The following is a 55,774-nucleotide window of genomic DNA, read 5'->3' as shown; positions in this document are numbered from 1 at the left end:
TCGGTGCGCTGATCGCCCTGAGCCTTGTAGTGATGGGCGCCATGCTCTGGCCCACCACGCCGCAGAACCTGGGCGTCGACAATCGTCTGGTCACTTCAGGGGCCCTGGCAGCCTGGCGCAGTGGCAACCTGATCGTGCTGGTGCGCCATGAAGAACGCTGCGACCGCTCCAGCAATCCGTGCCTGGGCCCTGTCGATGGCTTGACCCGCCCCGGCAGTGTCTCGGCAGTGGCGGTGGGTAGCGCATTCCATACCCTGGGCATGTCCCACAGCGATGTGTTGAGCAGCCCCACCACGCGTACCTTGCAAACTTCGCAGTTCATGTTCGGCGACGTCCACGTGTTACCCGACCGCTTGACCTTGTGTGGCACCGCCCTCGCGCATGACCTGCCGGTACGCAAGATTGCCGGGCGCAACCTGTTGCTGGTCACCCATAGCGAATGCATCGGCGACCTGGAGCGGGTGCTGGGCTACCCCCACGCCGACGGTGCCGAATACGGCAGCTCGCTGTTTGTCCGGGTCGGCACCAACGGCAAGCTCAAGGTACTGGGCGTCTTGAACAGCCAGGACTGGGCCGCCGCCCTTGGCCACCTCTAGCAGTCAGCTCACAATATCGCTGCGCCGCAACTCTCCCTGCACCTGCAGCAGGAAGGGCGCCTCGGTAGGCTTTCCAGCAATCTGCAACGTGCTCATGTTCGACTGGCGGTCATAACTGACGATGGCTTCGCCGCTCGCCCCAGAAAACCTGCTGACAAACTGCAACGGTCTGCCGCCCAACTGCGCGGTGATCCCTGACACATCGACTTTGTCCTGGCCACTGACAAAGTCCTGGACCCGGTCCGGTGCCGCAGCATTGGACTCGTTGATTTTTCCATAGACGAAGGTGTCGTTGCCCTTGCCGCCCCACAGCGTGTCGGCACCTTCAGCGCCGTAGAGCACATCGTTCCCGTCACCACCGCGCAACTGGTTATTCGCTGCGTTGCCCACCAGCCAATCGTTGCCTTTGCCACCCGTGGCATGCTCGATCGTGACGCCATAAGCAATGCAAACGTTGCCTTTAAGGCCACCCACATCGGAAAACGTCCCCGCCTTGAGGCTGATTTTCTGATCCTGCTCATAACCCGAAAAGTCCAGCGTGTCGGTCCCGCCGCCATCCCAAATAGCAGCGACCATCTTGTCGTTCTTGCTGTGGATACTCAGGAAGTCACGATGGGTATTGGAGTTGAAACCGTAGGTGGTGTCGTCATTGCGCGTCTTGAGATTGGCGCCATATCGGGACTGGTAAGCCGTTATATCGTCCAATTGTGGCGCCGATGAACGAAAGCCGTCATGCCGCATGTAGGCGGTGCGCTCGCCCCTGTAGCTCATGCCGGTGTGGCTTTGCGAATCTTCGTGGGAGTCGAGTTGGTTGCGCGTGAAGCTGCCGTCATAGCGCCCAGGATGCTGTAACCCCATCGCATGCCCCAGTTCATGGACAATCGTGTGCCGGCCGGCATCGCCAAGGGCTGCGTTGGCAACGCTGTGCTCCTCTGGCGTGTTTACAAACCACACCTCCCCCCCACGGCCACTGCCCGGCAGCACCGCATGGGGGTTGCCGCTCAGGGAACGGCCGTTGCGGTCGACCTTTTGCCCATAGTTGCCAATGCTGATATGCCCTTCGCTTTTTGCCGTCCTGGGCCCTTCGCTGAACTCCACGTTCGCCACATCTGCAATCGACTCAAGGCTGCGCCGGGTCTGCTGCCTCTGGTTCTCGAGGATATGGCTGAACCCGGTCTTGTTCTGCCAAACCTGCTTGGGGTCGGCGGGCGGGGCGCGGAACTCGTAGGAAACCAAGCGCGTGCCATCAGCGTTCGTGTCCGGCCAGCCCGAACTGGAACGCCACAGCGACTTGGCCGCATCCCCCGTGGTCTTGGACGCCAGCCCATTGTGCTGGATGCCATTGCCACGATCATCGCGATGGCGAAACTGATCAATCGTCTGGAACAGTGGACTTCCTTGCATTGCGGGGGTCAACATGGCTCTGGCTCCTGGGTCGTTTCAGATCCGAGAGGCACCGTTGCGTGCGCTCTACCGGCCGAACCTTGAAGGAGCCTGGCTGGCTGCGGTATCACGAAAAGTCTGCATTTGTTATGGGAAACAGCGACGCGCAGGCTGGTTGTTTCAAACAAAGACCGTCGTCACCCCGGCAACGGAATCACCCGCAACGGCCTGACCGACTTGTAGGAAAAGCTCGAATAGATTTCCTTCACACACGGCAATGTCTGCAACACCTCCCGGGCAAATTCGCCGAAGGACTCCAGGTCCTTGGCCACCACTTCCAGCAAAAAATCATAGCGCCCGGACACGTTATGGCAGGCGACGATTTCCGGGATGTCCAGCAACCGCTGTTCAAACGCCCGGGCGATTTCCTTGGAGTGGGTGTCCATCATGATGCTGACAAACGCCGTGACCCCATAGCCCAGGGCCTTGGGCGAGAGAATCGCCTGGTAGCCGCCGATCACGCCGCTGTCTTCCAGGTTCTTGATCCGGCGCCAGCACGGCGAGGTGGTCAGGGAAACGCGCTCGGCCAGTTCGGCAACGGTCAGGCGCGCGTTGCCTTGCAGGGCGTTTAACAGGGCTTTGTCGGTACGGTCCAGGCTGCTGGGCATGTCTTGCCTCAAATTGTTATTTTTATGGGACTTCATCCTTCGCCAGCGGTTTTTCTCGGCAAAGTAGGCAACGTTCGGCCTCGGTTATGAGCATAACATTGTAGGAAATAAGGAGCGTCCGACATGCACAATAAACACAATACATTCGGCTTTTCTACCCGCGCCATTCACTACGGCTACGATGCGCAAGACCATCACGGGGCCCTGGTGCCGCCGATCTACCTGTCGGCGACCTTTGCCTTCCCGACCGCCGAATACGGCGCGGGGTGTTTTGCCGGTGAAGAAAGCGGGCACTTCTACACGCGCATTTCCAACCCGACCCTGGCGCTGCTGGAGTCACGCATGGCCACCCTGGAGGGCGGCGAGGCAGCAGTGGCATTCAGTTCCGGCATGGGCGCGATTGCCGCGACCTTCTGGACCCTGCTGCGCCCCGGCGATGAGGTGATCGTCAGCCAGACCTTGTACGGCTGCACCTTCTCCCTGCTGCACCATGGCATCGGCCAGTTCGGCGTCAAGGTGCGCCATGTCGACCTGTCGGACCTCGACGCCCTGCGCGCCGCACTCTCCCCCGCGACCCGCATGATCTACTGCGAAACCCCGGCCAACCCCAACCTGCAATTGATCGACATTGCCGCCGTGGCCAAGATCGCTCACCAGCAACCCAACATTACTGTGGTCATCGATAACACCTACTGCACCCCGTACCTGCAACGCCCGCTGGAAATGGGCGCCGATGTGGTGGTGCATTCGGCCACCAAGTACCTCAGCGGGCATGGCGATATCACCGCCGGGATCGCCGTCAGCCGCCATGACCTGGCACAACGCATCCGCCTGCAAGGCTTGAAGGACCTGACCGGTGCCGTCCTGTCGCCCCAGGACGCCTTTTTATTGATGCGCGGCCTCAAGACCCTGGCCCTGCGCATGGATCGCCATTGCAGCAATGCCCAGGCCGTGGCCGAAGCCTTGCAGGCGCACCCGGCGGTCGCGTCGGTAACCTACCCCGGCCTGCGCTCCTTCCCACAATACGAGTTGGCGGCGCGGCAGATGAAACTCTCGGGTGGCATGATTGCCTTTGAACTCAAGGGCGGCATCGCCACCGGCAAGCGCTTCATGAACGCGCTCAAGCTGTTCAGCCGCGCGGTCAGCCTGGGCGACGCCGAATCCCTGGCCCAGCACCCGGCGAGCATGACCCATTCCACCTACACCCCAGAGGAACGTGCCCAACACGGAATTGCCGAAGGGCTGGTGCGTTTGTCGGTAGGGCTGGAGGATATTGCAGACCTGCTGGCCGATATCCAGCAGGCGCTGGCGCATTGCGTCAAGCGTGCGCCGGCGAGCAAACCGGCGACCCATTCTGTGTAGGAATGGGGGTCACTTCACCAGCCGGGTTTCCTTCGAAGGCCGGTAGCCGAAGTAGGCGCTGTAGCATTTGCTGAAGTGGCTGGGCGACACGAACCCGCAGGCCACCAGCACATCGACCTGGGACAGTTCGGTGTGCTGCAGCAGGCGCCGGGCCTCGGTGATGCGCAACTCCATGTAATAGCGCTGCGGTGTGGTGCCCAACTGCTCGCGAAACAGGCGCTCCAGCTGGCGCCGCGAACGCCCGGCATACACCGCCAGTTGCTCCAGGGCCAGGGGTTCTTCGAGGTTGGCATCCATCAGGCGCACCACCTCGCGCAGCGGCGCACTGACGCAGATATTTTCAGCGGGCTTGATCCGCCGGTAACGCGACTCCTCGAACGCCAGGATATCTTCGATACCTTCCACCAGCGCCTTGTCGTGCAGGCTCTTGATCCAGTCCAGGGCCATATGGAACGCACCGGATGGGCTGGATGCGCTGAGACGGTCACGATCGATCACATAGGGCTCGCTGCTGACTTCGGTGGCCTTGGCGATTTCCGTCAGGGCCGGGCGATGCTCCGGATGAATGGCACAGCGATAGCCATCCAGCACCCCGGCCTTGCCCAGGAACCACGCCCCGTTCCATAGCCCGGCGAGGATCACGCCCTGCTGCGCGGCGGCTTTGAGCAGTTCGATAAAGCTTTCACCAGCCTTGAGCTGGGTGCGATAGCCGCCGCAGATCACCAGCAGGTCGAGATCGGCCAGCGCGCTGTGCTCAAGGCGCGCGTCCGGGCGAATCACCAGGCCCAGGTCGCTGATCACCTCCTGCTCGTCCAGGCCGAAGGTGCGCGAGGTGAACAGCCCAGGACGCAGCAGGTTGGCGGTGATCAGAGTGTCCAGCGCCTGGGTGAAGGCCGGCAGGGAAAAATGTTCCAACAGCACAAACCCCGCGCGAACCAGGCGTGGGGCCTGGCCCGGGGCTTCGTTCAGGTAGCGCAGGTTCTTGCCTTTCATCCCGCCGCTAAATTGCCGTCTTTCCATGAGTGTTCAACCTGTCTGCGGCGCTGTATGAGGCGCCATCGCCGGCAACAGCTTAGGGCTTGATGTTTTTCAACTGGTTGAGCAATTCGAGCAGTTGCTGCAATTGCTCTTCGCCGAACTGTTCCTGGATCTTCTGGTAGTTGCTTTCCATCCCCGCGCTCATCTCGACGAAGCACTGTTGCCCCTGCTCGGTGAGGTTCACGAACACGCGGCGCTGGTCTTCGCTGGACTTGCGCCGGCGCACGATGCCGTCGCGTTCCAGGCGCGTCAGCACGCCCGTCATGCTCGGCTTGAGGATGCAGGCCAGGTGCGCCAGTTGATGGCTCTCCAGTTCGCCTTGCTGGCGCAGGATCCGAATCACCCGCCACTGCTGTTCGGTCAATTGATGTTCATTGAGCAACGGGCGGAAAAACGCCATGGCGGCTTCACGGGCCTGCAGCAGGGTCAGCGTCAGGGAAGGTCTGGGAGTGGACATGGCTCACGCGCATAAGAGATCGAAGCGTCGAAGCTTAGGGTCGGCTCCACGGGCATGCAAGCCGGCCGCCGCACAAACTCGTTAATCTCGACACGAATTATTTTATGACGATGCAAATTGTCTACCCAGAATAAATATAACATGTTAACAATATGCCACCCCCTTCAGTGATCCGAAGGGCGATACCTACAAAAACAACAAAAGGAATCTGTCATGCATTTGCGCCTCCTTCCCCTGGCGGCCAGCGCGGGCCTGTGCGCTACGTTCAGCCCCCTGAGCGCCTACGCCGAGTTTATCCAGGACAGCAAGGCCAGCCTCGACCTGCGCAACTTCTATATGAACCGTGACTTTCGCCAGACAAACGCGCCGCAGAACAAGGCCGATGAGTGGGCCCAGGGCTTTGTGCTGCGCCTGGAGTCGGGCTACACCGAAGGCCGGGTGGGCTTTGGCGTGGATGCCCTGGGTGAACTGGGGGTCAAGCTCGATTCCAGCCGTGACCGTCGTGGTACCGGCCTGCTGCCGTATGGCGCCAGCCAGCAGCCCGTAGACAACTACAGTGAAGTGGGCCTGACGGCCAAGGTGCGAGTGTCGAAAACCGTGCTCAAGGCCGGCACCCTGCAGCCGCAGCTGCCGGTGGCCGCCTACAACGACACCCGGCTCCTGCCCTCGACCTATACCGGCGAGCTGCTCACCTCCCAGGACATCGCCGGCCTGACCCTGAACCTGGGCCGCCTGGAAAAACAAAACCTGCGCGATTCTTCCAGCAACGACCAGATGAGCTACGCCGGCGTCGACAGCAGCCACCTGGACCTGGCCGGCGGCACCTATGCAATCACCCCGCAGTTGGCGACGACTTACTACTACGCACAGATGCAGGACATCTACCGCCAGCACTTCATCGGCCTGGTGCACGACCTGCCGCTGAGCAACGGCATGAGCCTGCGCAGCGACCTGCGTTACTTCGATACCCGCGAGCAAGGCAGCCATGATTTGCGTGGCGCATCGCGAGTGGACGGCGGGCGCATCGACAACCGGTTCTTCAACGGCATGCTGAGCCTGTCGACGGGGGCCCACAAGTTTGGCCTGGGCTATCAGAACCTCTCGGGCGACGGCGATTTCGCCTACCCCGGCATGGACCCCTATTCGGTCAACCTGGTAACCATCAACGTCTTCACCAAGGCCCAGACCGATGCCTGGCAGGCGCGTTACGACTACAACTTCGCCGCCCTCGGCCTGCCGGGGCTGACCTTCATGACCCGCTATGTGGATGGCAGCCACGTGCAGACCGCCAGCGTGCGTAATGGCCGCGAATGGGAGCGCGATACCGACCTGACCTACACCGTGCAGAGCGGGCCACTGAAAAACGTCAACGTCAGGCTGCGTAACGCGACCCTGCGTTCGAGCAACGGCCTGACCAGCGATATCGACGAAAGCCGCATCATCGTCGGCTACAGCCTGGCGCTGTGGTGATCAACGCAGGCCTGCCTGGCGCAGGCGGTACTCCCCCGGTGTCATGTGCGCATAGCGCTGGAAGAACCGGCTGAAATAAGCCGGGTCCTTGAACCCCAGCTGATAGCAGATTTCATTGGCTGAACCACCGGTAAACAGCAGCAGGCGCTTGGCTTCCTGCATCAGCCGTTCAAGCACCAGGCGCTTGGACGGCAGGTCGGCAATGCGCCGGCATACGTCGTTGAGCCGCGCCTCGGTCACGCCGATTTGTTCGGCGTACGCCGACAGCGGCCAATGCCGCAAATAGTGGTCTTCGATCAGCTCATTGAAGCGGTGGAAGATGCGCAGGTCTTCATGGCGCGCCGGGCGTGCTTGCAGGGAGTTGGCGCACAGGCGCAGCAGGCTGATCATGATCAACCGCGTCAGGCTTTCCAGGGCCGCCGCCCGCCCCGCGCCGGTGCTGTTGATCTCGCCGCTCAACTCGTCGAACAGCCAGTCCAGCCGCTTGATCTCGGGCTCGAACTCAGGTGCCAGGCGGGCCAACGCCACGCAGGCGGGTGGGATCTGTGGGCCTGGCGCCAGGCTCGGGTCGGCATCGACCAGCGCCCGCACCCACTGCTGGCGCACGGTCAGTACGTGGCCATCGGCGTCGGCTTCAGTGACAAAGGCATGGGCCACCGTGGGCGGCGTGAGGAAAAACATCGGCCCCGATTCCAGGTACTGCTGATCGTCGAGGTAGACCCGCACGGCGCCGCTCTTGACGTAATGCACCTGGAAGAACCGGTCATGCCGATGCACGGGCATGTTGCGCCCGAAAAAACCCGCCAGGTTGCCGAGCCGATCGTAATGCACGTCGGCATCGCTGTAGCGCTGGTCGTAGACCTGGCCGATGTTGATGTTGGGGATCGGTTTCACAGGCTTCTCTTTATTGTTTTTTGCACCCGATGATTTTGCCACGCTTGACGGTAGTTAACATATTAATTATAACGTTAATACATTAACGAACTGCCTTTAAAGCAGTCGCCATCGCCAGGAGAAATCCATGAGCCGTACCCTGCATGATGTTGCCAGCGGCACCCTGTTCGGCGTCGCGCTGAACTACCAGGGCTTGCTGAACCAGCGTCTCGCCGAATTCGAGCAGCCGCCGTACCAGAAGCCCCCGGTCAAGCCGGTGCTGTTTATCAAGACCCCCAACACCCGCAACAGCCATGACGGCATCGTGCACCAGCCCCACGGCGAGCGCCTGCAACCGGGCCCGGCCCTGGGCGTGGTGATCGGCAAAAGCGCCAGCCGCGTCAGCGTGGAAAATGCCCTGGAGCATGTGGCGGGCTATGTCATCGTCAATGAGTTCAGCCTGCCGGAAGACAGCTACTACCGCCCCGCCGTCAAAGCAAAGTGCCGCGACGGGTTCTGCGCCCTGGGCCCTGAACTGGTGGCCCGCGAACAGATCGCCAACCCCCATCAGTTGAGCCTCAAGCTGTTGGTCAACGGCGAGTTGCGCCAGCAGAACACCACGGCCAATTTTGTCCGCGACATTCCCCGGCTGATCGCCGAGATCAGCGAATTCATGACCCTGCATGCAGGCGATGTGCTGATCACCGGCACGCCCGAAGGCCGGGTGGATGTGCAGCCCGGCGACACCGTCGAAGTCCAGATCAGCGGCCTGGGCCGCCTGGTCAACCACATCCAGGCCGAGGAACAGCCATGAAGCACGCGCGTATCCGTTTTGAAGGCCAGGTCCATCAGGTCCACGTCGAAGATTTCAATGCTGTGCGCCTGGCCGATGGTCGGTTGCTGGCCGAAGACCAGGTGCAGTGGCTGCCACCGGCCACCGGCAATATGTTCGCCCTGGGCCTGAACTACGCCGACCATGCCGCCGAACTTGCCTTCGCCCCGCCGACCGAGCCGCTGGCATTCATCAAGTCGCCGGGCACCTACACCGGACACAACCAGATCACCTGGCGCCCGGACAACATCGCCTACATGCACTACGAGTGCGAGTTGGTGGCGGTGATCGGCAAGCCGGCGCGCAACGTCAAGCGCGAGGACGCCCTGGAGTACCTGGCCGGCTACACCGTGTGCAACGACTACGCGATCCGCGACTACCTGGAAAACTACTACCGCCCCAACCTGCGGGTGAAAAACCGCGACGCCACGACCCCGGTCGGCCCGTGGATGGTCGACGTGGCCGATGTGCCGGACCCAGGCAACCTGACCCTGCGCACCTGGATCAACGGTGAGTTGCGCCAGGAAGGCAGCACCCGCGACATGATTTTCGATATCCCCTACCTGATCGAATACCTGTCCAGCTTCATGACCCTGCAACCCGGCGACATGATCGCCACCGGCACCCCCGAAGGCCTGGCCGACGTGGTGCCAGGGGATGAAGTGGTGGTGGAAGTGCAAGGCGTCGGCCGCCTGGTCAACCGAATTGTCAGCGAGGCGGACTTTTTCGCCGCCCGGAAAGAGGCTTGAACCCCATGATCAAACACTGGATCAACGGCCGTGAGGTCGAAAGCAAAGACACCTTCATCAACTACAACCCCGCCACCGGCGAGGCGATTGGCGAAGTGGCCAGCGGTGGCGCCGAAGAAGTCGCCCAGGCCGTGGCTGCGGCCAAGGAAGCCTTCCCCAAGTGGGCCAACACCCCGGCCAAGGAGCGCGCGCGCCTGATGCGCAAGCTCGGTGAGCTGATCGAGCAGAACGTGCCGCACCTGGCCGAACTGGAAACCCTGGACACCGGCCTGCCGATCCACCAGACCAAGAACGTGCTGATCCCACGGGCTTCGCACAACTTCGATTTCTTCGCTGAAGTCTGCACGCGCATGGACGGCCACAGCTACCCGGTGGACGACCAGATGCTCAACTACACCCTGTACCAACCGGTAGGTGTGTGTGCGTTGGTATCGCCGTGGAACGTGCCGTTCATGACCGCCACCTGGAAGACCGCACCGTGCCTGGCCCTGGGCAACACGGCGGTACTGAAGATGTCCGAGCTGTCGCCTTTGACTGCCAACGAACTGGGGCGCCTGGCCCTGGAAGCGGGGATTCCCAAGGGCGTGCTCAACGTGATCCAGGGCTACGGCGCCACCGCCGGCGATGCCCTGGTGCGTCACCCGGATGTGCGGGCGATTTCCTTTACCGGCGGCACCGCCACCGGCAAGAAAATCATGCAGACCGCCGGCCTGAAAAAGTACTCCATGGAGCTGGGCGGCAAGTCACCGGTGCTGATTTTTGAAGACGCCGACCTCGAACGGGCCCTGGATGCCGCGCTGTTCACCATCTTCTCGCTGAACGGCGAGCGCTGCACCGCCGGCAGCCGGGTGTTCATCCAGCAGAGCGTGTACCCGCAGTTCGTCGCCGAGTTCGCCGCCCGCGCCAAACGCCTGATTGTCGGTGACCCGCAAGACCCGAACACCCAGGTGGGCTCGATGATCACACAAGCCCACTATGACAAAGTCACCGGTTACATCAAGATTGGCCTCGAAGAAGGCGCCAACCTGGTGGCAGGCGGCCTGGAGCGGCCGGCGAACCTGCCGGCGCACCTGGCACGCGGGCAGTTTATCCAGCCGACCGTGTTCGCCGACGTCAACAACAACATGCGCATCGCCCAGGAAGAAATTTTCGGCCCGGTGGTGTGCCTGATTCCCTTCAAGGACGAAGCCGAGGCCCTGCAACTGGCCAACGATACCGAATATGGCCTGGCGTCCTACATCTGGACCCAGGACATCGGCAAGGCTCATCGCCTAGCCCGTGGCATCGAGGCCGGCATGGTGTTTATCAACAGCCAGAACGTGCGCGACCTGCGTCAGCCGTTCGGCGGGGTAAAGGGCTCGGGGACCGGTCGCGAAGGCGGCCAGTACAGCTTCGAAGTGTTCGCAGAAATCAAGAACGTGTGCATCTCCATGGGCAGCCATCACATCCCGCGCTGGGGCGTGTAACTGTGGGAGCGGGCTTGCCCGCGATGCTCGTCAACGATAACGCTGACTTTCAGGGTTAACGCGCTGACCTTGGGTTTTTCGCGAGCAAGCTCGCTCCTACACGGTCCGTAGCGCACCAACAAGAATAATGAAATCAGGAGAATGATCATGGGTGAAGTAGTCCTGGCGGCGAAAATCTGCCACGTGCCTTCCATGTACCTGTCGGAACTGCCGGGCAAGCACCACGGTTGCCGCGCAGCAGCGATTGCCGGGCACAAGGAAATCGGGCGCCGCGCCCGTGAACTGGGGGCCGACACCGCCGTGGTATTCGACGTGCACTGGCTGGTCAACAGCGGTTACCACGTCAACAGTGGCGAGCGATTCCAGGGCACCTACACCAGTAACGAACTGCCGCACTTCATCAAGAACATGGAGTACGCCTACCCCGGCTGCCCGCAGCTGGGCGAGCTGATTGCCGCCGAAGCCAACCTGGCCGGGGTGCGCACCATGGCCCACAACATCCCGAGCCTGGAGCTGGAATACGGCACCCTGGTGCCCATGCGCTATATGCACATGGACGTGCCCCAGGAGCAGAAATTCAAGGTGATCTCCATCGCCGCCTGGTGCGCCTGGCATCGCCTGGAAGACAGCTTCGCCTTCGGTGCCGCCGTGCGCCGGGCCATCGAGAAGAGTGATCGCAAGGTGCTGGTGCTGGCCTCCGGCTCCCTGTCGCACCGCTTCTCCGACGACCGCGAAGCCGAAGCCAACATCCACAACTGGACCCGCGAGTTCGACAAGCAAGTGGACATGCACGTGGTGCAGATGTGGCGCGAAGGCCGCTTCAAGGAGTTCTGCGCGATGCTCCCGGACTACGCCGAACACTGCTTTGGCGAGGGCAAGATGCACGACACCGCGATGCTCCTGGGTTTGCTCGGCGGGCCTGAGTACAACCGCCCGGCAGAGATCATCACCGAGCCGTTCGGCAGCTCCGGCACTGGCCAGATCAACGCCATTTTCCCGATTTAACACGGTAGGAGCCGGCTTGCCGGCGATCGCGGTGTGCCTGGCACCCACGCGCCTGCAGTCCGGCCGCCATCGCCGGCAAGCCGGCTCCTACAAGGAGAGCAAAATGCCGCATTTCATCGCCGAATACACCGACAACCTCGAACACCAGGCCGACCTGCCGGGGCTGTTTGCAAAGGTCCACCAGGTGCTGGGAGACAGCGGCGTGTTCCCTCTCGGCGGCATCCGCAGCCGCGCGGTGCGCCTGGACACCTGGCGCATGGCCGATGGCAAGCACGACTACGCCTTCGTCCACATGACCCTCAAGGTCGGCCACGGTCGCGATCTGCCTACCCGTCAGGCGGTGGCTGAAGCCCTGTTCAGGGTGATCACCGAGCACTTCGCCGCCCTGCAGGCACAACGGCTGCTGGCCCTGTCCTTCGAGATGGTCGAGCTGCACCCGCAGTTGAATTTCAAACAGAACAACGTCCACGCGTTTTTAAGCAACCAGGCGGGTTGACCCCGCCTCCCCAACGGCCTCTCAGACAAAAAGTACAACATCATGAGCACAGCCAATACCGCCCACAGCGTCACCCTTGCCGAGCATGATCGCACCCACAGCACCGTCACCTGGCGCCTGATGCCGTTGCTGCTGATCTGTTACCTGTTTGCCCACCTGGACCGGATCAACATCGGGTTCGCCAAGATGCAGATGAGCAGCGACCTGCACTTCAGCGACACGGTGTATGGCTTCGGTGCCGGCCTGTTCTTTATCGCCTACGCGCTGTTCGGCGTGCCCAGCAATATCGCCCTGGACCGCGTCGGGCCACGGCGCTGGATCGCCTGCCTGATGGTGGTGTGGGGCATCCTGTCCACCAGCATGCTGTGGATCGAAAGTTCCACCGGCTTCTATGTCCTGCGTTTTTTGCTGGGCGTGGCCGAGGCGGGTTTCTTCCCGGGGATCCTGGTGTTTCTCAACCGCTGGTACCCGGCGCGCCGACGCGCGCAGATCACCGCCCTGTTCGCCATCGCCGTGCCCATGGCCGGGGTGATTGGCGGGCCGCTCTCGGGGGCGATCCTGGAAAACTTCCACGACTTTGGCGGCATGCGCGGCTGGCAGTGGATGTTCCTCATCGAAGGCGCCCCCGTGGTGCTGCTGGGCCTGGTGGTGCTCAAGTACCTGCCGGACAGTTTTGAAACGGTGAAGTGGCTGGAGCCTGCGCAAAAGCAACAATTGCGCGAGCAACTGAGCACCGAAGAAAAGCGCAAGTCCATCACCTCCTTCGGCGGCATCCTGCGCGACCCGCAAGTGTGGCTGCTGGTGGCGATTTACTTTGCGGTGATGCTGGCGGTCAACACCCTGGCGTTCTGGATGCCCACCCTGATCCATGGCGCCGGCATCGGCCGCGACAGCCAGGTCGGCCTGCTGAGCGCCGTGCCGTATCTGGCCGGCTGCTTCTTCATGATCGGCTGCGGGCGCTCTTCGGACCGCAACCGCGAACGCCGCTGGCACTTGTGCGTGCCGCTGCTGATGGCCGCCGCCGGGATTGCCGTGGCCGGCCTGGCACCGGGCAACTCGCTGGTGGTGATGGGCGGCCTGATCGTCGCCGGCATGGGCGCCAGCGCCGCGCTGCCGATGTTCTGGCAACTGCCGCCGGCCTTCCTGTCCAACTGCACCCAGGCGGCCGGGATCGCCATGATCAGCTCGTTTGGCAGCATCGCCTCGTTCCTTGCGCCCTACCTGATCGGCTGGATGCGCGACACCACCCAAAGCGCCAGCCTCGCCCTGTACGTGCTGGCGCTGTTTATCGCCCTTGGCGGCCTGCTGGTGTTGCGCACCAACGCCGCCATCGTCAACCCTCAGTAAGAGACCCTTGTCATGCTCGATCCACAACTCATCCTGCAAGCCGCTGCCCAACTGGACCATGCCGAACGCAGCCGCGAACAGGTACGCCAGTTTTCCCTCGATCATCCGGCGATCACGATCGAGGACGCCTACGCCATCCAGCGCGCCTGGGTCGCCCAGAAGATCAAGGGCGGGCGCAAGCTGGTCGGGCACAAGATCGGCCTGACCTCGCGGGCGATGCAGGTGTCGTCGAACATCACCGAACCGGACTACGGTGCGCTGCTCGATGACATGCTGTTTGAGGAAGGCACCGACATTCCATTCGAGCGCTTTATCGTGCCGCGGGTCGAGGTCGAACTGGCCTTCATCCTCGGCAAGCCGCTCAAGGGCCCCAACTGCACGATTTTCGATGTGCTCGACGCCACCGAGTGGGTGATCCCGGCCCTGGAGATCATCGACGCGCGCATCCAGCAGGTCGACCCGCACACCAAGGCCACGCGCAAGGTGTTCGACACCATCTCCGACAACGCCGCGAATGCCGGCGTGGTCATGGGCGGCCGCGCGGTGCGGCCAACCGAGATCGACCTGCGCAAAGTGCCGGCGGTGCTGTATCGCAACGGCGTGATCGAAGAGTCCGGGGTCTCGGCCGCCGTGCTCAACCACCCGGCCAAGGGCGTGGCGTGGCTGGCGAACAAGCTGGCGCCCTACGACGTCACCTTGCTGCCAGGGCAGATCATCCTCGGCGGCTCGTTTACCCGGCCGGTGGCCGCCAGCCCGGGCGATACCTTCCATGTCGACTACGACATGCTCGGCTCGATTTCCTGCCGCTTCGTCTGACACCTGGAGAACTGATTCATGGACATGCCTGTCAACCGCTTCAAACAGCGGCTCACCTGCGGGGAGCCGCAGATCGGCCTGTGGCTGGGCCTGGCGCACGCGTACTGCGCGGAACTGGCGGCCAATGCCGGTTTCGATTGGCTGCTGATCGACGGCGAACACGCCCCCAACGACTTGCGCGGCATGCTCGGCCAATTGCAGGCCGTGGCGCCCTACGCCAGCGAGGCGGTGATTCGTCCGGTCATTGGCGACACCGCATTGATCAAGCAGGTGCTGGATATCGGCGCGCAAACCTTGTTGGTGCCGATGGTCGAAAGCGCCGCCCAGGCCCGGGAACTGGTGCGCGCCATGCGCTATCCACCCCAGGGCATCCGCGGCGTGGGCAGCGCCCTGGCGCGGGCTTCACGCTGGAACAGCATCGACGGCTACCTGGACCAGGCCGACGCACAGATGTGCCTGCTGGTGCAGATCGAAAGCTTGCAAGGGCTGGCCAACCTCGACGCGATAGCGGCTGTCGAAGGCGTGGATGGCGTGTTTATCGGCCCGGCGGACTTGAGTGCATCCATGGGCCACCGGGGCAATCCGGGGCACCCTGACGTGCAAGCGGCAATCGAAGATGCCATTGCGCGGATCCGCCAGGCGGGCAAGGCGGCGGGGATTCTCAGTGCCGATGAGAAACTCGCCCGGCGGTACATCGAGCTGGGCGCGGGGTTTGTCGCAGTGGGGGTGGATACCACGGTGCTGATGCGTGGGTTGCAGGGATTGGTGGGCAAGTTCAAAGACAAACCCGCGCCAGCGAGCACTGGCGGCGTGTACTAATCACCTTCAAACGCCGCAGGACCCGATGTGGGAGCGGGCTTGCTCGCGAAAGCGGTGTGTCAGTCAATATATTCGGTGACTGAACCACTGCTTTCGCGAGCAAGCCCGCTCCCACATTTTGGATGTGTGGTGTTTGACAGATCGTGTTTCAGCGCCTGATGTTTTTCAGCTCATCCAACAACCCCAGCAAGGTCTGCAACTTTTCCTCCCCAAACTGCTCCTGCAAACGCTGGTAGTTGGCCTCCATGCACTGGCTCATGGACGCAAAACTCGCCCGGCCCTTGTCCGCCAGGGTCACCAGTACCCGTCGCTGATCCTGCTCGGCCTTGCGCCGATGGATCATCCCCGCCGCTTCCATGCGTACCAGCACGCCAGTCATGCTCGGCTTGAGGATGCAGGCCAGTTCCGCCAGTTGGTAAATCTCCAGTTCGTCGTGTTGATTGAGGATGCGGATCACCCGCCATTGCTGCTCGGTCAGGCCGTGTTCGTTCAGCGAGGGGCGGAAAAAACTCATGGCCGCTTCGCGGGCCTGTAACAGGGTGAGGGTCAGGGACTGCCGGGGTTTGAGCATAGAGTCAGGGTCACGTGATATTTAGTTAATGTTTTAACGAAACTCTAACATCCCCGCTCCACGCTCGCGCTATAACTTAAGGGTCGCGCACGTCCATGGCGCGCTGAATCAAAAGCCCCGGCAGGCAGGATCAAGACATTGATCGCGCCAAGGCCCCTAATGAAGACATCTGCTTTAGAGCCTTCCTTCACTTTTCAGGCTGCGCCATGATCACTATTGAAACCCCCACGTATTACACCGCTACCAAGAAGTACAACCTGAGCTTTCCCACCCTGGAACAGGACATCGAGGCCGACGTCGTGGTAATTGGCGGCGGCTTTTCCGGAATCAATACCGCCCTGGAACTGGCAGAAAAGGGCATCACCAATATCGTCGTACTGGAGGCGCGCTACCTGGGTTTTGGCGGCACCGGGCGCAATGGCGGGCAGATCATGGCCGGCATTGGCCACGACCTCGAGAAGATCAAGCAAGACGTCGGCGAGGACGGCCTGCGCCAGGTGTTCGAGATCAGCGACCTGGGCGCCGACATCATCAAAGACCGGATCGCCAAGTACAACATCGATGCCGACTTTTGCCACGGCTACGGCTATATGGGCTTCAACGCCCGCCAGGAAAAAACCCTGCGGGCCTGGGAAAAAGACTTCAAGTCGATCAACAGCAAGCACGAAATCCGCTTCCTCGGCGGCTCCGACGTGAAGCAGATCATCGGCTCCGACGCCTACGGCAGCGCCCTGCTGCATATGGGCGGCGGGCATGTGCATTCGCTGAACCTGCTGCTGGGCGAAGCCACCGCCCTGGCTGGCCATGGCGTGCGGATCTTCGAGAACAGCCCGGCGCTGGAAGTCCGCTATGGCGAGCGCATCACCGTGCGCACCGGGCGCGGCTCGGTCAGGGCCAGCAAGCTGTTGTGGGCGTGTGACAGTTTTCTCAACAAGCTGGAGCCGGAGCTGCATCGCTCGACCATCAACACCTACGCGTTCCAGATGATGACCGAGCCGTTGAGCGAAGAGTTGATCCAGCGGATAAGCCCGATTCGCGGGGCCTACAGCGATATCCGCCCGGTGATCGACTACTACCGCGTGACCAATGAAAACCGCCTGCTGTTCGGCGCCGCCACGCCATTGGTCGAGCACATTCCCGGCGATTTGAAAGCCTGGAACCGCAAGCTGATGCTGAAGATTTTCCCCTACCTCAAGGACGTGAAGATCGACCTCGCCTGGGGCGGCCCGATGGCCTGCAGCCCCAACCTGTTCCCACAGATCGGCACCTTGCCGGGGCGCAGCAATGCGTTCTTTGTCCAGGGTTACTCGGGCTTTGGCGTCACCCCCAGCCACATCATCTGCAAGGTCCTGGCCGAAGGCATGAGCGAAGGCTCGGCGCGCTATGACCTGGTCAGTTCGATCCACCGCCCGACGATCATCGGCAAGGACGCGATCCGCCCCTTGCTGCTGACCGCCGGCAAATCCTGGCACCAACTGTCCGGTTACTGGAATGGTCGCCGCTAACCCCGTTTTTATCCCTATGGAGCAACTGCCATGACCCTCGTCACCCTCAAGAAAGATATCCAACTGTCTGAACTCGACGCCTGGGGCACCGTTGCCGATCTCGGCAGCGAAATCCTCGCCGGCGAACTCAAGGCCTTCGGCAAAATGACCTTCGGCGCGCCGACCGACCCGGTCAGCAGTGCCTACTTCGGCACCACCCAGGGCACGTTCCGCATGGTCTACCCCTTTAACGAACAGGCCACCGTGGTCACCGGCGAGGTGCGCCTGACCGACGAGTCCAGCGGCCAAACCACCACCTACAAGGCGGGCGACAGCTGGTTCGTGACCAAGGGCACGCCAGTGCTGTGGGAAGTACTCAGCGCAAGTTTCGTCAAACACTACTTCGCGGTCGTATGAACGGAGGCCGGTGATGACTCACCCATCTGACTGGATCACCGTCGGCACCCTCGCCGACGGCTTTGCCCCCCAGGCCTTTATCCTGCCCAACCTGGCAGACCTGGACGGCAAGACGTTCACCCTGCACTTCGCCAATGGCTGGCAGATAGCGCATCGTTTCGCTCAGCAGAGCCTGTCCTGGAGCGCCCTGGACGGGCACTCCAGCGGCACGGCGCCCTACCGTGCCACGTCGATCCGCCCCGGCCTGTACCTGGTGGACTTCATCAAGCATGAAGGCGGGCAGGACTGGTCCATCAGCCTGGTGCTCGACACCCACAGTGCCTCGTTCACCGCCGTCATCGGCCGCCTGCCCTCCCCGGCAGACACCGCCGAGGGCCTGTACAGCCGCGCCCTGGCGGGCAAGCCGTTAACCGCGGTGGCCGTGGACTTCCTGCATGGCAGCCTCGACCGCCCGTGGCAGGAAGGCTTGTGCCCCCACACGCCGACACGCGAGTTGGTGGGCCTGCGCAACCAATACCGCTACAGCCCGAGCGAGGTCTACGAGCACCTCTACCTCAACGACCAGTTCTATGCCTGGCAGTGCCTCAAGGGTGTCGAGCAAGGCCTGTGCGACACCGATCGCTGCCATTACTACAAGATTGCCGATGAGCTGTACCTATTTGTCTGGCGCGAAAAAATCATCCCCACCCTGGGCCTGGTGCTGATTGACCTGCAACAGCACCGCAGCGACGGCAAGATCTTCGGCTATGCAGGTTCCTCGTTCGATGCGCTGTCGAACTTCCCCATCAGTTCCTATTGCCAGGTGCTCAACCGCACGGAGTATGCCGATGACTGAGCCACGCACGGTGCTGATCACCGGGGCCGGCACCGGTATCGGCGCCGCGTGTGCCCGGCTGTATGCGGGCGAAGAGACACAACTGGTACTGATCGGCCGGCGTCGCGAACCGCTGGAGCAGGTGGCCGCAGACACCGGCGGGCTGATCCTGGTGGGCGACGCGGCCTGCCCCGTGACCTGGGAAGGGTTCATCACGCAGATCCGCCAGCGCTATGGGCGTCTCGATGTGCTGCTGGCCTGCGCCGGCGGCCATGGCGTGGGCAGTGCCACGCAAACCCCACCGGCCACCTGGGAAGCAGCGTTGCGCAGCAATCTCGACAGCGCCTTCTACAGCGCTCGTGCCTGCCTGCCGCTGTTGCTGGAAAGCGCCGGCAATATTGTGCTGATCGGCTCCATCGCCTCACTAGCGGCAGGCCCCGAGGTGTGCGGCTACACCACCGCCAAACATGCGCTGCTGGGGCTCAACCGCTCGTTGGCACGGGATTACGGGCCGCGCGGGGTGCGGGTCAATGCGGTGTGTCCGGGCTGGGTGCGCACGCCCATGGCGGATCAGGAAATGCAGCCGTTGATGCAGGCCTATGACGAGAGCCTGCAGCAAGCCTATGCCCGCGTGTGCGCCGATGTACCGCTGCGCCGCCCGGCCAGTGCCGACGAGATCGCCAAGGTCTGTCGCTTCCTGGCATCGGCTGACGCGTCAATCATCACCGGCGCAGCCCTGGTGGCCGACGGCGGTTCAAGCATTGTCGATGTGCCGACACTGGCCTTCGCCCATCTGGAGCCCACTCATGCCCCATGACCTGGACTTCAGCGGCCAAGTGGTTCTGGTCACTGGCGGCGCCCAGGGCATCGGTCGTGGGATTGTCGAAGGGTTTGCCAGGCGCGGCGCCCAGGTGCTGATTGCCGACCGTCAAGTCGCCACTGCCCAGGCCCTGGCTGACGAACTTATAGCCCATGGTTGCCAAGTCGCGGCCGTTGGTATCGACCTGGCGGATGCCAGCGCGGTGTTCGCGCTGATGCAACGCCAGGAACGACTCGACGTACTGGTCCACAACGCCGGGTATTTCCCGCTGACCTGCTTTGAGGACATCACCCCGGCCATTCTCGAACGTACCCTGGCGGTGAATCTCTCGGCCCTGTTCTGGCTGACCCAAGGCGCCCTGCCGATGTTCCGCCGCCAGGGCCACGGCTGTGTACTGGTAACTTCATCAGTGACCGGCCCCAGGGTGGCGTACCCCGGGCTGAGCCACTATGCGGCGTCCAAGGCCGGGGTCAACGGCTTCATTCGCAATGCTGCGCTGGAACTGGCGGGGTTGAATGTACGGGTCAACGGGGTTGAACCGGGCATGATCGCGACACCGGCAATGAGTAACCTGGGAGATGGCCAACTCAACGCCAGTATTGCCAGCCGCGTGCCGTTGGGACGCTTGGGCAGCGCCGCCGATATCGCCGGGGCCATGCTGTTTCTGGCTTCGGGGCTGGCCACCTATATCACCGGGCAAACGCTGGTGGTAGATGGCGGCTCAACCCTGCCGGAAGTCTGAAACCCAACCTGTAGGAGCCGGCTTGCCGGTAATGGCAGTCTGTCAGCCGGCTCCTACGTTCAATCTACTGGGCGGGTCAGATCCTGTTCAGGCCATTCGGCTGGAACGAAACGCCTTCGGTGACTGCTCGAACTGCTTCTTGAACGAGCGGCTGAAATGCGCCGAATCGGTAAAACCCCACTTATAGGCAATCGAGGTAATCGATTCGCTACGCAGGAACGGGTTGGTCAAGTCATCGGCGCTGCGCTTGAGCCTTGCGCGCTGGATGTAGCGGCAGACGCTGTCGTCCTGTTCTTCGAACAGCCGGTACAAATGGCGTACCGAGATGTTCAAGCGGCTGGCCAGGCCGACGGGGCTCAGGCCAGGCTGGCTGAGGGACTCATCAATGACCTTCTGCACGTAGCTGCGCAGGTTGTTACCTTGCAACGCGCCGGTGTCATCGCGCGCGTCCTCGTCCTGCTCCAGGGCTGAGCCCAGCAGCGACACAAAGGCACACTGCAACGCCTCGACCTCATCCTCGGCACCTTCGCCGCCCTTGCACAATTGGTCCATCAACACATGCAGCATGCGCCCACAGGCTTTGCTGGAGGAAATCTTGCCAAAGGTTTTTGCTTGGCTGCCCATCTGCTTGCACACCTGGGCGCGCGGCAACGACAGCGAGATATGTTCGATCAAGCCGAACGGGGTGATTTCAATGGAGCCCACCGAGTCCATCAGCAGCAGTTCGCCAGGGGCCAGTTGCACGCGCTGGCCGTTCTGCACGACCTGCGAATAGCCGCTGCGCTGGCTGACCAAAAAGCAATCCTGGTCATTGTCATGGTCGGGGTTGCTGACCTGGCGCTTGATCAGGCCGGCGTTGGTACGCAGGCTGGCCAGGGGCAACCCGCCGTTTGAAAGCATGGAAAACTCGCCGATAAACAGCGAACGGTTAAAGGCCAGTTCGGTGTCGAAGTGGCCGCACATCGCACGCAAGTCGCGGTTCCAGGTGTCGAGCCCCTGTTGTGCACTCTGTTGGATACCCATGGGTGTCTCCACAATGGCTTATTGTTTTTGTCGGGCAATAGTTAACATGTTATCTATATGCGCGCAACAAGTACCTGTCCACCCTTGTGTTTGCACTAATGATGCCAATCAGAGCGTGCGCAATACGCGCTGCAAGCCGAGCAGCGCTGCCAGCAGCACGTCCCGCTGTTCGCGGCTCAGGGCGATGTAGCGGCGAAAGGCAGGCATGCGGTTGACCACCTCGCTGCCGCCCATGTGTTCCAGGCGCACGTGCCAGTGCCGAGCGTGCAATTCAATGTGCAGGCGCTTGAAATCCAGGGGCATCAATGCCTGGTGCAAGGCACTGTCCTGTTGCAAGCGCACCTGCAGCTGCCCCAGCAATGCACCCTCGCCCGAGCGTTGCCGGCAGCGGATCCCGGTACGTCGAACGGCCCCGCCATGGTGCAATTCAAAGCGTGCCGCGCCCTCTGTCGAGGCGGGCAGGCACAAGCTGAACTCGGTCATGACCAGGTGCATCAACAGCTGCGATTCGGTGCGCTCGCGGATTTCCAGGTGCAGGCTGCCATCGTCCAGGGCAGCCCGCGCCAAGGTCGGCGACACCTGCTCGAAACGCGCCAACCCCAAATTGCGCCGCAGTTGCCCCAGGGTGCGCCCCGGCTGATAGCCTGCTGGCGCCCGTTGTGCGCTGAACAGCTCAGACAGCTTTTGCCGCAGTGCTGACATAGCCGTTGTGAGAGTGACCCGGTTCATTGGCAAACTCCTTGGCCAGCACGTCTTCCACCGACGCCGGCGTGAATGGATTGACCTTCTGCACCACCAGGGTCCAGAACAGCGCATACACCGCAGTGCCGCCCAGCATCACGCCGAACGGGACATAAATATCCGCCGGGTCCATCCCCGGCGGTGTGATAAACCACATCCCCAGCAGGATGCCGGCGCTGGACAGCAGCTGCGGCAGCGGGAACCACGGCGAGCGGTAGGCCCGTGGCAAATCGGGGCGACGAATGCGCAGGATCACCACCGACACCGTGACCAACAGGTAAGCGAAACTCCACGCACACACCGCCGCCAGCACCAGGTGCATGATGTTGTCGGTGTTGCCGCCCAGGTACAGCGCGTGCAGGCAGGGAATCAGCATCGCCACCAGGATGCACAGCACCGGGGTCTTGAAGCGCGGGTGCAGGTAGGTGAACACCTTGGGCAACGCGCCATCCACCGCCATGCCGTAGAGAATCCTTGGCACGCCGGCCATCAAGGTATTGATGGTGGCGGCGCCGGCAAACAGAAAGCCGATCCCCAGCCACAGCGGCCCGACCTGCCCCATCACCTGCTCGGCAAAGCGTGGAATGGCCATGGGCGTATCCAGCAAATGCACGCCGCTGGCCGCGTCCAGCACTACGTTTTGCACCTGGCGCTTCATGGCCGCACCGTAGATGAACATGCACGTCGCCACCCCCATCAGGCCGAGCATCATCGCCCGCGGCATGACCTTGGCCGACTGGCGCAGGTCCGGCGCCAGCGGGGTGACGAATTCGCAGCCGACAAACATGAACATCGCCATGCCCACCAGGGACAACACCGTCACCAGGTCGCTGCCCACCATGGACTGGCCAAACCAGCCGTCCAGTTGTACCGCTGGCGCGGCGATCAGGCCGAGCACGCCAAACACCATCAAGGTGGTCCACATGCCGAAAGTGAGGATGATCTCGGCGCGGCCAAAGGCACTGACGCCAAACACATTGAGCAGGCCGAACACCAGCACGAAGCCCACCCCCAGCAACCAGGAGCCACCGGCGGATTCGGCCAGGGTATTGAGGTGTTCAAAGTTCACCAGGGCCATGACCCCGGCCAGGATGGTTTCGGCGGTGCCGGCAAACACGTGCACGATCAAATAGGCCGACAAGGTGCCGGTGATCGCAAAAAAACGCCCCATGCCGCAATTGATGTAGTCGTACACCGAGCCGGTGGTGGGCAGTATCGAGGCGGCCTCGGCGAAGGTCGTGGCCTGGGCCAGCATCATCACCACGGCAATCAGCATGGCCAGCGCAAACGCGCTGCCGCCGATGCCAAAGCCCATGGTCGCGGTAAGGATCACCGGGCTTGCCATGATCAGGCCAATGGTGCTGGCCAATGCGGTGGGGAAACCCACCGTACCCCGGTTCAGGTGCGCGGTGAGTCTGTCATTGATCGACATGGTGCAGATCCTCGAAAGGGATTTTTTAGAAGTGTTTGCACTGTGCGCCCCGCCCAACCTGATCGTCTTGCCCCTGGCTGCCGCCGGTTTTGTTGCTCCCTGCCAAGGCCTGCGGCCTGGCGGCCAGGATCAATTGCCTGGCACGCAGGTGAAAGACTTGCGCCGCCGACGCTCGCCCTAATGCGCCCTCAACTTAACCCTTGGGGACTATAACAATGGAGCACACACTAAAAACCCGCCACCTGCGCCCGGCTGTCGGCCTGGGTCTTGCGCTGTTGATCGGCCAACCGGCGGCCCAGGCGATTGAACTGTATGCCGACGACGACACCACCGTCACCGGCAACTTCCTGGCCGTTTACGGCATGTTCAATAGCCGCAAGAACTACGAAGGCAGCCAGGGCGGTTCGACCTGGCGTGAAGGCTTCATCAAGTACGGCTTGAGCATCGACCAGACCCTGGCTGGCCTGGGCAGTGTGTACGGCACCGCCAACCTGGTGAGCTCCGGCACCTGGGGCGATGGCGATGCCTCCCGCGTGACCGACGGCAGCGAGCGCACCACCAAGTTCGAGGAAGCCTTTGCCGGCTGGCGCTCCGGGGACCTGTTGCCAGCACTGGGCAAGGATGGCCTGGACCTGTCGTACGGGCGCCAGATCATTACCGTGGGCGACGGCTTTATCATCAACGACGACGGCCCGAACCTGGGCAATGGCGTGGCCGACGGTCAGTTCGACCGTGGCGGTGCCTATTACATCGCGGCCCGGCATGCCTTCGACAAGGCAGCCGTGGTACGCCTGGGCGGCAAGGACGGCCTGCATGGCAGCCTGATGTGGATCGAGTCCGACAACCGCGCCCAGGCCCTGACCGAAATGGCTATCGGCACCCTGGAGTACAGCGCTGCGCCAGGCACCCTGGGCCTGACCTACCTGCATGGCATCGATGTGGATGAGCGCTTTGCCAACGACCTGCAAAAGCAACGCAAGGGCATGAATCTCTACAGCCTGCGCGGCACCGGCAACGCCGGGATCGACAACGCGCACTTCTCGTTCGAGTACGCCTGGCAAGACAAAGACCCCGGCCCGGAAAAAGCCTGGTACGCCGAGGCCGGCTACACCTTCGCCGACCTGCCCTGGTCGCCGGACCTGACCTACCGTTATGCGCGCTACTCGAAAAACTGGGACGCGCTGTTCGCTGGCTTCAATCGAGGGTTTGGCACCTGGGTCCAGGGCGAAGTGGCGGGCAACTACTCCGGGCCCTACAACAGCAACACCTCGGTGCAGCACGTGGCGCTCAAGGTCAAGCCGCTGGACAACCTGACCCTCGGCGCGCTGTTCTTCGACTACCAGACCGTCAGCAAGCGCAACATGCTCGACCTCGATGGCCGCGAGCTGGACCTGTATGCCGAATGGGCGGTGAACGAGCACCTGATCATCACGCCATTGATTGGCCTGTACCAACCGGACAAGGACCAGGACACCGGCGGCAACCAGGTCGGTGGCAACGGCACCAACGTCTATAGCCAGTTGGTGGTGGCGGTGCCGTTCTAAGACGTGGGTTGCCCCTGAACCACCGCACTTCCCCTGTAGGAGCGGGCTTGCCCGCGATAGCGGTAGTTCATCCGCCGAATGTATCGACTGACACTCAGCCATCGCGGGCAAGCCCGCTCCTACAGGGGATCCGCGCTTAACTGAATGGCATAAGGCCGGCCCGCTCCCACAGGGGCATGGCAGCCACAGACATACGCCCCGGCAGGCACAGTCAAGCTCTAGCTACCCGCGTTGGTTAGCCTCGGGTTTTCCTTTCTGATCAGGAACACCCCCATGAGCGATATCGCGCTGCTGCCCACCGTCGAAGCCTTCTTGCGTCGAGACCACGGCCTGTTTATCGACGGTGGCTACGTCCCCAGCCAGTCCAGCCATACCCTGGAGGTGATCAACCCAGCCACCGGCCAGGCCATCGCCACGGTCGCCGATGCGCAAGCCAGTGATATCGAGCGGGCCGTGGCCTCGGCGCGGCGCGGCTTCAAACAGTGGTCGCAGACCGCTCCGGCGGTCCGTGGCAATGTGCTGCTCAAACTCGCCGACCTGCTGGAGCGCAACCGCGAGGAACTGGCGCAGATCGAGACCTGCCAGTCAGGCAAGATCATCCAGATTTCCCGCGCCTTTGAAGTGGACCAGGCCGCGCATTTTTTGCGTTATTACGCGGGCTGGGCAACCAAGATCAGCGGCCAGACCCTCACCCCGTCACTGCCCTCGTTTGCCGGCGAGCGCTACAGCGCCTTCACCCTGCGCGAACCGGTGGGCGTGGTGGTGGGCATCGTGCCGTGGAATTTCTCGACCATGATCGCCATCTGGAAACTCGCCTCGGCCCTGGTGACCGGTTGCAGCATCATCATCAAGCCCAGCGAATTCACGCCGCTGACCCTGCTGCGCATTGCCGAACTGGCGGTGCAAGCCGGCCTGCCCGCTGGGGTACTGAACGTGCTGACCGGCGGCGGCCAGGTGGGCAAGGGGCTGATCGAACACCCAGGCACTGACAAGGTGTCGTTCACCGGCTCGGTGCCCACCGGCATTGCGGTCGGCCGCGCGGCCATGGGCGCCGGCCTGACGCGCGCGACCCTGGAGTTGGGTGGCAAGAACGCGGCGGCGTTCCTGCGCGATGTGAAGCTGGAAACCGCCGTCAACGGCATTATCGAAGCGGGTTTCCTGCACTCGGGGCAAATCTGCGCGGCGGCCGAGCGGTTTTTCGTCCACCGCTCGCAGATCAACCCGGTCATGGAAGCCCTGGCCCAGCGTTTGAGCCGCCTGAATATCGGCTCGCCACTGGATGAGCGCACCGAGTTTGGCCCGGTTACCCATCGCCAGCACCAATTGAAGCTGGAAGGTTTTTTTGCCACCGCCCGCGCCGAAAACAACACGATCATCCACGGCGGCCAACCGATGGAGCGGCCCGGTTGCTATGTGCAACCCACGATCATTCTCGCCAACAGCATCAACGACACGCTGCTCACCGAAGAAACCTTCGGCCCCATCGCCACGTTCCTGCCCTACGACGACGAGGACGAGTTGCTGGCGTTGATGAACCATACCGCCAGCGGCCTCAGCGCCAGCCTGTGGACCAACGACCTGGGCAAGGCCCTGCGCATGGTCCCGGCGATCAACGCCGGCACGGTGTGGGTGAACATGCACACCCTGCTCGACCCCGCCGTGCCGTTCGGTGGCAACAAGTCCTCGGGGATTGGCCGGGAGTTCGGCAGCGCCTTTATCGAGGACTACACCGAGCTCAAGTCGGTGATGATGCGTTACTGATCACTGCGGGATCAGCGCCTCCGCCTCGATCTCGATCAACCATTCAGGCAGCGACAAGCCGCTGACGATGATCCACGACGAGGGCGGCGGGTTTTCGGGAAACCGCTCGCGCAACGCGGCAGCGATAGGCTCCTGCTGATCGCGGGCGGACTCGACGATATACAGGCGCAGCATGATCACATGGGACAGATCGCCCTCGGCCGCCGCCAGGACTTTTTCGATATTGTCCAGGGCGGTCGCGGTCTGTTCGGCGATGCCAGGGCCGACGGTACGCTCGTCAGCGTCCACGCCCACCTGGCCGGACAGCAGAATCCGCCGACCATCGCGCACTTCCATGGCCTGGCTGAAACCGTATTGCAGGGAGTTGAAGACGGTCGGAGGGTTGAGGGTTTTTCGCTGCATGACGACTCCTTGTTATCTGTAGGAAACAAGGCTACCCCAAGGGTTTTGCCAACTCCTGGAGAAACTGCACATTTCAACATCCAGAAACAGAACGCCTTGCAATCAACTGTGCAAGGGCCGCGCCCAAGACATGCCTGCAGACCTCATCACCACGACTCCCAACCTTAAAGCGCGCAAGGTTCGTGCAAGCAGATCGTGCCCGGTCACTTGCTGATGCGGGCGTGCCAACCTGGCGAGGCTAACGCCCCTGGCTGAGCATCTGCAGGGTATAGCGCAAGGACGCCGGCAACATCGGCCCATGCCCCAACCCGGCAAAGGTCAGGTGGCGCACCTGTAGCCCATCCACCTGATGCAGTGTGCCCAGCAGCGCCTTGAATGCCGTGTCACTGGCCTCTTTGGCCGGCGCCGCGGCGGCCGGGCTGGCCGGTTCCTGGTCGCCACGCATCAGCAGCAAGCGGGGCTGGCTGCCCCGCAGGCGTTGCGCCAGGCCGTGGGCCTCTGCCGTCACCACCCCTCGGTTCCACCACAACGAAGGGCTCGCCGCCGCGTAGTCATCAAAGGCATGCGGGCGTGTCATCAACGCATGCAGCACCAGCAAACCACCGTAGGAGTGGCCCCACAGCAATTGCCGCTGCGGGGTGATGCCCAGGCGCTGATTGACCAGCGGACGAATGTTCTGCGTTAGCAAGTCAAGAAACACATCCGCACCGCCACTGGGCACCGCAGTCAACGGGTCCCGTTGTTCCACGGCGCTGCCGACGCTTGGCGTGTAGTCAAAGGTGCGCGCCGTGCGCTCGATCCGCAGTGGCGTGGCATAGCCCACGGCAACCAGCACCGGCGGCGCCACACTGTGCGCCAGTTGCTCCAGGCCCTGGTGGTCCAGCGCGGCCATCGCGGCGTTGCCATCGAGCAAGTACGCCACCGGGGTGGCCGCACTCACGGCAGGCGGCTGCCCCAGCCAGATCCGGTAATGGCGCGCGCCATCGGCCGAATCCAGCTCCAGGGTGCTGAAGCTATAGGCGCTGGCTTCGCGCAACACCTTCGCATCCATCAACTGGTCCGGCGCAGGCCGGGCAACGGCGGCCTGGGCGATCAACAGCAGCGCCAGGCTGATTAAGCGCCCCATCAGAAGGATGCCGTCAGGCTGGTGTACAAGGTACGGCCGGACTGGTTATAGGTCGCGGCCCCCGCCCCTTCGATATTGGCCACGCCCTGGGCGTTGCCTTCACGCCACAGGCGTTTGTCGAATAGGTTATCGACGCCGGCCGTCAGACTCAGGTTCTTGCTCAAAGCGTACGTTCCGCTGACGCCGGCGATGGCATAGGGCGACAGCTGGTTATTGCCCGAACCCGTCACGCGGTTGCCGTGGTAATCGTATTTTTTCGGGGTTTGCTTGCCGTACCAGGCCACGCTCATTTGCAAGGACAGGTCATCTGTGGCCTGCCAGTCGAGCATCGAGTTCAGGGTGTACTTGGGCGCGACGGACAGCACATCGCCGGTCTGCTTGTTTTTCGATTGCAGCATGTAGGTGAAGTTGTTGGTCCAGTTCAACTGTTCGGTCAGTGGCAGGGCCAGGGTGCCTTCCAGCCCTTCGACCAGAGCCTTGGGCACGTTCTCCCAGCGGAAGATGCTGGCGTTGGCCGTGCTGCCGGTGCCGCCGCTGGCGTTGCCGACCGGGGTCAGGCCCGACTCGATTTTGTTTTTGTAGTCATTACGAAAGTACGTCAGGCCGGCCACGACCCCGTCATTGCGGTACTCGATCCCCAGCTCCTTGTTGACGCTGGTTTCGGCGTCCAGCTCGGCGTTGCCTTGCAGGTAGCAACTGGTGGTCTGCCCGTAGCAACCCTGGCCGTTGCTGTACAGCAGGTAGTTGGGGTTGAGCTGGTAGAGGTTGGGCGCCTTGTAGGAGCGGGCGATCCCGGCTTTCAGGGTCAGGGTGTCGGTGAGCACCTGAGACAGGTTCAGCGACGGGCTCCAGTTGTCGCCCACGATGTCGTGGTGATCCAGGCGCAGGCCGGGGGTCAGGCGTGTGCCGGGGCGCAGTTCGATATTGTCCTCGACAAATACCGAGAAGATCCGCGCCGAGGACGAGCTGCTGCGGTTGGTCCCGGCAAGCCCGGCGACGTTGCCGCCGGCAGTGGTGGTTTGCCCGTTGGAACTTGGGTCATCGAGTTGCTGCTCGACCCACTCGGTGCCCACGGTCAGCACCTGGTCCACCCCGGCATGCAACGGCAGACTGACTTCGCCATGGGCGGTCAGGTCGCGCAACACCGTGGTGTTGAAATTGCTGCTGGAGAAGATCCCTTCGGTACCGCCCGCCAGGCCCTCGCTGATCCGGCTGTTGCGGGTCTTTTCGTATTGCAGGTAGGCCAGGCTGGTGCCCAGCTCCCAGTCGCCGCGATGGGTCACGGCGTAGGTCTCGCGGTACAGCACATTGGTCTCGTGGCCGAGCAGTTTTTTCACGTTGGCGTTGCTGTTGGTGTTCTGCGTATCGCCGGTATAAATGTTGCCCTGGCGGCTGAAACCGGCTTCCAGGTCGAGGGTTTGTTCGGGCGTGATCTTCCAGCTCAACAGGCCGTTGATGTCCTTGTTGCGCACCCCTTCGCGCCCCGCAGGCAAGGTGCCGATCTGGTTCCCGGTGCGTCTGGATTCATGGCCGCTGTTGATATCGGCGTCGTCGGCATTGGTTTTCGCCACATTGCCGTACACCCGGTAGCTGAGGGTGTCGGTGAGCGGGCCGTTCAGGCCGAAGTTCATGCGCTCGGTCTCGCCTTCGGCGCTGTGCTGGGCGAAGTTGTGATAGATCGTCGCCGAGCCGTGGGTCTCGGTGCCGGGTTGCTGGGTGATGATGTTCACCACGCCACCGGCGGCGCCGTTACCGTAACGGGCGGCAGCCGGGCCACGGATGACCTCGATACGCTCGACCTGGTCGGCCGGCACCCAGTTGCTGTCGCCACGGCTGTCACGCTCGCCGCGCCAGCCATAGCGCACGGAGTTGCGGCTGCCCACCGGCTTGCCATCGATCAGGATCAGGGTGTTTTCCGGGCCCATGCCACGGATATCGATCTGCCGGTTGTTGCCTCGCTGGCCGCTGCTGGAGTTGCCCGTGAGGTTGACGCCGGGCATGGTGCGGATGATGTCCGACAGGTCGTTGGCCGGTGGGCGCTTCTTGATGTCTTCGGCGGTGATGATCGACACACCGGGCGCCTGCTTGATCTCTTCCTGCGCCGTGCCCAGGACGGTCTGGGTTTGCAGTTCAAGACGCGCAGGGGTCTCGGGCTCGGCAGCAAAGCCGCTGGCGGGCAGCAGGCTGCAAATACTCAGGGCAAGCAGGGACAGGGGCGGCAGGCGGTGCATGAGGTATCTCCGAAACGTCAAGCCCACCGATAGCGGTAGGCCAGCAAAGATCGCAGATGATAATCAGATGCAATTGCGAGTAAAGAACATTAACTTTCTAAACATTTGCCGCCGCCACCCGCAGGTTCATGCGCAAACCCTGCGTGCCGTGGCTGGCCCATAACTGCCCGCCCTGCAACTGCAGGGCGCGGCGGGCAATGCTCAAGCCCAGGCCAAAACCAGTGCCGGGTGCGCCGTCCAGGCGCAGGTAGGGTTCAAAAATCCGCTCCAGATCGGCTTCATCGACGCCCGGGCCCTGGTCCTCGACGGTCAACAGCCACGTATCCCCTTCACGCTCGCCGCTCAAGCGGATGACACCCCCTGGAGGTGAATGGCGGATGGCGTTGCGCAAGATGTTTTCCAGGGCCTGGGCGAAACTGTTGAGATGGACCCTGATTTCACAATCACCGTCGACTTCGCACACCAGCGCCTGCAATGGCCAGTCCGTTTCGAAATGCGCGTCCTGCACCAGCGCTTCCCACACCGAGGCCACCCGCACGTCCTCAGACTGCAACCGGGGCTTTTCGGTATCCAGCCAGGCCAGGTTGAGGGAGTCATCCACCAGGCGCCGCATCTCCTCGACTTCCCGCGCCAGCCGTTGCTCCAACTGCTGGCGCGCCAGGCCGCTTTCGCTGGCGATTTTCAAACGGGCCAAGGGCGTGCGGATTTCATGGGACAGGGTGCGCAGCAGTTGGCGTTGCTGCTGCAGGCTCTGGCGCAGGCGTTCGGCCATGTGCTCGTAGGCTCGCGCCAACTCACCCAGCTCATCGCCGCGTCGGGTCACCGAACTGCTGGCCAGCGGCGCCAGGTCACCGGCACTCAGGGCGTTCGCGCGCTCGCGCAATTCGTTCAATGGCAACACCAGGTGGCGATACAGCAACAGCCCCAGGCCCAAGGCCAACACCACCGGCACCACGCCGTGGGTAAACAGGTGCGTCCAAGGCGTGAGCCCCGGTGGCAGCAAGCGCTCGGGCAACTGCATGACCAAACGGCCGCGCTCCGGGTGCTGGGGGAAGGCGATGCTGACATAGGGCAGTTCATCCTCCAGACGCTTGCTCATGGGCCAACTGGGCTTGCGCATAAAGGTCAGGTGACTGACTTCGGCCGCCGTCAGCGGTTGGGTGCCGAGGCTTTGCAGGAACGGATCGAGCACGCCGACCCAGGTCTGCTCGCGCTGTTGCAGGGCGAGTCGCCATTGCTCCACGGCCTGGGCATCGCCGGCGGCGGCCACCTCTTCGGCCTGGGCGGCATAGGCGCTCAGGGCATCGCGGTCGGGTTGTTCAAGAAAGTAGGTACTGCGCTCGACCTGCAAGCCCCAGCCCCACACCAACCACACCAGCAGCAGGCAGAAACACACTTGCAGCAGTGCCATTTTCCACAGCAGTGGGTGCCGGCGCTGCATCAGCTCAAGCCTTCGCACAGCAACACATACCCCTGATGCCGCACCGCTTCGATGCGCACCCCTTGCAGGTTGATCGCCGCGAGCTTGCGCCGCACATTGCACACATGCACATCCAGGCCGCGATCCAGCCGGGTATAGGCGCGGTGCAACACATGCTGGTACAGGAACGCCTTGGACAAGGGTTCGCCGGCGTGTTCATGCAGGGTGCACAGCAAGCGGAACTCCGAACCGGTCAGGCCTGCCGGGCAGCCGTTGAACATGAGATCCCGGGCGCCTGCATCCAGGTCCAGCAATGGCGGCCTGCTGGCGGGTGCGCCGCGATCAAGTGCCACACGCCGCAGCAACGCGTCGATACGCACATCCAGTTCGGCGAGGCTGAAAGGCTTGGGCAGGTAGTCGTCCGCGCCCTGGCTGAAACCGGTGATGCGATCCTGCTCGGCGCCCAGTGCCGACATCAGAATCACCGGCGTACCCCGCTCGCTGCGCAAGCGCGCCAGTACTTTCAGGCCGTTTTCGTTGGGCAGCATGATATCCAGCAGGACCAGCTCGACCGCTGGATCCAGGGCCAAACTCAAGCCTTCATCGCCACGATGAGCACTGCTCAAAATGAAGCCGCGCCGGCTCAGATGGCTACAAAGGTGGGCGCACAGTTCGACGTCATCCTCGATGACCAGGATGCGTGCGGAAGAAGATGGTTTAGGTAGTGGATGATAACTGTTCACAATTAGGCCAGTTTCTCATCCGGAGAAACATTGCGCAACGAACGTTGCGTGTTGAGCTGTTTGGGCGCGGATTATCAATATTTTGAAGAAACTGAATCCGTGGAACCTGGGCTTTTTCAGTTAAACACCAACAATCAAGCTATCTCCTCGTTAGGTCACTTCACCGGATGCAGGAGAATCATCATGTCCAAAGCCACCGTCAGCCAGTTCATGCACACCCTCCATCAACGTCTCACCGAGTTGTGGGATACCTGTGCCCGCGCAGGGGGCGCTCGCTCATGACCCGCTTGCTGCTGGGCGCCGCCATGCTGGCACTGCTTGCCGGATGCGCCACCGTCAAACAGCCCGAGCTGGACGTTGCGGTCCAAAGCTCCGAGCAGATCTGGAACGCCGTAGCGCACTACAGCGGCCGCACGTTTCTCTCTGGGCCACGCTGGACCGGGACCCAGGGGCCACAACTGACGGCAATCGACCAAAATGGCCAGCGCGCTGCCTATCCAAGCGGTGCCTGGAACAGCTGGGCACCAGGGCGGGATGCTGCCAACGTCTTCGTGAACATCAATGCCCTGCGCCTGGAAGGCGACAAACTGTGGGTCGTGGACACCGGCTCGCCCGAGTTCGGCGGCAACCCCGTCAGCCAGGGTGCGAAACTGGTGTGTATCGACCTGCGTACCAACCAGGTGGTTCGCACCTACTTCTTCGGGCCGGATATCGCCATGGCGGGCAGCTACGTGGATGACGTCCGCTTCAGCGCCGGTAAGGCCTTCCTCACCGATGCGGGCAATGCCGGCATTATTGTCGTCGACCTGGAGACCGGCGCGGCCCGGCGCGTGCTGGACCAACACACCTCAGTGGTCGCCCGGCCTGACCGGGACTTGATCCTCAGCAACCAGGTGGTCAAGGCCCCCGACGGCCAACCCCTGCGCGTCAACGCCGACCCGCTGGAAGTCAGCATTGACGGCGTCTGGCTGTATTACGGCGCGCTGCAAGGCCCGTGGTTCAAGGTGCGGATCCAAGACCTTACGAACCCGGCCCTGCCCCCGGAACAACTGGCTGCACGGGTGGAGTTCTTTGCCGACATCCCGGCAACCGGCGGGTCGGTCATGGATGCACAGGGCAACCTGTACTTTTCCGACCTGGCCCACGACGCCATGCGGGTACGCCGACCTGACGGACAGATCGACACCCTGATCGTGGACGAGCGCCTGCATTGGGTTGATGCACCCTTCCTGGACAAGGATGGGACGTTGTGGCTACCCACCCCACAGATGGACCGGGTAGCGCTGTTCAACAAGGGTAAATCCCTGGTGCAGTGGCCAGTGGCGGTTTATCGCTTATCGACACAGCGCTGATCGCCTAGCGCTTTCACATCCCTTTCACAGTCGGGCGCCTAGGGTGGTCCCAGCTCCTAGTGAAACCCTTTAAGCCCGCACTCCCCATCGCGGGCTTTTCTTTGTCTGGGGTTCGGCTGGCAACGAGGTGCATCCTCCTTGCCAGCACGCCGGCGAGAGCCAATACCCTCAGCCGACCTCAAAACCTAAACACATACGTCGTAATCAAGCGCGTTTCCGTATAGTCCGGCCCCGCCGTGCTGCCGTTGCCGTAGCGGGTCTTGACGTCGTAACGGCGCCACTCCACACCCAGGTTTTTGAAAGTGCCGTCCTGCACCACATAGCCAAGGCCCAGCCAGCGTTCGCTTTCAACGTTCTGGTCCAGGGCATTGTTGCCACGGTCGATGCCTGTTCCACGGAAGTAGCGGGTCTTGAACTTCAACCCGGGGATGCCCATTGCCACGAAGTTGTAGTCATAACTCACCGACCAGGAACTTTCATTGGGCTTGACGTAAGACACCACGGACCAGTTCACCAGGTACGGCTGGGGGGCGTAGCCGTTGATGGTGGGGAAGCCGCTTTCACCGAGCATGCGCTGGTAGGCGACGCCAAAGGTATGGCCGCCTTTTTTCAAGGCGGTCATCAGGCCATAGGAGCGGTTGTCGATTTTTCCGTACAGCGCCTTGCCGTCTTCCTGGTTATCGAAATAACGCAGGTCACTTTTCAACGCATAGCCACCCCCCAGGTCGAGGTCATGGCTCAGGCCGAAGTATTGCTGCTGGTAGATATCTTCCAACTGGCCGTAGAAATACGTCGCGGATAACTGCGGGGTCAGCGCATAAGTGGCACCGGCAAAATTCAGGCCGTCGCTGCGGCGTTTTATATCCGGGCCATTAAACAGGTACATCTTTTCACGGTCGGAAGACTCCCGCGAACTGATCTGGTTGAAACGCCCGGCGGTCAGTGTCCACTTATCAATGTCCTTGGACTCGATACTAACCCCATTAAAGGTGGTCACCAATTGCCGGGTATCGTCGTAATACGCCACCGGCAACGTCGGACGGTGTTCGCCCAACTTCAACTCGGTCTTCGAATAGCGGACTTTTGCCGCGAATGCCGCGCGCCCGTAATCCTGCACCGGTTCGCCACGGCTGTCGTCGTAGGGGATCACCGAGTCCGGCCCACGCCCGCCGCCGCCGTCCAGGCGGTACGCGTACTGCCCGTAGAGATCGAGAGCAAACTGTACGGGGCCTTCGGTGTAGCCAGAGGCGGCCTTGAAGTCGAAACCCTGGGTCCAACTGCCGACCCGGGATTTGGGGGCGTCAGTCTGGTGAAAGTCCCGGTCCAGGTAAAAGTTACGCAGGCCCAGGCTGATTTGCCGATCGTTGATAAAGTCTGCCTGGGCAAACAGCGGCGTCAGGCAGCCCAGCAGGCCGACGAACACGCAGTCGCGGCCCATTCTATTTTCAAGAGGCATCGGTGGTTCCTTTATATGCGCGCAAAACATTTGAGTGGGGCAGATCACTAATGGGCAGTTAATCCGCAGTCTTATTTTTATAACCACTTGCTGCAAAAAGACGCACGCGTGCGGGGCACGCTTATTGTTGTTTTAGAGAACCGGACAAGTTGCCTGGCAACTATCAGGAGGCGGCCTTCGATGCGTCCCCCAGGCGATGATAGGCACGATTGAAATACACCAGGCCTTCCTGGCTTTCGCCATTGCAGATACCCAGCACCTCACAGTAGAAAATCGTATGCGAACCCACCTCGTGGGCCTGGGCGATGCGGCAATCGAAACTCACCAGCGACTCCTGCAGAATCGGCGCGCCACTTTCAAGGGTCAGCCACTGGGCACAGGCAAAACGCTGCTCGGTATTCATGTCGCGGTTGGCGAACACCCCGCAAATCGCCTGGTGATCGGCCGTCAGCACGTTGACGCTCAACACGCCGTTGCTCTTGAAACTGATATTGGATGTCGACGCCCGGTTCATGCACACCAGCAGTGTCGGCGGCTGGTCCGTGACGCTGCACACCGCAGAAGCCGTAAAGCCGAAGCGCCCGGCCGCACCATCGGTGGCGATCACCGATACGGCGCCGCCGAGCAATGCCATTGCATTGCGAAAACCTGTTGTATCTACCATGGTCTTGCCCTCCGCCGATTCAGATGTCCAGCACCAGTTTTTTCGATTTAGCCCGCGAGCAACACACCAGGATCTGGTCGTTGGCGGCCTTTTCGTCGTCGGTGAGGTAGACATCCCGATGGTCGGGCTCACCTTCCAGCACATCGCACAGGCACGTCCCGCACACCCCCTGCTCGCAGGAAATTTCAATCTTGATGCCGACACTGGCCAGGGCATCGAGGATGCTCTGCCCTTCCAGCACCTGCACCTGCTTGCCGCTGCGCGCGGCGACCACTTCAAAGCCCTGGCCGCTGCTATCGACTTCGACCTGGAAGTACTCTCGATGGATATGGTCCTGGGCATGTCCGGCCTTGACCGCCTCACTGATCACCCAGTCCATGAAGCCGGCCGGCCCGCAGACATAGACGTGCACCCCCGCACCGGGCACCCCGAGCACCGCTTGCAAATCAAGGCGCTGCCCCTGGTCCTCGTCATCGAAATGGGTGTGGACCCGCGACGCGAATGCCGCGTGCTGCAGCTCGTCGATAAAGCCGCAGAGGCTGCGCGAACGCGCGCAATAGTGCAGCTGGAACTCACGCCCCTGGGCCTGCAAGGCATACGCCATGGCCACCATGGGCGTGATGCCGATGCCGCCGCCGATCAGGATCGAGCGTTGCGCATCGGCCGCCAGGGGAAACAGGTTGCGCGGCGCGCTGATCTGCACCACCTGGCCTTCCAGCAGTTGCTCGTGCACCGCCAGGGAGCCGCCGCGCGAACCCGGGTCTTTCAGTACGCCCAAGCGGTAGACCTGGGGGTTGGCCGGGTCGCCGCACAGCGAGTACTGGCGGATCAGGCCCGGTTGCAGGTGAATATCCACATGGGCCCCGGCCTCGAAGGCCGGCAAGGCCTGGCCATCCGGGTCGGCCAGGTCGAGGACCACCACCCCCTGCCCCTGTTCCTGGCGCTTTTGCACCACCACTTTCAATAATGTTTGCACGCTCATATCGGCTCGTTCCGCTGGTTATTATTGGCCAAGGCCGATCACGGTCGGCCCGTTGTCGCGTCAGCGCATAAACAGCCCACCGTTGACGTCCCAGGTCGCGCCTGTGACGAAATAGGCATCTTGTTCTGCCAGTTGCACCACCAGGCGGCCGATGTAATCGGCGCTGCCCAGGCGCTTTACCGGGATTGCCTCAAGCAATTGCTCCATGCGCTCGGGCGCGACCACCGCATGCACCGCTGGCGAGTCGATCGGCCCCGGGGCGATGGCATTGACCGTCACCCCACGCGCCGCCAGCTCCTTGGCGAAGATCTTGGTCAAGGTGATGATCGCGCCCTTGGACGCCGCGTAATGCCCACCGGTAGCGGTCCCGCCGTTCTGCCCGGCCAGGGACGCCATATTGATGATCCGCCCATAGCCCCGGTCGGCCAGGTACGCCCCCAGCACCTGGCATCCGAGAAAGGTGCCGCGCTGGTTGATGTTGGTGACCCGCTCGAACTCCTCGGGGCTGATCTGCATCAACGGCGTGGCCAGGGTCATGGCCGCATTGTTGACCACCACATGCAGGGCGCCGAAACGCTGGACAGTCGCCGCCAGCGCCTGCTCGAAGTCGGCCTTGCAGCCCACGTCCAGACGCAGCGCCAGGACGCGCTCGCCGCTCGGATCCAGGCGTCGGGCAGCGGCATTTGCCGCCACCAGGGACAGGTCGCTGAGCACCATCGCGTACCCCGCTGCGTACAACTGGGCAGCGATGGCATACCCCAGGCCCTGGGCGGCACCCGTCACTAAGGCTATCTGTGTCATGCCGGCGCCCTCACAGGATGTAACCGATACCGGCGAGGGTGTCGGTGGAGTTGATCAGGTGAATCAGCTTGCGCTGGATCTTGAAACTGTCGCCGTCACGCAGCAGCTCGAACGTGATATCGGCGGTGTAGTGCTTGAGCACATCCTTGCGGCATTCACGCAGGTTCTGCGCACAGCGCACAGTGACGGTGGCGCCGTCATCGGCAAGCAGGCGAAACCGCGACAGCGTGCGCACGGTACGCGCCCGTGGCGTGGTGGAAATCGACTCGCCGCTGGTCAGGCGCGTGACCCGCAACTGGCGCATGTGATGGTCGTCATAGGCATAGTTGAGGGTGTTTTCAAAGTCGGTTTCCAAGGGGTCGATGGGGATGATGTAGGTTGCACCCTCGGTCCACAGCGCCAGCCATGCCTGGAACTCACCGTGATCGAGCATGTCCGCTTCTTGCCAGATAAAGGCGCTGGCCTGGTTGAGCAGTTGTACGTTGATCATCACTGGGTCTCCTGGGCCGACATCATTTTTTTCCACTGCTGATAGCCGGCGCGCATGCCGGTTTCGGCGCTGACATCACTGACCAGGCCATCGGCGCTGGCCTGCTCGCCAGCCAGGCCGCGATTGAGCATGACCCACAGGTCGGTACCCGCGCTGGCGCCCTTCTGCACCCGCTCCCACGCCTCGGAATCGTCCGGCGTGCCAAACCCCATCGGGCCCTGGAAGTGCTCATGCAGGCGCAAGCGGTAACGGTTGGCGACCGCCGGGCCGCCGTCCATGGTGATCACCGCGTGGTGGATCTCGGTCTCGTCCACGGCAATCGGTTGCAGCACCCGGAAGAACGCCATCGAGCACGCAATGTTGGGGAACAGATTGAGGTTGAACCCCGAGCCGCCCACCGCGCGGACAATGCGGCGCACCGCCTGCTCGTCATGCCCTTCTTCGCGCAATTGCCCGGCGAGTTCCTCGAAACGCGCCGGGATCGGCAACTCAAGGTTGGCTTCCAGATCGATCAAGTCCGGGATCATCACCATCACGCTATGGCCGTTGCCCAGGTCTTCGACGTAGCCGCTGCCGCCGACGAAATTGAGCATCTCTTCAGTCTGCTTATCCACCGACGACAGGAACGACTTGTGTACCAACGGGAAGTGGTAGGCGTCGGTGGTGTTTTCCAGCTGGATTTTCCAGTTGCCGGGGAAACGGAATCGGTGTTCGCCAGCGACCTTGATCGGGTAGCCACCGCCCTGCTTCATAAACAGGTCGATCCATTTCCTGGCCGCGCCGAGAAACTCCTCCAGCGGCTCGATGGCATCGTTGAAGGTGGCGAAAATCATCCCGGCGTATTGCTCGACCCGCAGGCTCACCAGCGGGTGTTCACCCTTGTCCAGCATGTCGGCGTAGCTCTCCGGGTGGGGCACGCCGCGCAGCGAACCATCGAGGGCGTAGCTCCAGCCGTGGTAGGGGCAGACGAAGCTGTTGGTCTTGCCCTTTTTGTGCTCGCACACCGTCGCGGCGCGATGACGGCAGCGGTTGAGCAGCACATGGATCGCCTGCTTGCGGTCACGTACCACAATCACCGGCTGCTTGCCGACGTAGGTGGTCTTGTAGCTGCCGGCGTCGGGAATTTCGCTGACGTGCCCGACCCAGATCCAGGTCTTGTAGAAAATCTTCTCCAGCTCCTGGTCGAAGACTTGGGCATCGGTGTACAGCGACGTGTGCACACGGTCCGACAGGACGCGTTCGGAGGGGTAACTCTCAAGGTTCACGGCTTGAATCAGGTTATTCACGATGTCTCCTCGTCGACCCGCCGGGCCGACTTACTTGAATGCGGGTTTCACTCACCCGGCTTATGGGGCACCGGCAACCGGGCGCTGTGGTTCCACAGGCTCACGGGGCGGCTGAACAGGTTCTCGGTCTGGAAACGGGCGATGCGCCACTGGCCGTCGTTACGCTCGAAGGTCACGCTCAGGCGCGCACTGTTCAAATGGGACGCGCCACTGGCAAAGGTCGAGGCCTGCAACATCACCCAGGAACCACTGGCCCGCTGGCCCTGCACGTCAATCTGTTCGCCGGTCAGGAAGTGCACGTTGAGGGCAAAGTGCGCGGGCTCGACCATGTAGGTGGCAAACATCCCGCGAATGGCAGCACGCCCGTGGTAGCCGCCAAAGGCCTCCTGGTACTTGCTGCCCTTGCCTTCCCAGATCGCCTTGGGGGTGAACAGCCCCGCCAGTTCATCCAGCGGCGAGTGGGCGCCCAGGTCATCGCACAGCTGCATATAGCGGTTCATGCAGGCACGGATGGCGTTGGCGCTTTCCAGGGCTTCCAGGCGTTGCGCCAGGGCTTCGAGGTGTTCGTTCATGGCCGGGCCTCAGCGCTGGATAATCAGTTCGCGGCCGGTGCGGGCCTCGACCTTGCAGTACTTCCACAGCTTGTAGGTGCCATCACCCACCGGGGTGCTGCGAAACAGGTTGCAGGCCGCATGCACGCTGGCAATGTCCGGCACGTCGGCCAACAGGTAGGTGGTCCAGGGGTAGCCGGTGGACGGGCCGACCATGCTCTGGTCATCGTCCATGTTGCCGAACACCTTGACGCCCGGCAGGTCATGGATGCCATTCCACATCTGGCTGAATGCAGCCCACACCTGCAGTTGCTCGTCCCGTGGGGCGTCGAAGAAATTCTGGTTGATGCCCATGCAAAACAGCACGCGCAAGGCTTTGGTATCGCTCATTGCAGTCACCTTTTTGTTGAAAATTGAACGTCACAGATAGCCGGGCAACGGCTTGTTGCCGAAGAAAATCGCGCCGGCGCTTTGGTAAGTCATGTCGCCCATAAAGGCGTGCTGGGTGATGACCTGGGCATCGTTGACGAAGCGCGACAGCGGGCTGCTGCGGTACACCCCGCTCATCCCCGAGAGCATCTGCGCGGTGCGCGCAACATCTGCGGCCACCCGAGTCGCATGGGTCGACGACAGGCGCAGCAGGTTGGTTTGCGCCACCGACACCGGGTCGCCGGCCAGGATGCTGCTCCAGGCGTCATCGATGGCCTGGTAGAACCAGGCCCGGGCCGAGAGCAAGGCCGCCTCGGCCTTGGCCACTTCTACCTGGGCCAGGGGCCGGTCAGACAAGGACGGCGCGCCGGTCACCGAAATGCGCCCGTTGGCCATGCCGCTGAGTTCATCCAGCGCAGCCCGCGCCACACCCAGCCCGACCACCGACAACACCTGGGTGGCGAACGACAGCGACGGGTAGCGAAACAGCGGTTCGGTCAGGCTCGACGGCCCGCCGCGCACAAAAGTCCACTCCTCGGGCACCACCACGCCCTCGACCACCAGGTCGTGGCTGCCGGTGCCGATCAAGCCGGTAACGTCCCAGGTCTGCTCGATGCGCACCTTGTCCCGGGGCATCACCGCCATGCGTGGCAGGCCGAGCATGTCGCCGTTTTTCGGCGCGATGCCGACCCCGATCAACGAGGCACCCATGCACCCGCTGGAGAACTTCCAGCGCCCGTTGACCTCAAGGCCCCCGTCGACAAACGCGGCCGGTTGCGGCGGGAAGATCCCCCCGGCGAACACCACGTCCGGGCCGTTGGCGTAGACCTGCTCGATACTCGCCAGGGGCAACGCCGAGAGGTACACCAGGCTCATGCCGAAACTCGCCACCCAGCCGGCGGAGCCGTCAGCGTGGGCGATATCCTCGACCATCTGGCAGAACTGCGCCGGCGAACACTCTTCCCCGCCAAAACGCTTGGGCACCAGGGCGCGGTACACCCCAAGTGTGCGAAAGCGCTCGATGATGTCCTGGCTGATGTGTTTTTGCTGGTCGAACTCACCGCTGCGCGCGCGCCGACGGATGTCGTCCAGCAGTTGCTGGAAGTCGTCACCGCCGACGATCGACAGGTCGGACCTCGGACTTTGTGCACGAAGTGCAGTCATGGAATACCTCCAAAAATAATCAGGCTGATTGTTGTTCTAGGCGTTGCGAAATCATCAGGGCCACCGCGCACAGCAAGGCGTCCTGACCTTTGCCAGCGATCAGTTGCAGGCCCACCGGCAAGCCATTCGGGCCTTGCAGCGGCAGGCTCAGGGCCGGGTGGCCAGAGAGGTTGAATGGGCGCACTAGGCTGGTCATGCCGATGGCAGCGCGGGTGTCCGCCGCTTGCGCCACCGCCAGGGGGTAATCGGGCAGGGTAGGCAAGGCCAGGATCGGGTGCTGCGCCAGGACCGCATCCACCTCACGGGTAAATGCCTGGCGTACCTGTTCGGCCTGCTGCAGTTCGTCGTCGCCGGTCAAGCCCGCAGCTTGCACGCGCGCGGCGATATCCGCGCCCAGCAGGCCGCCGGGCAACAGGTGCCCGCAGGCGTTCCAGGTCTCACGGTTGATCACCGCCAGGCCTGCGTCGTAGGCCGCCTGCATGCCGGGCAGCGGCGTTGGGTGCAGGGCAAAACCGCTGCGGGCCAATGCTTGGTCGAGGGTTTGCAGGATCTGCGGATGCGCCGCGACCGGCACTACGCCAATGCTGAGGTCGGCTGGACAGGCCTGGGCAACGAACCCCGGGTCGATGACCTGCATGGCCGCAATCAACAGCGCCATGCTGGCGGCAAACGGGCCAACGCAATCGAGGCTGGAAACGCTGGGCATCACCCCCGCTCGGCTGATCCGTCCATAGGTCGGCTTGAGGCCAAACACCCCGCAACAGGCGGCGGGCACACGCACCGACCCACCGGTGTCGGTCCCCAGGGCGAAGTCCACCAGCCCCGCCGCGACCGCCGCCGCCGAACCACTGGAGGAGCCGCCAGGAATGTAGCCGGGGTACAGCGGGTTGTCGGCGGTGCCGCTCCAGTGATTGATCCCGGTGGTGCCAAAGGCCAGTTCATGCAGGCTGGTCTTGCCGAGAATCCGGCAGTCGCCCGCGAGCAGGGCCCTGACCACTGCGGCATGTTCCTGCGCCGGCGCAGCATGCTCCAGGGCCCGGCTGCCAGCACGGGTTGCATAGCCTGCGATGTCGATCGTGTCCTTGACCATCACCGACAGACCATTACCTCCCAAAGCCAAATGCTCGACGACGATGGTCATGTTCCCCTCCCGCTCAATATGGCGACGCCGGTGCGTCGCTTGCCAGTGGACTGGGCAGGTAAACCCTGCCCAACGCTTAAATCTAAAATCATAATATTTACGTGAAATGTCAATTGATTTGTCTATTTAAAATTATGGGTATTTTCGGTGCACATTTTTTACGGGATGCACTGGAGCCGTGCATTTCGGTAACACTCTGAAAATCGGTAAATTCAATATGAAAAAATAAATAAACCGTTATATTTCATGTAGTTACTTAAATACAAAGACGACAATCACGATTTCCTTCTGTTTACCTGAGGTGCAGAAAATCTAGAAAATTACGCAGAAACGAAAAGTTACCGATTGTTTTATCTATGAAAAAACTAGCAAAAAATGGCTGATTTATTAGGTGTTTTTTCTATAAAAAACTCAGAAAAAAATGGCGAAAGAACCGCGAGCTAGCGCCTTCGCCCAACACCCGCTTGTGCCCCCCTTCAGGCCACAAACTCTTCGGCCACCGGCCGCGGCAAATCCTGCTTCACACAGCCACCGCAGATTTTTCTGGCATGCAACCTGCTATCGCCCTACTCGCCCATCAACAGCGGCTCACGCCGTTGCGGCAACCGCCAAGGGCTCGCCTCCATCGCGCATCGCGACCGCTGTTCAAGCGGCGACGAACCGAGGGACGGGCGCTTGCTTAGCCTTGCAATGCTTCGGAGAATTCCATGCTCTTGAAAAAAGCTGTGTCCACCTTGCTACTGAGTGCGGCCTGCGTATCCCTGGCCCAGGCGCAAGTCACGGTCGGCGTGATCACCTCGGCCGCAGGCCCTTTGGCCATGATCGGCGTGCCACAGAAAAACACCGTGGCGCTGCTGCCGACCCAGGTCGGGGACCAAGCCATCCGCTACATCGCGCTGGACGATGGCAGCGACCCGACGGCCACGGTCAAGGCGTTGAAGAAGCTGATCAGCGAAGACAAAGTGGATGCGATCATCGGCCCAAGCGGCTCGCCCAATGCCATCGGGGTGATCTCGTTTGTCGCCGAGGCGCAGGTACCGCTGTTGTCGCCCGTGGGCACCGCGGCGGTGATCCTGCCGATGACGGCAGAGAAGAAATGGGTGTTCAAGACCACGCAAAATGACGAGTTGATCGCCAAGGCGCTGTTCGAGCACATGGCCCGGCACCAGGTGAAAACCCTGGGCCTGATCGGCACCGCCGACCCGTATGGCGAGAACTGGGCCAAGGTCGCCACGGCCCTGGCGACCGAGCATGGGATCAAGATCGTCGCCAACGAACGCTTCCAGCGCCAGGACACCTCCATCACCGGGCAAAGCCTCAAAGTGCTCGCGACCCGCCCCGACGCGGTGCTGGTCGCGGCGCCGGGCAGCCCGGCGGTGATGCCCCAGGCCACGCTGTTCGACCAGGGTTACCGTGGCCAGGTCTACCAGACCCACGGAGCGGCGCTGCCGGACTTCCTCAAGCTGGGCGGCAAGAAGGTCGAAGGGACGATCCTTGCCGCCAGCCTGATGCTGGTCCTCGATGAGATCCCCGACAGCAATCCGTCGAAGAAAATCGCCGCCGACTACACCGCCGCCTACCAGAAGCTCTATGGCAGCAAACCCGCCACCTTTGGCGCCAACACGTTCGATGCCGGCCTGCTGCTGCAAGCCGCAATCCCCCTGGCCGCCGCCAAAGCCGCACCGGGCACCGTGGAGTTTCGCCGAGCGCTGCGTGACGCCCTGGAAACCACCCACGAGCTGGCCGGCACCCAAGGCGTCTACAGCATGACCCCGGATGACCACAGCGGGTTCGATGAACGCGGCCGGGAGCTGATCCAGGTGAAAAATGGCACCTGGACCCTGCTCAAAGAGTGAGACCGCGCCCTCCCTGCCCGCTCGGCCAGCCGTGTCCGGCGGACGCCCAAAGCCTGATGACCCCGTGCAAAGAGTTGCCCTATGAATGCCCAGATAGCCTTACTGCTTGGCCAGGACGGCATCACCAATGGCGCCATTTATGCGTTGTTGGCCTTGTCGATACTCCTGGTGTTTACCGTGACCCGGATCCTGTTGATCCCCCAGGGTGAGTTCGTCACCTATGGCGCCCTGACCATGGCCAGCCTGCAGGCCGGTCACCCGACCGCACTGGTCTGGCTGCTGCTGGGCCTGACGCTGCTCGATGGCGCCCTCGACCTGCTCGCCGCGATCCGCCGCCCCCATGCCTGGCGCCTGCCGCGCATGAGCCTGGTGAAGATCGCCTACGCCGTGGCGATGGTGGGCCTGGTCAACAACCTGCCACTGGCGCAACTGCCCATGGCGTTGCAGGCCCTGTTGACCCTGGCGCTGGTGGTGCCCTTGGGGCCGCTGATCTATCGGCTGGCCTTCCAACCCATCGCATCGGCCAGTTCCCTGGTGCTGCTGATCGTCTCGATTGCGGTGCATGTGAGCCTGGTAGGCATGGGCCTGCTGCTGTTCGGCCCGGAAGGCGCGCGCACCCGGCCGTTCTCCGAACAAGGCCTGGAACTGGGCCCGGTGGCGCTCAACAGCCAGACGCTGTGGATCATCGCCGCGTCCCTGGGCTTGATCATCGGCCTGTTTGTGTTCTTTGAACGCACTCTGTACGGCAAGGCCCTGCGTGCGACGGCGGTGAATCGCATGGGGGCACGCCTGATGGGGATTTCCCCGGAAATGGCCGGCAAGAGCACCTTCGTTCTCGCAGCCCTGATCGGCACCCTGTCCGGGATTCTGATCGCGCCCATCACCACGCTGTACTTCGACTCCGGCTTCATCATCAGCCTCAAGGGCTTTGTCGGCGCCATCATGGGCGGGCTGGTCAGCTACCCGGTGGCTGCCCTCGGCGCCCTCGCGGTGGGCCTGATCGAAGCGTTCTCGATGTTCTGGGCCAGCGCCTACAAGGAAGTGATCGTCTTTACCCTGATCATTCCGTTCCTGCTGTGGCGCTCCCTCACCAGCCGTCACGTGGAGGAACACGAATGAAACCCCGCTATCTGATCCTCACGCTGATCACCCTGCTGGGCCTGGCGCCGCTGGTGCTCGCCCCCTACTACGTGACCTTGCTCAACTACATCGGCCTGTATGCCTTGGTAGTGCTTGGCCTGGTGCTGCTGACGGGCGTCGGCGGCATGACCAGCTTTGGCCAGGCCGCGTTTGTCGGCCTTGGGGCCTACACCACCGCCTGGCTGACCACCGCCGGGCAACTGCCGGCCTGGTTGCAATGGGCGAGCGCCTCACCGTGGCTGACCCTACTGGTGGGCGTGGCCCTGACGGTGACGGTGGCGCTGATGCTGGGCGCCTTGACCCTGCGCCTGTCCGGGCACTATCTGCCACTGGGCACCATCGCCTGGGGGCTTTCGCTCTATTACCTGTTCGGCACCCTGGAACCCCTGGGCGGCCATACCGGCGCCGGCGGCCTGCCAGCCATTACCCTCGCGGGGATCTCCCTGGACCAGGGTGAAGATATGTTCTACCTGATCTGGCTGGTGCTGGGCGCCGCGATGCTGATCACCCACAACCTCCTCGACTCCCGCGAAGGCCGGGCGATCCGGGCGCTCAAGGGCGGCCAGTTGATGGCCGAGTCCATGGGGGTCAACACCTTCCGGTCAAAAATGGTGATCTTTGTCATCGCCGCGCTGTTTGCCGCCGTGTCGGGCTGGCTGTACGCCCACACCCAGCGCTTCGTCAACCCGACCCCGTTCGGCCTGGGCATGGGCATCGACTATCTGTTCATGGCGCTGATCGGTGGCGTGGCAAGTATCTGGGGCGCATTACTGGGCGCCGGCATCCTCACCGTGCTCAAGGAGTGGCTGCAAGACTGGCTGCCCCATCTGCTGGGCGACGGCGGCAATTACGAGACCATCGTCTTCGGCATCCTGATCGTGTTGCTGATGCACTGCGCGCCGGGCGGCCTGGCGCCGTGGCTGGGCAGATGGTTCAAGGCCCGTACCCGCACGGCGCCGCTGCCCCAGGCGCAGGCCCTGCCCCGGCGTGACGCCGCCGAACAGGGGACGCGCATCCTGCAAGCCAACCAGGTGACCAAGCGCTACGGCGGGCTGGTGGCCAACAACCAGATGAACCTGCATATCGACGCCGGGGAGATCCTTGCCCTGATCGGGCCTAACGGCGCCGGCAAAAGCACCCTGTTCAACCTGTTGTCCGGGGTCGATACGCCCACCTCAGGGGCCATTCATTTCAAGGGTCAGCCGATCACGGGCAAAACCTCGCGGCATGTCGCCCGCCTGGGAATGAGCCGCACCTTTCAGCACGTCAAGCTGCTACCGGGGATGAGCGTGCTGGAGAACGCCGCCCTCGGCGCCCACTTGCGCGGGCACAAGGGAGTGATCGCCGCCAGCCTGAACCTGGACCGTGCCGAGGAACAGCAACTGCTGGCCGAAGCGCGCTATCAACTGGAACGGGTTGGCCTGGGCGACTACTTGCAGGAAGACGCCGCGAGCCTGGCCTTGGGCCAGCAACGCATCCTGGAAATCGCCCGCGCCCTGTGCACCGACCCGTGCCTGTTGCTGCTGGACGAACCCGCCGCAGGCCTGCGCCTCCAGGAAAAACAGGCGCTGGCGGCCTTGCTCAGGCGCCTGCGCGCCGAAGGCATGGCGATCCTGCTGGTGGAGCACGACATGGACTTCGTCATGGGCCTGGTGGATCGCGTGGTGGTCATGGAGTTCGGCCAGCCCATCGCCCAAGGCCTGCCTGAAGAAGTGCAAAACAATCCCGCAGTGCTTGAAGCCTATTTGGGAGGCGCAGACGCATGAATATGCCAATGGAACCCTGCAACGCCGGCACGACCCTGCTGCAAATCGATAACCTGAGCGTGGCCTATGGCAAGGTCGAAGCCTTGAGCAACGCCAGCCTGCGCGTCGGCGAAGGGCAGATTGTTACGGTGATCGGCCCCAATGGCGCGGGCAAGACCACCCTGCTGTCGGCAATCATGGGCGTGCTGGGCTCCCGGGGTCAGGTCAACTTCGACGGCACCCTGGAAACCGTGCCCGAAGTGGAGGTGATGGTCGGCCGGGGCCTGGGCCTGGTGCCGGAAAAGCGTGAACTCTTTACCTCGATGAGCGTGGCCGACAACCTGCTGCTGGGCGCCTTCCAGCGCCACCGCCGGGGCGAGCGCGACCACGGCCACACCCTCAAGCAGGTGTACGACCTGTTCCCGCGCCTGTGGGAGCGGCGTGAACAATTGGCGGCCACCTTGTCCGGCGGTGAGCGCCAGATGCTTGCGGTGGGCCGGGCACTGATGGCCAAGCCACGCCTGCTGATGCTCGACGAGCCGAGCCTTGGCCTGGCGCCGCTGGTCACCCGCGAGATCTTCCGCATCATCAGCAGCCTGCGCGAGCAAGGGGTGTCGATCTTGCTGGTGGAGCAGAATGCACGGGCCGCGCTGCGGGTCGCAGACTACGCCTACGTCCTGGAAACCGGCCAGATCGCCATGCACGGCCCCGCCCGGCAACTGGCCGACGACCCACGGGTGATCGAGGCGTACCTGGGGCTGAGCAGCAAGCATCAGGAAATGCTCGCGACCTGACAGCCCCACGCACACCCACTGTGGGAGCTGTCTCGCTCAGCGCGGCGGCATTGCCAGCCTTGATGTTGGCTGCCCCACCGCTATCGCAGCCTCGCTGAGCGAGACAGCTCCCACATTTGAGTTGTGGTGGGGCCAAAGATGTCTAGCATGCGAAGATCCCCTGTGGGAGCTGGCTTGCCTGCGATAGCGGTGTGTCAGCCACCAGAAATGCTGACTGGAGCACTGCATCGCAGGCAAGCGATGCTGCCACAGGGTGCGACGTCAATCTCGTGAATATGCAACAATTGACCGTTGCCCATTATTCGAAGCCCGAGCATGACCACCGCGAAAAAACGTGTGAATCGTCATAACCCTGCCAGCCAGGATTTCAAGAAAGAAGAGTTCCCCTTCTACTGGCTCGCACGGGTCAACGGGCGCTATTCCATGGCGATGGAAAAGGCCCTGAAAAAAGTCGACATGGATATCCCCCGCTGGCGCATCCTCCTGATCCTCAAGGACAACGGCGCGTCGAGCATCTCGGAAATCTCCACCCACGCCATTGCCAAGCTGCCCACGGTCACCAAGATCGTCTACCGCATGAAAGCCGACGGTCTGGTGCAGACCAATGTCTGCTCCAACGACGGGCGCGTTACCCAGGTTTCGTTGACAGAGGCCGGGTACCAGACCATCGAGCAGAGCCACAAGGTCACGGCAGATATCTTCAAGAACAGCTTTAAGGGCTTGACGGACGCGCAGCTCAACAAGCTCAACAGCTTGCTCGAGACCCTGTTCGACAACCTGCCCGAAGACTGAAGCGCCGGCTTGCTGGCGCCTAGGGGGGCGTGAATCAATAGCGGATCATCACCGACTTGAGCTCGGTGTAGGCCTCGATAAACGCATCACCAAACTCGCGGCCCATACCCGAGGCCTTGACCCCGCCAAACGGCAGCGCCGGATCAAGGAAGGTGTGCATATTGACCCACACCGTGCCGGCCTCGATTTGCGGGATCAGGCGCAGCGCCTTGGACAGGTCGTTGGTCCAGACACTGGCCGTCAGGCCGTAGGGCGAGTCGTTCATCAGGGTCACCAATTCCTCCTCCGTGTCATAGGGCAGTACACAGAGCACCGGGCCAAAGGCTTCTTCGCGCAGCAAAGGGTCATCAGGGCCATTGGCCAGGATCAGCGTCGGCTCGACAAAGTAGCCCGGCCGGTCAACGGCCTTGGCCCCGCAGATCACAGTGTTGTTCTGGTTGGCCCGGGCGAAGAAATCAAGAATCTTCTCCAGGTGCGCCTGGTTGGCCAGCGGGCCGAACTGGGTGCTCTCATCCAGAGGCGAGCCAATCGTCAGGGTGCCCAGGGCCTGCCCGAGTTTTTCAAGGAACTCACTGATCCGCGAGCGATGCACATAGAGCCGCTCTGGCGAGGCGCACACCTGGCCCTGGTGCACATAGGCCATTTGCACCATCCCGGCCACGGCCTGGCCCATATCGACATCGGCCAACAACGCCGCCGGGTTCTTGCCGCCCAGCTCCAGGGTCGCGCGCGTCAGGTCCGCAGCCATCGCCGCCTTGCCCACGGCAATTCCGGTCGGCACCGAGCCGGTGAACGCGACTTTGCTGATCTGGGCATGGGCGATCAATTGCTGCCCCACCTGCCCGGTGCCATTGACTACATTAAATGCGCCGGCCGGCACCCCCGCCTCGCAGGCTAATTCGGCCACCCGCAACAACGTCAGGGGGGTGAACTCACTGGGCTTGACCACGATGGTGCAACCGGTGACCAGCGCCGAAGCAATCTTCCAAATGCCAATCATCACCGAGAAGTTCCACGGCACAATCCCGGCGACCACCCCCACCGGCTCACGCAGGGTGTAGGCCATGTACTGCTCGGCGCCCATGGACGGAATCGAGGGGCTCATGGTCTGGCCGTTGATCTTGCTTGCCCAGCCGGCGAAGTAGCGCAGGAACACCACGCTCTGGGCTATTTCCAGGCCGCGCGACAGGTTGATCGACTTGCCTGAACACAGGGTTTCCAGCTGCGCCAACTCTTCGCCATGGGCTTGCAGAAGATCGGCAAATTTATTCAGGATCACGCCACGGGCATAGGGCGAGGTGCCCGCCCAGGCGCCTTTGAAGGCCTTGCGCGCACTGGCGACGGCACGCTCGACATCGTCGTCGCTGGCATCGACGATGTGGCTGATCACCTGGCCGGTCGCCGGGTTGTGCACGGCAATCTGCTGGGTGGATGTACTGGGCCGGTAGGCCCCATCAATAAAGTTGGCCGGCGCGCGGGCAAGGAACTCGGTGACCGCAGGCAGCAAGGCAATGTCGCTCATAAACAGGATTCCTCAAGGCAATCGTCAGTGCGGCGCCCGATGGGCACCGTTTGCGGGGGATCAGGTATGCGCCAGGCCCACTTGCAGGGCATGGCAGATCAGGTCGGCTTCTTCAATCGTCAGGGTCAGGGGCGGCGAGAGGATGATCTTGGTCCCCACCGGACGCACCAGCACCCCTTCCAGGCGTACCCGCTCCGCCAGGCGCGAGGCGTAGCCCAGGGCCGGATCGATGGGCGTGCGCAGGTGCTTGTCGCTTACCAGGTCAAGGGCAATCATCAGGCCTTTGCCCCGTACCTCGCCGACCACGTCGAAGCGCTCGCTCAACGGTTTGAGCCGCTTTAGCAGGTAGGCGCCGACCTTCGCCGCGTTGCCCGGCAGGTCTTCTTGCTCGACGATATCCAGCACCGCCAGGGAGGCCGCACAGGCCGTCGGGTGGCCGCTGTAGGTGTAGCCGTGCATGATCACCTGGCCGAAGTTGTCGGCGGTTTCGATGGCGCGGGCGATGCGCCCATTGAACAGCGTGGCGCCCAACGGGATGTAGCCAGCGGAGATGCCTTTGGCCAGGCACAGAATGTCCGGCGCCACCCCCCAGCCTCGCGACCCCAGCATCGAACCGGTGCGGCCGAAGCCGGTGACCACTTCATCGGCAATCAGCAAAATACCGTAGCGATCACACACCGCACGCACCTGTGGCCAGTAGCCTGCGGGCGGCACGATCACCCCGCCGGCGCCCTGCACTGGCTCGGCGATGAACGCCGCAATGGACTGCGGCCCCAGCGCGCGGATCTGCTCCTCCAATTGGCGAATGCAGTGGGCGGTCAGGACCTGGGGATCGCTGCAGTCCCAGGGGTTGCGATAAGACCAGGGGCTGTCGAGCAGCGTGCAGCCTTCAAGCAGTGGCCCATGGTTGAAGTGATAGGCACTGATCCCGCCGACCGAGGTGCCCCCCATGTGCACGCCGTGGTAGCCGTTGCGCAAGGACAGGAACCGGGTGCGCTCGGGCTCCCCGGCGGCAATCCAGTACTGGCGGCTCATTTTCAAGGCGGTTTCGATGGCATCGGAGCCACCACTGGAAAACAGCACCCGTTGCATATCTTCCTGGGCAAACATCCCGGTCAAGCGCTCAGCCAGGTCATACACCCGGGGATGGGCAATGCCGTCGAAGGTCTGGTAGTACGCCAGCTCGTCCATTTGCCGATGGATCGCCTGCTTGACGCTTTCGCGGTTATGGCCGACGTTGACGTTCCACAGCCCGGCGATGCCATCGAGCATGCGCCAGCCATGGATGTCGGTGACGTAGTTGCCATTGCCCCTGGCGATGATCAGGGTCTGTTCTCCCGCAGCGGCCGCGGCCGCTCGCATTGGGTGCCAGAATTTTTTTTCGGCGTTCTGATAATGCGCGTACATGATTGCACTCCCTTCCGAAGAGGCGGACCGAGAGGTTTCGGGCCAGCCTGGACTGTAGGGAGCGAGGTGCATGGGCCGTTATCCCAAATCGGCACACTTTGGCAGCGGTTTGCCCATAGGTTGCAGGACCTGGGGCAACCGTGATGTATTGATGCGCGAACCGCCGCTGGACATTTTCAACCACAGGCGCAAACCCGCGCACCGGTGATGACCATGACGCAGATCGAAAGCCTTAGCTTTACCGACGCCAGCCAGCACGCGCGCTCGGTACACGACTGGGACCAGACCTACGACCAACTGTCCCCCGGCCGCTTCGCCAGCCGCTTGCGGCAGCTGTGCAGCGGGCCCTTCCAGGTCTTCCATGAGCAGTTGAACCGGCGCATCGTGCAATACGGCCAGTCGCCCGCCGAGCGCATGTGTTTTTCGATACCACTGTGCACCGACAGCCACGGCACGCAGAACTGCCTGGCGATCCTGAACAACCACGAAGAATTCATGTTCCATGCCCCGGAAAACACCCAGATCTATGCCGCGACCTTTGCCCGCCACAAAGTCCTGGCGCTGGCGGCGCTGAATCTGAGCCCGCGCAGCTACCGGCAATTGACTGCCGCTCCGTCGTCGCAGTCGCCGTGGCAGCGCGCCAGTGCCTTGCACCAGCGTGTCCGCCAGCAACTGGAGCAGGCCCTGGATTGCACGCCGCAGTACTTCAACGACGCCACCGCCAAACTCATGGAACATGGCCTGCTCAGTGGTTTCCTCGACCTGCTGGCGAGCGTCGAGGCCGATGAAAAACGCCGGCGCCCCAGCGCGCCAACCCGCCAGTACCTGGTGAAGATGAGTCAGCAGATCGCCCTCGCCAGTCACGACGCGCCCATCACCATTCTCGATCTGTGCCAGCGCCTGCACGTCAGCCGACGTGCCCTGCAATACAGCTTCCAGACCATCGCCGACACCAACCCGGTGGACTACTTGCGCAGCGTGCGCCTGAACGCGGTACGGCGGCGGCTGGCCATGTCATCGCCAGCCGAGTTGAGCATCGGTGATGCGGCGGCCCAATGGGGGTTTTACCACTTGAGCCACTTTGCCAGTCAGTACAAGGCCCTGTTTGGCGAACTACCCTCGCAGACCCTGCGACAACGCTGAGTGCGGCTGCGCAGCCGTCACCCCATGCAGGAACATCTGCTCCATCACCCAGGCGGTTCCCGCTGGCGCCGCACGGCCCAAACGCTCGGCCTCGACCAGGCCACACAGGAGCGATGTAAACAACTCGGTCATCACCGCCGCACCAATATCGATACGGAACACCCCAGCCTGCTGGCCTCGCAGGAAGAAGCGGTCCAAAACGCTCAGGTACGGTTGCCAGCCATGGATGTTCAAGGTGTCTGGCCGGTACTGGAACACCATGAACAGCACCCACTCACGGTGCGCCAGGTGCTTGTCGATCAAGTCCCGCAGGGCCTCGGCCGGGGCTGCGCGCGCAAGGTCCGAGTCGTCGACCACCTGCTGCATGACGTCGCGCGAGTACGCCAACAGCACCTCGACCAGGTTTTCCCGCGTGCCGCAGAAGCGGTGCAAGGTGGCCTTGCTGATGCCGGCCGCGCGCGCCAGTTCCTGGAGCGTGGCCCGGGGTTGTTCAACGATGGCAACCGCCAGGGCCTTGAGGAGTTTTTCGTTGGGAGCGGGCGAAGACATGGCAACTGGCTCATTGGTTGGGCGTGAAGAGGAAGGCATTGTGCCAAAAATCCCTCTGACCTCAAGAAAAATGACACTTTTAAACACAAAAGAATCTTTTGAGACATTATTGTCTCACTAGAACCAAATATATATCATGCGCACCTTTCCAGACCTAGCCCCCAGGTGACACATGAACGCTTTGCGCGACCTGCGTATTTTCAGCTTTGCCGCAATGGCCCTTGTCGGCCTCACCGGCTGTGGTGCTCCTGCCCAGCCCGAAGCGGCCCCACAGCCCCGGGAAGTGGAGACTGTGACCGTCGCCCCCGAAGCCTTCTCCCTGTCCACGGAACTGCCGGGGCGCATCGAGCCGGTCCGGGTGGCGCAGGTACGGGCCCGGGTGGCCGGGATCGTGTTGCGGCGCCACTTCGAGGAAGGCGCCGAGATCAAGGCCGGCGACCTGCTCTTCCAGATCGATCCCGCGCCACTCAAGGCCGCCGTGTCACGGGCCCAGGGCGAGCTGGCACGGATCGAAGCGCAGTTGTTCGAGAACCAGGCCAAGGTCAAGCGCTATGAACAACTGGCCGACGTCGAAGCCATCAGTCGCCAGGACCTCGACACCGCCCGCGCCGCCCTGAAAAGCAGCCAGGCCGCCCAGCAATCGGCGCGGGCCGATCTGGAAACCGCGGGTTTGAACCTGGGCTACGCAACCGTGCGCGCGCCGATCTCCGGGCGTATCGGCCGCGCCCTGGTGACCGAGGGCGCGCTGGTCGGCCAAGGCGAAGCGACGTTGATGGCAAGCATCCAGCAACTGGACCCGATCTACGCCGACTTCACCCAGCCTGTGGCCCAGGCGCTGAAACTGCGCCAGGCCCTCAAGCAAGGCAGCCTGTCGGCAGGCGACCCGTCGCAGCTGTCACTGCAAGTCGAAGGCACCGACTATCACAGCCAGGGCACGCTGCTGTTCTCGGATATTGCAGTAGACCGTGGCACCGGCCAGGTGTCGTTGCGTGGGCGCTTCAGCAACCCTGAAGGGGTGTTGTTGCCAGGCATGTATGTGCGCGTGAAAGTGCCCCAGGGCACCGACCAGCAAGCCTTGCTCGTGCCCCAGCGTGCGGTGCAGCGCGGCAGCGACGGCCAGGCCCAGGTGCTGGTGGTGGATGCTGACGACAACGTCAGCCCACGCGCCGTACAAACCGGCGCCATACAGGGCCAGCGCTGGCAGATCACCCAAGGCCTGCAGGCCGGTGACCGGGTGATTATCGGCGGCCAGGCCGGCCTCGTCCCGGGTGACAAAGTGGTGCTCAAAGCCTCCGCTGCCCCCACCGCCCAACAACAAGCAGCACTCCAGTAAGCCCGGCATCACCGCGTTCGAGGTCTCACCATGTCTGTGTTTTTTATCAAGCGCCCCAAGTTTGCCTGGGTCATTGCGTTATTCATCTCCATGGCCGGGCTGCTGATCATCCCGGCCCTGCCGGTGGCCCAGTACCCGAGTGTCGCCCCGCCGCAAATCACCGTCACCGCCACTTACCCCGGGGCGTCGGCCAAGGTGCTGGTGGATTCTGTGACCAGCGTCATCGAGGAAGAGCTCAATGGCGCCAAGGGCCTGCTCTACTTCGACTCCACCAGCAACTCCAACGGCATGGCGGAAATCGTCGTGACCTTCAAGCCCGGCACCCAGCCGGACATGGCCCAGGTCGAGGTCCAGAACCGCCTGAAAAAAGCCGAGGCGCGCATGCCCCAGGCGGTGCTCAGCCAGGGGATCCAGGTGGAGCAGACCAGCGCCGGCTTTCTGCTGATCTACGCCCTGAGCTACAAGGACGGCACGGCCGAGCAGGATACAACCCTGCTGGCCGACTACGCCGCGCGTAACGTCAACAATG

The 55,774-nt window shown here is 62.7% G+C and carries 56 protein-coding genes (2 of these 56 cut by a window edge); 29 read left to right on the top strand and 27 right to left on the bottom strand.

Annotated elements, in window-relative coordinates; all coding sequences use genetic code 11:
• Positions 1 to 596 carry the 3' portion of a histidine phosphatase family protein gene (locus tag HBO19_RS16435; protein ID WP_262386276.1) on the top strand. It extends 55 nt beyond the left edge of the window, so 596 of the gene's 651 nt are visible here — the last part of the coding sequence; its start codon lies beyond the left edge, outside the window; its stop codon occupies positions 594 to 596.
• A 3-nt stretch (positions 597 to 599) separates the two neighbouring features.
• Here HBO19_RS16435 and HBO19_RS28670 read toward each other — a convergent pair whose 3' ends face one another.
• Both HBO19_RS28670 and HBO19_RS16425 read right to left on the bottom strand, forming a co-directional pair.
• The gene (locus tag HBO19_RS28670; RefSeq protein ID WP_170057860.1) at positions 600 to 2,015 is read right to left on the bottom strand and encodes a M10 family metallopeptidase C-terminal domain-containing protein; all 1,416 of its coding nucleotides are present in this window, start codon (positions 2,013 to 2,015) and stop codon (positions 600 to 602) included.
• A gap of 161 nt (positions 2,016 to 2,176) precedes the next feature.
• Positions 2,177 to 2,647, bottom strand: coding sequence for an Lrp/AsnC family transcriptional regulator (locus tag HBO19_RS16425; protein ID WP_169956871.1), 471 nt, complete (start codon positions 2,645 to 2,647; stop codon positions 2,177 to 2,179).
• Between the two features lie 123 nt (positions 2,648 to 2,770).
• Between HBO19_RS16425 and HBO19_RS16420 the strand changes: the two genes are divergently transcribed.
• Positions 2,771 to 4,009: a methionine gamma-lyase gene (locus HBO19_RS16420; protein ID WP_170057859.1), complete on the top strand. Its 1,239-nt coding sequence runs from the start codon at positions 2,771 to 2,773 to the stop codon at positions 4,007 to 4,009.
• 9 nt (positions 4,010 to 4,018) lie between these two features.
• On the opposite strand, the gene HBO19_RS16415 is transcribed toward HBO19_RS16420, so the two are convergent.
• Positions 4,019 to 5,029: a GlxA family transcriptional regulator gene (locus tag HBO19_RS16415; RefSeq protein ID WP_170057858.1), complete on the bottom strand. Its 1,011-nt coding sequence runs from the start codon at positions 5,027 to 5,029 to the stop codon at positions 4,019 to 4,021.
• Positions 5,030 to 5,081: 52 nt separating this feature from the next.
• On the bottom strand, positions 5,082 to 5,504 hold the full coding sequence (hpaR, locus tag HBO19_RS16410) for a homoprotocatechuate degradation operon regulator HpaR (protein ID WP_169956874.1): 423 nt from the start codon (positions 5,502 to 5,504) through the stop codon (positions 5,082 to 5,084).
• A 213-nt stretch (positions 5,505 to 5,717) separates the two neighbouring features.
• Here hpaR (HBO19_RS16410) and HBO19_RS16405 point away from each other — a divergent pair, with 213 nt between their 5' ends.
• Positions 5,718 to 6,974 (top strand): OprD family porin, encoded by a 1,257-nt coding sequence (locus HBO19_RS16405; RefSeq protein ID WP_170057857.1) that lies wholly within the window; start codon positions 5,718 to 5,720, stop codon positions 6,972 to 6,974.
• On the opposite strand, the gene hpaA is transcribed toward HBO19_RS16405, so the two are convergent.
• Positions 6,975 to 7,868 carry a 4-hydroxyphenylacetate catabolism regulatory protein HpaA gene (hpaA, locus tag HBO19_RS16400; protein WP_169956876.1) on the bottom strand — a complete coding sequence of 298 codons (894 nt, stop codon included), beginning with the start codon at positions 7,866 to 7,868 and terminating at the stop codon, positions 6,975 to 6,977.
• 127 nt (positions 7,869 to 7,995) lie between these two features.
• Between hpaA and HBO19_RS16395 the strand changes: the two genes are divergently transcribed.
• The 8 genes from HBO19_RS16395 (at position 7,996) to hpaI (ending at position 15,377) form a co-directional block, all read left to right on the top strand.
• Positions 7,996 to 8,661 carry a fumarylacetoacetate hydrolase family protein gene (locus tag HBO19_RS16395; RefSeq protein WP_169956878.1) on the top strand — a complete coding sequence of 222 codons (666 nt, stop codon included), beginning with the start codon at positions 7,996 to 7,998 and terminating at the stop codon, positions 8,659 to 8,661.
• Positions 8,658 to 9,428, top strand: coding sequence for a fumarylacetoacetate hydrolase family protein (locus tag HBO19_RS16390; RefSeq protein ID WP_169956879.1), 771 nt, complete (start codon positions 8,658 to 8,660; stop codon positions 9,426 to 9,428). Before HBO19_RS16395 ends, HBO19_RS16390 begins: the two co-directional genes overlap by 4 nt.
• A 5-nt stretch (positions 9,429 to 9,433) precedes the next feature.
• Positions 9,434 to 10,894, top strand: coding sequence for a 5-carboxymethyl-2-hydroxymuconate semialdehyde dehydrogenase (hpaE, locus tag HBO19_RS16385; RefSeq protein ID WP_169956881.1), 1,461 nt, complete (start codon positions 9,434 to 9,436; stop codon positions 10,892 to 10,894).
• Positions 10,895 to 11,041: 147 nt separating this feature from the next.
• Positions 11,042 to 11,899 (top strand): 3,4-dihydroxyphenylacetate 2,3-dioxygenase, encoded by an 858-nt coding sequence (gene hpaD / locus HBO19_RS16380; RefSeq protein WP_169956882.1) that lies wholly within the window; start codon positions 11,042 to 11,044, stop codon positions 11,897 to 11,899.
• A 103-nt stretch (positions 11,900 to 12,002) separates the two neighbouring features.
• Entirely contained in the window at positions 12,003 to 12,395 is a 393-nt protein-coding gene (locus tag HBO19_RS16375; RefSeq protein ID WP_169956111.1) for a 5-carboxymethyl-2-hydroxymuconate isomerase, read from the top strand.
• Between the two features lie 42 nt (positions 12,396 to 12,437).
• On the top strand, positions 12,438 to 13,742 hold the full coding sequence (locus HBO19_RS16370; RefSeq protein ID WP_169956109.1) for an MFS transporter: 1,305 nt from the start codon (positions 12,438 to 12,440) through the stop codon (positions 13,740 to 13,742).
• Positions 13,743 to 13,754: 12 nt separating this feature from the next.
• A complete protein-coding gene (gene hpaH, locus HBO19_RS16365; RefSeq protein WP_169864354.1) occupies positions 13,755 to 14,558 on the top strand; it encodes a 2-oxo-hept-4-ene-1,7-dioate hydratase in 804 nt (267 codons plus the stop codon).
• Between the two features lie 18 nt (positions 14,559 to 14,576).
• Positions 14,577 to 15,377, top strand: a complete 801-nt coding sequence (gene hpaI / locus HBO19_RS16360; protein WP_169956107.1) for a 4-hydroxy-2-oxoheptanedioate aldolase — start codon at positions 14,577 to 14,579, stop codon at positions 15,375 to 15,377.
• A 148-nt stretch (positions 15,378 to 15,525) separates the two neighbouring features.
• Here hpaI and hpaR (HBO19_RS16355) read toward each other — a convergent pair whose 3' ends face one another.
• Positions 15,526 to 15,948 carry a homoprotocatechuate degradation operon regulator HpaR gene (hpaR, locus tag HBO19_RS16355; RefSeq protein WP_170057856.1) on the bottom strand — a complete coding sequence of 141 codons (423 nt, stop codon included), beginning with the start codon at positions 15,946 to 15,948 and terminating at the stop codon, positions 15,526 to 15,528.
• A gap of 206 nt (positions 15,949 to 16,154) precedes the next feature.
• On the opposite strand from hpaR (HBO19_RS16355), the gene HBO19_RS16350 reads away from it, so the two are divergent.
• From HBO19_RS16350 to HBO19_RS16330, 5 genes are read left to right on the top strand one after another with little or no spacing between them, the layout of a single operon-like run.
• Complete coding sequence (locus HBO19_RS16350) at positions 16,155 to 17,453, top strand: FAD-binding oxidoreductase (protein WP_170057855.1); 1,299 nt, start codon at positions 16,155 to 16,157, stop codon at positions 17,451 to 17,453.
• A 30-nt stretch (positions 17,454 to 17,483) separates the two neighbouring features.
• Entirely contained in the window at positions 17,484 to 17,849 is a 366-nt protein-coding gene (locus HBO19_RS16345; RefSeq protein ID WP_170057854.1) for a cupin domain-containing protein, read from the top strand.
• A 13-nt stretch (positions 17,850 to 17,862) separates the two neighbouring features.
• Positions 17,863 to 18,684, top strand: coding sequence for a molybdenum cofactor biosynthesis F family protein (locus HBO19_RS16340; RefSeq protein WP_170057853.1), 822 nt, complete (start codon positions 17,863 to 17,865; stop codon positions 18,682 to 18,684).
• Positions 18,677 to 19,480: an SDR family oxidoreductase gene (locus HBO19_RS16335; protein WP_170043512.1), complete on the top strand. Its 804-nt coding sequence runs from the start codon at positions 18,677 to 18,679 to the stop codon at positions 19,478 to 19,480. Before HBO19_RS16340 ends, HBO19_RS16335 begins: the two co-directional genes overlap by 8 nt.
• Complete coding sequence (locus tag HBO19_RS16330; protein WP_169956097.1) at positions 19,470 to 20,225, top strand: SDR family oxidoreductase; 756 nt, start codon at positions 19,470 to 19,472, stop codon at positions 20,223 to 20,225. The genes HBO19_RS16335 and HBO19_RS16330 overlap by 11 nt, the downstream gene beginning before the upstream one ends.
• A gap of 87 nt (positions 20,226 to 20,312) precedes the next feature.
• Here the strand turns inward: HBO19_RS16330 and feaR are convergent, their stop codons facing one another.
• The 3 genes from feaR to HBO19_RS16315 form a co-directional block, all read right to left on the bottom strand.
• Positions 20,313 to 21,248 carry a transcriptional regulator FeaR gene (gene feaR, locus HBO19_RS16325; protein WP_169956095.1) on the bottom strand — a complete coding sequence of 312 codons (936 nt, stop codon included), beginning with the start codon at positions 21,246 to 21,248 and terminating at the stop codon, positions 20,313 to 20,315.
• A 108-nt stretch (positions 21,249 to 21,356) separates the two neighbouring features.
• Entirely contained in the window at positions 21,357 to 21,977 is a 621-nt protein-coding gene (locus HBO19_RS16320) for a DUF3156 family protein (RefSeq protein WP_170043510.1), read from the bottom strand.
• On the bottom strand, positions 21,922 to 23,421 hold the full coding sequence (locus tag HBO19_RS16315; protein ID WP_170043509.1) for an APC family permease: 1,500 nt from the start codon (positions 23,419 to 23,421) through the stop codon (positions 21,922 to 21,924). Before HBO19_RS16315 ends, HBO19_RS16320 begins: the two co-directional genes overlap by 56 nt.
• On the opposite strand from HBO19_RS16315, the gene HBO19_RS16310 reads away from it, so the two are divergent.
• The 3 genes from HBO19_RS16310 to HBO19_RS16300 all read left to right on the top strand — a co-directional run bounded on the left by HBO19_RS16310 (position 23,399) and on the right by HBO19_RS16300 (position 26,726).
• Positions 23,399 to 23,602, top strand: coding sequence for a hypothetical protein (locus HBO19_RS16310; RefSeq protein ID WP_346266499.1), 204 nt, complete (start codon positions 23,399 to 23,401; stop codon positions 23,600 to 23,602). The genes HBO19_RS16315 and HBO19_RS16310 overlap by 23 nt on opposite strands.
• A gap of 34 nt (positions 23,603 to 23,636) precedes the next feature.
• Positions 23,637 to 24,965 (top strand): alginate export family protein, encoded by a 1,329-nt coding sequence (locus HBO19_RS16305; protein ID WP_169956088.1) that lies wholly within the window; start codon positions 23,637 to 23,639, stop codon positions 24,963 to 24,965.
• Positions 24,966 to 25,238: 273 nt separating this feature from the next.
• On the top strand, positions 25,239 to 26,726 hold the full coding sequence (locus HBO19_RS16300; RefSeq protein ID WP_169956086.1) for an aldehyde dehydrogenase family protein: 1,488 nt from the start codon (positions 25,239 to 25,241) through the stop codon (positions 26,724 to 26,726).
• Here the strand turns inward: HBO19_RS16300 and HBO19_RS16295 are convergent, their stop codons facing one another.
• The 5 genes from HBO19_RS16295 to HBO19_RS16275 form a co-directional block, all read right to left on the bottom strand.
• Complete coding sequence (locus tag HBO19_RS16295; protein WP_169956084.1) at positions 26,727 to 27,128, bottom strand: Rid family hydrolase; 402 nt, start codon at positions 27,126 to 27,128, stop codon at positions 26,727 to 26,729.
• 238 nt (positions 27,129 to 27,366) lie between these two features.
• The gene (locus HBO19_RS16290; RefSeq protein WP_169956082.1) at positions 27,367 to 28,254 is read right to left on the bottom strand and encodes an alpha/beta hydrolase-fold protein; all 888 of its coding nucleotides are present in this window, start codon (positions 28,252 to 28,254) and stop codon (positions 27,367 to 27,369) included.
• Positions 28,254 to 30,485, bottom strand: coding sequence for a TonB-dependent siderophore receptor (locus tag HBO19_RS16285; protein WP_169956080.1), 2,232 nt, complete (start codon positions 30,483 to 30,485; stop codon positions 28,254 to 28,256). Before HBO19_RS16285 ends, HBO19_RS16290 begins: the two co-directional genes overlap by 1 nt.
• A gap of 97 nt (positions 30,486 to 30,582) precedes the next feature.
• Positions 30,583 to 31,926, bottom strand: a complete 1,344-nt coding sequence (locus HBO19_RS16280; protein WP_170057852.1) for a sensor histidine kinase — start codon at positions 31,924 to 31,926, stop codon at positions 30,583 to 30,585.
• Positions 31,926 to 32,648, bottom strand: coding sequence for a response regulator transcription factor (locus tag HBO19_RS16275; protein WP_170057851.1), 723 nt, complete (start codon positions 32,646 to 32,648; stop codon positions 31,926 to 31,928). Before HBO19_RS16275 ends, HBO19_RS16280 begins: the two co-directional genes overlap by 1 nt.
• A gap of 30 nt (positions 32,649 to 32,678) precedes the next feature.
• On the opposite strand from HBO19_RS16275, the gene HBO19_RS16270 reads away from it, so the two are divergent.
• Both HBO19_RS16270 and HBO19_RS16265 read left to right on the top strand, forming a co-directional pair.
• A complete protein-coding gene (locus HBO19_RS16270) occupies positions 32,679 to 32,930 on the top strand; it encodes a hypothetical protein (RefSeq protein WP_170057850.1) in 252 nt (83 codons plus the stop codon).
• Positions 32,927 to 34,000, top strand: a complete 1,074-nt coding sequence (locus HBO19_RS16265; RefSeq protein ID WP_170057849.1) for an L-dopachrome tautomerase-related protein — start codon at positions 32,927 to 32,929, stop codon at positions 33,998 to 34,000. The genes HBO19_RS16270 and HBO19_RS16265 overlap by 4 nt, the downstream gene beginning before the upstream one ends.
• Before the next feature lie 178 nt (positions 34,001 to 34,178).
• Here HBO19_RS16265 and HBO19_RS16260 read toward each other — a convergent pair whose 3' ends face one another.
• From HBO19_RS16260 to HBO19_RS16215, 10 genes are all read right to left on the bottom strand, one after another.
• Positions 34,179 to 35,456: an OprD family porin gene (locus HBO19_RS16260; RefSeq protein ID WP_170057848.1), complete on the bottom strand. Its 1,278-nt coding sequence runs from the start codon at positions 35,454 to 35,456 to the stop codon at positions 34,179 to 34,181.
• A 163-nt stretch (positions 35,457 to 35,619) separates the two neighbouring features.
• Positions 35,620 to 36,120: a flavin reductase gene (locus HBO19_RS16255; protein WP_170043503.1), complete on the bottom strand. Its 501-nt coding sequence runs from the start codon at positions 36,118 to 36,120 to the stop codon at positions 35,620 to 35,622.
• A gap of 19 nt (positions 36,121 to 36,139) precedes the next feature.
• Positions 36,140 to 37,102, bottom strand: coding sequence for a PDR/VanB family oxidoreductase (locus tag HBO19_RS16250; RefSeq protein ID WP_170043502.1), 963 nt, complete (start codon positions 37,100 to 37,102; stop codon positions 36,140 to 36,142).
• A 60-nt stretch (positions 37,103 to 37,162) separates the two neighbouring features.
• Positions 37,163 to 37,903, bottom strand: coding sequence for an SDR family NAD(P)-dependent oxidoreductase (locus tag HBO19_RS16245; protein ID WP_170043501.1), 741 nt, complete (start codon positions 37,901 to 37,903; stop codon positions 37,163 to 37,165).
• Positions 37,904 to 37,913: 10 nt separating this feature from the next.
• Entirely contained in the window at positions 37,914 to 38,390 is a 477-nt protein-coding gene (locus tag HBO19_RS16240; RefSeq protein WP_170043546.1) for an aromatic-ring-hydroxylating dioxygenase subunit beta, read from the bottom strand.
• A gap of 2 nt (positions 38,391 to 38,392) precedes the next feature.
• Positions 38,393 to 39,679, bottom strand: a complete 1,287-nt coding sequence (locus HBO19_RS16235) for an aromatic ring-hydroxylating dioxygenase subunit alpha (protein ID WP_170043500.1) — start codon at positions 39,677 to 39,679, stop codon at positions 38,393 to 38,395.
• 47 nt (positions 39,680 to 39,726) lie between these two features.
• Positions 39,727 to 40,251 carry a nuclear transport factor 2 family protein gene (locus HBO19_RS16230; protein WP_170043499.1) on the bottom strand — a complete coding sequence of 175 codons (525 nt, stop codon included), beginning with the start codon at positions 40,249 to 40,251 and terminating at the stop codon, positions 39,727 to 39,729.
• A gap of 9 nt (positions 40,252 to 40,260) precedes the next feature.
• Positions 40,261 to 40,620 (bottom strand): hypothetical protein, encoded by a 360-nt coding sequence (locus tag HBO19_RS16225; protein ID WP_005787259.1) that lies wholly within the window; start codon positions 40,618 to 40,620, stop codon positions 40,261 to 40,263.
• Between the two features lie 30 nt (positions 40,621 to 40,650).
• Positions 40,651 to 41,823: an acyl-CoA dehydrogenase family protein gene (locus tag HBO19_RS16220; RefSeq protein WP_170043498.1), complete on the bottom strand. Its 1,173-nt coding sequence runs from the start codon at positions 41,821 to 41,823 to the stop codon at positions 40,651 to 40,653.
• Between the two features lie 19 nt (positions 41,824 to 41,842).
• The gene (locus tag HBO19_RS16215) at positions 41,843 to 42,964 is read right to left on the bottom strand and encodes an amidase (RefSeq protein ID WP_170057847.1); all 1,122 of its coding nucleotides are present in this window, start codon (positions 42,962 to 42,964) and stop codon (positions 41,843 to 41,845) included.
• A 707-nt stretch (positions 42,965 to 43,671) separates the two neighbouring features.
• Between HBO19_RS16215 and HBO19_RS16210 the strand changes: the two genes are divergently transcribed.
• The 5 genes from HBO19_RS16210 (at position 43,672) to HBO19_RS16190 (ending at position 49,291) form a co-directional block, all read left to right on the top strand.
• On the top strand, positions 43,672 to 44,820 hold the full coding sequence (locus tag HBO19_RS16210) for an ABC transporter substrate-binding protein (protein ID WP_170057846.1): 1,149 nt from the start codon (positions 43,672 to 43,674) through the stop codon (positions 44,818 to 44,820).
• 81 nt (positions 44,821 to 44,901) lie between these two features.
• Positions 44,902 to 45,939, top strand: a complete 1,038-nt coding sequence (locus HBO19_RS16205; RefSeq protein WP_170043495.1) for a branched-chain amino acid ABC transporter permease — start codon at positions 44,902 to 44,904, stop codon at positions 45,937 to 45,939.
• The gene (locus HBO19_RS16200; RefSeq protein WP_170057845.1) at positions 45,936 to 47,726 is read left to right on the top strand and encodes a branched-chain amino acid ABC transporter ATP-binding protein/permease; all 1,791 of its coding nucleotides are present in this window, start codon (positions 45,936 to 45,938) and stop codon (positions 47,724 to 47,726) included. The genes HBO19_RS16205 and HBO19_RS16200 overlap by 4 nt, the downstream gene beginning before the upstream one ends.
• 2 nt (positions 47,727 to 47,728) lie before the next feature.
• A complete protein-coding gene (locus HBO19_RS16195) occupies positions 47,729 to 48,499 on the top strand; it encodes an ABC transporter ATP-binding protein (protein WP_170043545.1) in 771 nt (256 codons plus the stop codon).
• Positions 48,500 to 48,814: 315 nt separating this feature from the next.
• Complete coding sequence (locus HBO19_RS16190) at positions 48,815 to 49,291, top strand: MarR family transcriptional regulator (protein ID WP_170043493.1); 477 nt, start codon at positions 48,815 to 48,817, stop codon at positions 49,289 to 49,291.
• A gap of 34 nt (positions 49,292 to 49,325) precedes the next feature.
• Here the strand turns inward: HBO19_RS16190 and HBO19_RS16185 are convergent, their stop codons facing one another.
• Positions 49,326 to 50,813, bottom strand: coding sequence for an aldehyde dehydrogenase family protein (locus HBO19_RS16185; protein WP_170043492.1), 1,488 nt, complete (start codon positions 50,811 to 50,813; stop codon positions 49,326 to 49,328).
• Between the two features lie 60 nt (positions 50,814 to 50,873).
• Positions 50,874 to 52,220, bottom strand: coding sequence for an aminotransferase class III-fold pyridoxal phosphate-dependent enzyme (locus tag HBO19_RS16180; protein ID WP_170057844.1), 1,347 nt, complete (start codon positions 52,218 to 52,220; stop codon positions 50,874 to 50,876).
• Between the two features lie 213 nt (positions 52,221 to 52,433).
• Here HBO19_RS16180 and HBO19_RS16175 point away from each other — a divergent pair, with 213 nt between their 5' ends.
• On the top strand, positions 52,434 to 53,363 hold the full coding sequence (locus HBO19_RS16175; protein ID WP_170057843.1) for a helix-turn-helix domain-containing protein: 930 nt from the start codon (positions 52,434 to 52,436) through the stop codon (positions 53,361 to 53,363).
• On the opposite strand, the gene HBO19_RS16170 is transcribed toward HBO19_RS16175, so the two are convergent.
• On the bottom strand, positions 53,334 to 53,912 hold the full coding sequence (locus HBO19_RS16170; protein ID WP_170057842.1) for a TetR/AcrR family transcriptional regulator: 579 nt from the start codon (positions 53,910 to 53,912) through the stop codon (positions 53,334 to 53,336). The two genes, HBO19_RS16175 and HBO19_RS16170, sit on opposite strands and share 30 nt — an antisense overlap.
• A gap of 172 nt (positions 53,913 to 54,084) precedes the next feature.
• Here HBO19_RS16170 and HBO19_RS16165 point away from each other — a divergent pair, with 172 nt between their 5' ends.
• Together HBO19_RS16165 and HBO19_RS16160 are read left to right on the top strand one after the other, a co-directional pair.
• Positions 54,085 to 55,245, top strand: coding sequence for an efflux RND transporter periplasmic adaptor subunit (locus HBO19_RS16165; protein WP_170043488.1), 1,161 nt, complete (start codon positions 54,085 to 54,087; stop codon positions 55,243 to 55,245).
• A 30-nt stretch (positions 55,246 to 55,275) separates the two neighbouring features.
• Positions 55,276 to 55,774 carry the start of an efflux RND transporter permease subunit gene (locus tag HBO19_RS16160; protein ID WP_170043487.1) on the top strand. It continues 2,648 nt past the right edge of the window, so only the first 499 of its 3,147 coding nucleotides appear in the window; it begins with the start codon at positions 55,276 to 55,278; its stop codon lies off the right edge, out of view.

It is taken from the genome of Pseudomonas sp. WS 5021 (assembly GCF_012985535.1).
Taxonomy (GTDB): Bacteria; Pseudomonadota; Gammaproteobacteria; order Pseudomonadales; family Pseudomonadaceae; genus Aquipseudomonas.
The sequence above is the reverse complement of the archived record's forward strand: the minus strand, read 5'-3'. Positions and strand labels throughout refer to the sequence as shown.

Bases quoted from the DNA above. Each gene is read 5' to 3' on its own strand.
- HBO19_RS16210 (WP_170057846.1), top strand. From the start codon at position 43,672: ATGCTCTTGAAAAAAGCTGTGTCCACCTTGCTACTGAGTGCGGCCTGC.
- hpaI (WP_169956107.1), top strand. From the start codon at position 14,577: ATGGACATGCCTGTCAACCGCTTCAAACAGCGGCTCACCTGCGGGGAG.
- HBO19_RS16220 (WP_170043498.1), bottom strand. From the start codon at position 41,823: ATGACTGCACTTCGTGCACAAAGTCCGAGGTCCGACCTGTCGATCGTC.
- HBO19_RS16215 (WP_170057847.1), bottom strand. From the start codon at position 42,964: ATGACCATCGTCGTCGAGCATTTGGCTTTGGGAGGTAATGGTCTGTCG.
- hpaD (WP_169956882.1), top strand. From the start codon at position 11,042: ATGGGTGAAGTAGTCCTGGCGGCGAAAATCTGCCACGTGCCTTCCATG.
- hpaE (WP_169956881.1), top strand. From the start codon at position 9,434: ATGATCAAACACTGGATCAACGGCCGTGAGGTCGAAAGCAAAGACACC.
- HBO19_RS16175 (WP_170057843.1), top strand. From the start codon at position 52,434: ATGACGCAGATCGAAAGCCTTAGCTTTACCGACGCCAGCCAGCACGCG.
- HBO19_RS16370 (WP_169956109.1), top strand. From the start codon at position 12,438: ATGAGCACAGCCAATACCGCCCACAGCGTCACCCTTGCCGAGCATGAT.
- HBO19_RS16340 (WP_170057853.1), top strand. From the start codon at position 17,863: ATGACTCACCCATCTGACTGGATCACCGTCGGCACCCTCGCCGACGGC.
- HBO19_RS16265 (WP_170057849.1), top strand. From the start codon at position 32,927: ATGACCCGCTTGCTGCTGGGCGCCGCCATGCTGGCACTGCTTGCCGGA.
- HBO19_RS16395 (WP_169956878.1), top strand. From the start codon at position 7,996: ATGAGCCGTACCCTGCATGATGTTGCCAGCGGCACCCTGTTCGGCGTC.
- HBO19_RS16425 (WP_169956871.1), bottom strand. From the start codon at position 2,647: ATGCCCAGCAGCCTGGACCGTACCGACAAAGCCCTGTTAAACGCCCTG.
- HBO19_RS16420 (WP_170057859.1), top strand. From the start codon at position 2,771: ATGCACAATAAACACAATACATTCGGCTTTTCTACCCGCGCCATTCAC.
- hpaR (WP_170057856.1), bottom strand. From the start codon at position 15,948: ATGCTCAAACCCCGGCAGTCCCTGACCCTCACCCTGTTACAGGCCCGC.
- HBO19_RS16330 (WP_169956097.1), top strand. From the start codon at position 19,470: ATGCCCCATGACCTGGACTTCAGCGGCCAAGTGGTTCTGGTCACTGGC.
- HBO19_RS16290 (WP_169956082.1), bottom strand. From the start codon at position 28,254: ATGGGGCGCTTAATCAGCCTGGCGCTGCTGTTGATCGCCCAGGCCGCC.
- HBO19_RS16165 (WP_170043488.1), top strand. From the start codon at position 54,085: ATGAACGCTTTGCGCGACCTGCGTATTTTCAGCTTTGCCGCAATGGCC.
- HBO19_RS16315 (WP_170043509.1), bottom strand. From the start codon at position 23,421: ATGTCGATCAATGACAGACTCACCGCGCACCTGAACCGGGGTACGGTG.
- hpaR (WP_169956874.1), bottom strand. From the start codon at position 5,504: ATGTCCACTCCCAGACCTTCCCTGACGCTGACCCTGCTGCAGGCCCGT.
- HBO19_RS16320 (WP_170043510.1), bottom strand. From the start codon at position 21,977: ATGAACCGGGTCACTCTCACAACGGCTATGTCAGCACTGCGGCAAAAG.
- HBO19_RS16260 (WP_170057848.1), bottom strand. From the start codon at position 35,456: ATGCCTCTTGAAAATAGAATGGGCCGCGACTGCGTGTTCGTCGGCCTG.
- HBO19_RS16195 (WP_170043545.1), top strand. From the start codon at position 47,729: ATGCCAATGGAACCCTGCAACGCCGGCACGACCCTGCTGCAAATCGAT.
- HBO19_RS16255 (WP_170043503.1), bottom strand. From the start codon at position 36,120: ATGGTAGATACAACAGGTTTTCGCAATGCAATGGCATTGCTCGGCGGC.
- HBO19_RS16405 (WP_170057857.1), top strand. From the start codon at position 5,718: ATGCATTTGCGCCTCCTTCCCCTGGCGGCCAGCGCGGGCCTGTGCGCT.
- HBO19_RS16185 (WP_170043492.1), bottom strand. From the start codon at position 50,813: ATGAGCGACATTGCCTTGCTGCCTGCGGTCACCGAGTTCCTTGCCCGC.
- HBO19_RS16390 (WP_169956879.1), top strand. From the start codon at position 8,658: ATGAAGCACGCGCGTATCCGTTTTGAAGGCCAGGTCCATCAGGTCCAC.
- HBO19_RS16180 (WP_170057844.1), bottom strand. From the start codon at position 52,220: ATGTACGCGCATTATCAGAACGCCGAAAAAAAATTCTGGCACCCAATG.
- HBO19_RS16190 (WP_170043493.1), top strand. From the start codon at position 48,815: ATGACCACCGCGAAAAAACGTGTGAATCGTCATAACCCTGCCAGCCAG.
- HBO19_RS16230 (WP_170043499.1), bottom strand. From the start codon at position 40,251: ATGAACGAACACCTCGAAGCCCTGGCGCAACGCCTGGAAGCCCTGGAA.
- HBO19_RS16170 (WP_170057842.1), bottom strand. From the start codon at position 53,912: ATGTCTTCGCCCGCTCCCAACGAAAAACTCCTCAAGGCCCTGGCGGTT.
- HBO19_RS16225 (WP_005787259.1), bottom strand. From the start codon at position 40,620: ATGAGCGATACCAAAGCCTTGCGCGTGCTGTTTTGCATGGGCATCAAC.
- HBO19_RS16245 (WP_170043501.1), bottom strand. From the start codon at position 37,903: ATGACACAGATAGCCTTAGTGACGGGTGCCGCCCAGGGCCTGGGGTAT.
- HBO19_RS16205 (WP_170043495.1), top strand. From the start codon at position 44,902: ATGAATGCCCAGATAGCCTTACTGCTTGGCCAGGACGGCATCACCAAT.
- HBO19_RS28670 (WP_170057860.1), bottom strand. From the start codon at position 2,015: ATGTTGACCCCCGCAATGCAAGGAAGTCCACTGTTCCAGACGATTGAT.
- HBO19_RS16300 (WP_169956086.1), top strand. From the start codon at position 25,239: ATGAGCGATATCGCGCTGCTGCCCACCGTCGAAGCCTTCTTGCGTCGA.
- HBO19_RS16250 (WP_170043502.1), bottom strand. From the start codon at position 37,102: ATGAGCGTGCAAACATTATTGAAAGTGGTGGTGCAAAAGCGCCAGGAA.
- HBO19_RS16295 (WP_169956084.1), bottom strand. From the start codon at position 27,128: ATGCAGCGAAAAACCCTCAACCCTCCGACCGTCTTCAACTCCCTGCAA.
- HBO19_RS16345 (WP_170057854.1), top strand. From the start codon at position 17,484: ATGACCCTCGTCACCCTCAAGAAAGATATCCAACTGTCTGAACTCGAC.
- feaR (WP_169956095.1), bottom strand. From the start codon at position 21,248: ATGGGTATCCAACAGAGTGCACAACAGGGGCTCGACACCTGGAACCGC.
- HBO19_RS16375 (WP_169956111.1), top strand. From the start codon at position 12,003: ATGCCGCATTTCATCGCCGAATACACCGACAACCTCGAACACCAGGCC.
- HBO19_RS16285 (WP_169956080.1), bottom strand. From the start codon at position 30,485: ATGCACCGCCTGCCGCCCCTGTCCCTGCTTGCCCTGAGTATTTGCAGC.
- HBO19_RS16280 (WP_170057852.1), bottom strand. From the start codon at position 31,926: ATGCAGCGCCGGCACCCACTGCTGTGGAAAATGGCACTGCTGCAAGTG.
- hpaH (WP_169864354.1), top strand. From the start codon at position 13,755: ATGCTCGATCCACAACTCATCCTGCAAGCCGCTGCCCAACTGGACCAT.
- HBO19_RS16335 (WP_170043512.1), top strand. From the start codon at position 18,677: ATGACTGAGCCACGCACGGTGCTGATCACCGGGGCCGGCACCGGTATC.
- HBO19_RS16200 (WP_170057845.1), top strand. From the start codon at position 45,936: ATGAAACCCCGCTATCTGATCCTCACGCTGATCACCCTGCTGGGCCTG.
- HBO19_RS16305 (WP_169956088.1), top strand. From the start codon at position 23,637: ATGGAGCACACACTAAAAACCCGCCACCTGCGCCCGGCTGTCGGCCTG.
- HBO19_RS16415 (WP_170057858.1), bottom strand. From the start codon at position 5,029: ATGGAAAGACGGCAATTTAGCGGCGGGATGAAAGGCAAGAACCTGCGC.
- HBO19_RS16350 (WP_170057855.1), top strand. From the start codon at position 16,155: ATGATCACTATTGAAACCCCCACGTATTACACCGCTACCAAGAAGTAC.